The sequence below is a fragment of the Paenibacillus sp. GL_099_B genome (assembly GCF_057835695.1).
The window spans coordinates 1,730,143-1,787,258 of sequence record NZ_CM174430.1 but is presented as its reverse complement, the minus strand read 5'-3'; the positions used below and the strand labels follow the sequence as shown (position 1 = coordinate 1,787,258).

The window sequence follows — 57,116 nt, the reverse complement described above, 5'->3', positions numbered from 1 at the left end:
GGCTTTCTTTCCGTATTGCTGGATTACTTCTTGGATTGTACTGCCATAACCTATGCCACTTGGCGTTTTATATTTTTTGGAATTTGCTGCCGCATCATCGATCACGATTCCATCCACAATTCCTTCTTTGTAATGAATCCACATACCTTTATACTGGTAAACATTCGTATGATAATAATAATCCACGTGTTTCCCCAACTGCTGCTCAACCTCTGCTCGAGTATCTCCGATTTGAATGGTGATATTCTTTGCTTTATTCTGAACTTTAAATTCTTCTTCTGTAAATATCATAGGCGCAGGAGGTAGATTAGAGACTTCGGACAGACTATCGGATACTTCAGAGTTACTTAAAAGAGTCATAAAAAGAACAACAAATAGTATTCCTTTGGTCAACATTAACATTCCTTTCAAACATGTTCAGCAGGTTATAACAATTGAAAATCTTCTCTGGTCATAGCATACATTTTCAAATCCTGCATTTCGTTTTTAATTTTCATATACTTGCGTAAAAGCCCTTCGAATTTCATGCCTGTCTTTTCCATGACCTTTGCGGAACCGATGTTACCCACCAGACATTTAGCCTGAATTCGTTCCAACCCGATGTCTTCAAACCCAAATTGGATGATTCGGCTAATCACTTCCGTCATGATTCCTCGACCCCAATACTCGTTGGATAACACATAACCTAATTCCACCCTCATACTGTTGCTGTCGCACCCCAGATAATTGCAGCTGCCAATCAATTTTTTCGTTTGTTTATCCTCGATTCCCCATGGCCCCAGCTTATCCATCTCGTATCGACTCATCACAAAATCAATAAAGGCTTTCGTATCCTCCCTGCTCTGATGCGCATCCCAGGTTGTGTACTCCGATACCACAGGAACCGCGCAATAACAGTACATATCCTCCAGATCAGCATAGGTAATGGGCCTAAGGAGAATTCGTTCTGTTTCCAATACCGGAAATGGGTCAAAATAACTTTCAATAGACTTCATATGTATGCCTCCCCGGCTTATTCAAATTAGTTCAGCAACTGTTGCTTCAGGAATTTCTCTGTCCCGTTATTCTGTTTTGTTCCGGCTTTCCGCTTCTTGATCTACAGTTCCATTACTCAAAAATCGCTTGAGACTTTCTCTGGTTTTGGAGCTGATTGTTTCATATTCCGCCCATACTAAATAGAACAAGCCCAGGATTAAAGCAACTATACTCAAATTTCGCGGAGCCGTTCCAACATAGTTCAGCATCTCCTGAAACAATTCCGAATCCCACGAAGCTAAACCAGAACCAAAAATGGCAGCACTCAAATATCGAACACCATACAGAAATGCCGCTATGACCAGCAGAAGTGTCCCTGTAGTCCTACGACTCACACATATTCCCCCTTTATAAAATCACGGCCATAACCTCTGGTGCTTCCATTGCCCATGTTGCAGAATATATTGAATTCGCACATGCTTTCGCTCCGGGTCTCCTTGCCAGAACTCAACTTCCTTTGCATTCACGGCGTACAGTCTCCAATTCGGTGTCACAACATCAGGATCTCGGCTGATCCGTTCCTTTTGAACGGCAATGACGTGTTCCAATTCTTCCTCGCTCTCCAGCTCCTGACTCTGTTGTCCTGTCATCGCAACTGCGCGGGCACCTGCCGATCTTTTCCGAAAATCTGCCGCACCTGCTTCCTCGCCCATATCCACGGCGTCTCCCTTATGCGGATCTGCCTGCCCAATGTAGGCCAGTAAAAGGTCAGTGCCACATGCGGATTGCTCTCCAGTTGCTGTCCTTTTCGACTCTCCGAGCCAGATGCAAAATAAAAAGCTTCGTCAACTACGTCTTTCAAAATCAATACTCGTGCATCTGGAAATCCATTGGAGTCCACCGTCGAGATCGTCATCGCATGGGGTTCTTTCACACCGTAATCTATAGCCAGTCTCAGCCATTCCAGAAAAAGCTCCCTCGGTCGATCCGGTAACTGCTCGATATCCCAAGTCGGAAAAGGTCCAGACAAGGACTTCAACTCCCGCAACAAATCACTCGGTTTATCACTCATATCGGCAACCTCCTCAGACTTCCATTTCATTCCATTGTAGCGTAGTAGGCCATTTTCTCAAATATTTGTTTTGAAATGATTGATATGTTCAATCTATTTTCACTGATAAAAGAAGGATATATTAAACAATAAAGCAAATAAGCTACATTAGAGTTTTTTCATTTCGAAAGGAGTGATGTGGTATGAAGAATATCCATGTTGCAATGGTTTTTAGGAAGGTTACGAAGTAAGTACAGAGGATAAATTCCTCTGCGAAGTAAAATTTGGGAGGAATTTGGTATGGTAGTTGTATTAAAGCCAGTGTCTAATGAAAATTGGTATGAATGTACCCAGCTTAAAGTTAAGCCAGAACAGCTTAATATCTTTCCTGCACCTGTCGTTTATTGGATTGCTGAATCTAAATATGTTAATGATTTTGAATTACGTGCTATTTACTCGGAAGAGGTTTTAGTCGGTTTTCTCGTATTCTGTGCGAACCCAGACAAGGATGATAACTACTGGATTCCTGCCATAATGATTGACGAGAAGCATCAAGGAAAAGGTTACGGCAAGGCAGCAATGGAGACTTTGATTCAGTATATGATTCACTTAGATTGCACAAGAATAATGATTGGACACCGACCAGACAATCAAATCGCGGGAGAGCTGTATGAATCTTTAGGGTTTATAAAAGTGAGTGAAGAAATAATAGACGATGAAATCGTACGTCTGCTTCAAATTGGTTAAATAATTTATATAAAGACTGACGGCACCTGTCGGCAGTCTTTATTATGACTGGATAGAATTAAATTTTTGTGAAATTCGGCTTTTGTAACGATGCTAATTTCAATGATATCGAATTACTCCCTTTTATAGTCTAGATGCCTCATCATATTCATACTGCTACACTTCCAACCATTTACTCCTTTTTCAACCGTATGAATACTGGTATTCCCTATAGAATGAAACTCCGATGTATTGGTCCAATTTTGGTTTCCTAAGAGATAATAAAGGATGTTGATTACTCCGCCGTGCGTGACCAGCAGAACATTGGATTTGACCTGTTGCTCCTCTATACTCCGGCATAAATCTCGAAAGGATGTACATATTCTGTTATAAAAATTCCGAGGACTTTCTCCTCCTGGAAACGGGGTATCCATTCCAAGAGTGTTAAAATAAACTCCTGCATATTTCACTTCTGCTTCCTTATTTGGCATTCCAGCCAAATCTCCGTTGTTCATTTCTCTCCAGTCTTTCAGATAAAGCCCCTTTATGTTCAGTCTTTTTTCAAGCTCTTTGGCAGTCTGTACTGCACGCGGAAGATCACTGCTAATCACCGTGTTTATCTTATATTGCTCTGAATGAAGGTACAGGTAATCTCCGAGTCTCTCAGATTGAGTAACACCTCCTTCAATGAGCCCTCGTTGACTCCAGCCACCTCTGTAACCCTCCTCATCCATCCCGTGTCTCACTAAGAAAATCTTCAAGTTATCTCCTCCTCTATTTAGCGGCCAATCCCTCTCTCCTAGGCAGGTTGACGATAAACACACCCTTTATACAGTTTCATCTGAACCCTCGTATGAATTGACTGGATTTATAACAAACCCCGGTCTTAGATCTTTCATCTTAGGTCGGGGCTTATGTTTTTATCTGACAAACGTATTGTGAACTCGTTCTGATTTGATAAAATAAGGAATCCATATGGCACAGGTAAGTACTGACTTTACAATATCTCTTACTGAACTCCCATCTTCAAGCTCTCTTGCCATCGGAATCTGAAGCAGCAATAGATAGTCAATAATGCCCACAACTAAACTCACACTATAAAACATAATCATAAGGCGAGGGAATATTGATTTTTTTCTATAAAAAGCAATGACAGTGTATATGCTAAACATTAAAAATAGCGCATTATATACCGTTTCAAAAATGATGACCGGGCCCCATAACGGGTGATAATAGTCCGATTGATCTGAAGTTAACAACTCCCATGACTCTGTTGTCACTGCTGGCAAACTATATTGAAATAATTGTATTGCGAGCAAAATGATTGTAAGAAAAAGTCCAATTTGAATGAGGATTAACCATCCTCCAAGTCCCGATACACCCAAAGGTCGATAGTCAACCTTTGACTCCTCAATTTGTTGTTCCACTAAATAACACGTCCTATTCTGTTTGTCATTCTTAGAAGACTGCTGTACTTAATCCTCTACTTCCTACGCTTCTTCCTGTAGTCCCTAGTAATACTTTTATGTATGGGGCCAACCCTTTCCAGAAACATCCCTCCTGTTCTCGTGTAAGATTTTACACAACTGTCTTATTATACAATGAAAGGAAGCGATACGATACCAATTTCACCATTCAATCCATTGACCAAAAAAAGAGGGTTACTCTTTAAAAGATAATCCCTCTTCTTCAAGTGCTTGTCGAAGTTTTGGCATCGCAGAAGGCCCGATCCCGTGCAGCTTCAAAATCTCTTTTTCTGTGTATTGCGAGAGTAGCTGTAATGTCGTAATTCCCTGATTCTCCAGCGCACGTCTGGCGGGTGCAGACAGCAATGAAAGAAATCCTTCTTTCGGTTTCCGTTCCTTCTCACATACCGGACAGGTTGGACAATCGCTACTTTTGTAATAGGAATGCCCTTGTTCGCATGTTCTTAGTGTTCCTTTTGCGTTTACCATGCAGTTCACACCTTTCCGTTTTATGGGATAACAATTATCTCGTATCTCGGATTTAGCTACTCAACCAGTTTTCAACATCTGAGATCATATCCTCGTATTGTTTTAAAGTCTCTATAGTCCATGTAACTTGTGATGTTCCCAACTGTTGCTCTTCACCGTCTGTGCATTCAATCCACAAAGAGCGTTTCAGACTGTATTCGAGCCAATCCAATTTTCCGGAAAAACCATTTTCGAGAACCCTTCTCCAATTGGCGTTTAAATTCCCCACTCGAGACCGATATCCATTTATAAAAGCCAAGAACCTTTCTTTGCCCACGTTTCCGGTCTGATCCACAGACCAATACATCGCTGTTTCCGCCAGATCATGCATCGGATTGATATAACCCGCTGATTCCCAATCAATAATGATGGGGTTGTCCTGCTGCCACATCACGTTCTTAGGCTCAAGATCTCTATGGCTAATAACTGTATTTGAAGCCAGCATTACTGATGCATTTTTTGCCTGAGCACTCCACTCATATAGCTTTTGAATGTTATTACCTAACAAGGTCGTCCAATCCGAATTTTCTTTCTGCCCTTTGTGTAAATAATCATTCCAATCGATTTCTTTGGAATGATCCAACTGAAGGTCAGGAATATGAAGATGTGAAAAATCAGTTTTATGAATATCCGCAAGAATCATGCCCATATGCTCACAATGGGTTTCAGTTACTTCATGAAGTTCCAGACTTTTACCATCGATCCAGTCAAATATAAGATAACATTGATGATCTAAGATCTGCATTGAAGAACCGTTTATCACTTTGGCAGGTTGAGCATGGATAAAATTTGCTGCCACGTTTGCTATTTTTTCGGATTGGATATAATTCTGCATAGCTGTAGGTCTACTCATAATTTGAGGATTCAGTGCTTTCACAGCATATTTGGCATGTGTAGTTTCAATGGCATACATGCGATGTAAAAGCCCACCCGAGATTGCCTTGGGCTTACTGTTCAACTCACCAAGTTCTAATTCAGCGACGAGTTTTTCGAATTTTAGATTATATTGAATATTATTCATACGTTATAACACCTTTTGGAAACTACCAATATCCAATCTGCGATCAAATTTATATCCCACGCCTTTAAACATCGCACATTGCTCATACCCATGCTTTTCGAACAGGGACTTGCTGCGTGTGTTTTCCATGCATACCGTAGCAATTAAGGTGTAGAACCCTTGCTCGCGCGCAACATTCTCTATAAATAGCAGTGCCGTTCCACCAATGCCCTTGCCTACAATATCCGGTTTCAAATAAATGGTTACTTCTCCCGAGAAGTCATAGGCTTGTTTGCTCTTGTATTGCGTAATTAGCACATACCCTTTAATTTCGTTCTCTTCTTTAATGACAAACGATTTAAAGCGCGGATCTCTGTTTATGACAGATGCCTTGATTTCTTCCAGGGTCAATTCTTCAGTATGAAACGAGATAGTCGTGTTGGAAACGTAGTAATTATATATTTCTCTGACTTCAGTCAAATCCTGCTCCGTTATTTCTTCAAAAGAGTAGATGGACATTTCCAGTTTCATACTGATAAATAACCTGTCCTCGTCATGCACTTTGCTATAAAACTCCTTATCTCTTTTAAAGCCTATCCGCTCATACACTTTAATTGCTCGTTCGTTGAATGTGGCAACAACCAGCCGAAACTGAGAACTTTTGAAGTGATTTTGCAAGAATACTAAACTTTGTTTAAGGAACACAGACCCTATCTTTTGTCCTGTCAGATCTGGATCTAATCCAAGGCCTATATCCAGATATCCTTCTTCTTGATACAATCCGATTGAGGTTCCTCCCGGAACTCGAGCTGATGCCCCACAACAAATAAATCCTACTAACCTCTCCAGTTCATCCAGGACTGAAAAGTACTCCCCATTCATCAATTCTTGAATATCTTCATTGGATTCAGAGAAACTGTACATCGCGTATTCCTCTTCATATTTCCAGGTAACGATTTTTTCTGCATCAGCTATTTTCATTGGATGATAGGATAAAAGCATGAATAGTCCCCCTTTTTATACACTTACGAGCTTAATGAAGTCGATAGAGACACCATCATTGTTTTTCATACAGACTGGCACTCCAGTTCCCCTGTTTCATTCTGCGGATGTATTGGAATCCATAATCCTTATAGTATTGATTAAGTCTCAGGTTATCTGCCATGCAATCCAGCCGGATCAAGGTTTTACCTTTTTGCCTAATGTTCTCTTCTGCTGATTTTAGAAGGAGCAGGCCTATATTTTGCCCTTTAAAATCTCTATTCACTGCAAATCGGTGTATGTATCCGGAATTGGTGTTGTCGAGTTCTTCCCAAATCAGGGGATCTGACCACGTTAAGGTATACGTCCCTACGATTTCATGATTCATTTCAGCAAGATATACGTCAGATCCCTCCGTCATGAATTCGATGACTTGTTCCAAATTGAAATACTCAGGACGCCATTGAAATATCTCTTTGGAGTTCAGCCACCGGGCAGACTCCTGCCATAGGTTCAACACAGTTGAAGCTTCCTCCGGTAATGCAAGTCTAGTTATGAGTTTAGTATTAAGTTGGCCCATTAAGATCCCTCGCTTATTCAAAAGTTAAATACCCCTATCAACCACGCTGCAAATCGTTCTTTCTCCTCAAACTGTGGGTAATGAGCGGACTCTTCAAATACAACAAAATCTTTTTCGGGTGCTCCAAGCTCATCGAAATAATCCCTTGCCGCATCCACAGACGTCATATAATCATACTTTCCCATAACAAAAAAAGTCGGTATCTCCAGCTGATCTACAATGTCTGGCAAATGGTTGGTGGACCCCTCCTTCAGGAGAATTTCTTGTGTAGCCTGCACTCCCATCGAATACCGAATCACATCCAGCGCATTATATTCGGTTCCTAGAAGGAAGCCGAGCGTATAATCTCTGTTGTCATCAATAAGCCTAGCTGCACCGCCATATTTGCGAACCAACTTTCTTGGTGTGTACTGCTCGCCTCGCTCAATCGGACCACGAAGACGTTCCAGACTTTCCGCATCCGCTGTGTTGTCGGCTTGTTTCGCTTGTGCGATCGTATATTCCAAACTATCCGACTCGCTCCGCACAGTATCAGCCATTTGCCCAATACCTATATAAGCAATGAATTTTTCGGGTGCTTTGGCCGCCGCTTTTGTCCCTATGTATGTACCAAATGAATGACCGACCAGCATAACCTTTCTTTGCCCCAGTTCGGCAGTAACGTAATCCGTTAAAGCCAGTAAATCATCTACAAGCACATCTGAAGTCACATCCGAATAATCCTCCAACAAATGATATGACTTTCCACTTCCACGTTGATCATAATGCACAATGGTAAAATGCTGTTCAAGCTCCTGCTGATACTTCCTTACATAAGGAATCTCGGAGCAACCAGGGCCACCATGTACAAAAAGAAGGATAGGATTGTTCCGATCTACCCCGCGAATCATAACCTCATGACCAACACCATTGATCTCGACCTGTCCTAACGTGCTGATACTATTCTCTCCCTTGATCTCAGGGGTCCATGTGGGAAAGATCAGAGCGATTATTACGAGTAAAAGAATACTAAGCATGGCGCGTCTGAATATTTTAATCGACCTCTTACGCATCAGATGGCTCCTCCGGCAGATATTCGTGTGTTTAATAAGTGGACTCCAAACTCCTCACTCGTGACTCCTTACTGCTCCTTGTTACTTCACTTTATAAAAATACGGTCCGCACCTGGATTCATGGGTATGTACATACGTCCACGTGAATTCTTGGTCAAAAATATAAATGTCCTGTTCCGAATCAAAATCTTCTGCGATGACCTTATTCGCATTCTGAAATACCTGTATGAATGGTGTATGTTGATACATGACATACAATTCGTTTTTATTTTCGGCATTGAAAGCATCTCGTGCTGCATCGTCTGTTAGGCAATCCTGTTTCTCATAACTGAACATATGCCACTTGTACTGGCTATAATAGATAGCCTCTTTTACCTCTTCACTGATGTTCTTGGCAAATGTGTTATCCCATTTCTGTATAATTTCTTCGGATTCCTCGCACAATTCAGTCACAAGGACCCCCTTGTCCTCCAAATTTTTGTTATACATATATTTGCGGTGCACAAGCTCGATTCGCGAGTACACCACATTCAGTTCATGGTCCGGTAGAGCATCCAGCAACTCATTAATTTCAACTCTAATCATCATAACCTCCGAAGTTTGTAGGATTTAAGATTTAAGAATAAACTAGCATTCCAGTTACTCACCGTTTGCTTCTTCTCGCAGCAAATAGGCCAATCGGTACATTTCCGCGATATCATATCTATTCTGTTCTTCAAATCTCCTTATCGCTTCACCAATTTCCACAACCTCTACGGCAATTACCTGTTCCCCATCTGCCGGATTCAATGGTTTACCGACCAGCTCAACTTCTCCATAGCCAATAATTCTCACAAAATGAGGATGTGGAATATGCGGTCTATACGGCTCAGGTGCACTCGACATGCAATGAAATTGTCCAAACACCTGATACGTGACCAACTTGGCTCCGAGCTCCTCCATCACTTCACGTTGCAGTCCATCCATATACTTCTCTCCTACCTCCAACGTTCCTCCGGGCAGCTCCCATTTTCCGTTATCGATCTGAAAAACAACCACTCGTTCCCCCACAAACGGGATAATGCTCACATTGCTTACCAGCGTTTCATCCACGATGTCATTCAATCTAAACTCCGCTTTAACAATTCCCCAATAAATCGATGTGCTGAGCGCCGGGAACTGTTCCCGCTCCAAAGTCTTCATTTTTCTATCCGATCCTCTCTATGTAAAATAAATCTTCCATTATAAGTTCTATCTCTCATTATAGATCAAAAAAGAAAAAAGAAGGCCACTTTTCCCATCGGGAATCCATGGACCTTCTAATGTTATTTCAGTTAAACTAAGAATGTTTACACGATCCACTCTGAGCACTAATGGTGTACCAGTTTCCCGTTTTCCAAAAAGAGAACCCGATCACATAGCGGCAAAATCCGCTCATCATGCGTAACCATGACTGCACTCTTACCCTGTTCTTTCACGAGCCGTGCAATCATGCCCACAATATCTAGTCCACGTTCCGCATCCAGACTGGCTGTCGGTTCGTCCGCGAGCAGGACGGCTGGATCATTCATCAAAGCTCTGGCAATGGCAACCCGCTGGCGTTCTCCGCCGGAAAGCTTCTCGGCATATGCCTTACGTCGATGCGATAAACCTACCGTATCCAGCAGCTCATCGACCCGCTTCTCTGCCTTGTTTTTGTCCGTTCCAGCGAGCTTGGCGACCACCATCAGTTGTTCTTCCACTTTCAGATACGGAATGAGGTTGGCACTTTGAAAAATAAACCCGAGCTGCTGGAGCCGTACATCGGATATGTCCTGTTTGTTTTTGCCCATAATCGATGCGCCATCCAGCATAACCTGTCCCTCCGTCGGTTCAAGCAGTGCACCTGCGATGGACAGAAATGTACTTTTGCCTGAGCCAGAAGGCCCCATGACCGCGACGAGCTCTCCTTCGGCCACCTTAAGATCCAATTTATCCAATATCGTCCGTTTGACCCCGCCATCTTCGAATGTCTGTGTAATTCCCTGCAATACCAGTCGGTTTCTCATGCTGCTGTCCTCCCAATCGCATCAAGCGCATCAATTTTGGTAACCTTCCACACCGAGAATAGCGAACCCGCCATAGACATCACCACGAATAACACACAGGTTAGTGCCAGGGTGGACAAGCTTAATTGAAACGGCATTGAAGCTGGCAAGATCGATTCAAATAGCTGAACCAACAGCACACTGATCACCAGACTGCCGATGGACAGAAGCAATACTTGCAATGAAACACTGCCGGCCAGATATGAATTTCGCGTTCCAATGGCTTTCAAAATACCAAATTGACTCGTTTTCTGAATCGTGATGACGTAGAAGAATACCGCAAGCACAAACGCCGAGATGACAAATAAAAAGGCAATCATCATGAGCAGTGAGCCCTGTTCTTCCTTGTACCCAGGAATGGCGGATACCGCATCGGACTTCGTAATCACTTCCGTATTCGGCAAAGCGGAACTGAGGCTGTCTACCTTCTCGCCTGCATCTTTAACGGCAATCGCATTGTATACCGGAGCATTAGAGTTTGCTGTTCCTTGCGAAGTACGAGAACCTTCTTGAATAGCGAGCCATTCCTGCTCGTTTAAGAACACAACCGGTGAGTGACTGAAGGACTCATTTTCCACAAATCCACCTACGGTCCACTTCGTTCCCGAGGCTTGATCGACCAGTTCCGTTCCAATCGTCACGCCAGATTCAGACAGTTTTTGATCCACTACAACCTGCCCGTCTTTCAGATCCGTAATTGCAGAGCCTTCGGTTACGGTTGGAGCCAGCCAGCCTTCCGGGTTCACCATAAATAGCGTTACATCAATCTTCTTTGTGTCACCAGCTGGACTGACTGTTGTCATTTTCACACCCAGCGGTTCAGCATTCTCTTGCCCCACAACGGAGCGTGTCTGCTCCAGCTGGTCCTGATTCACCTGGGAGCGGGTAAACCGATGATTCGAATCCTGCTCCAGAACAAAATGGGTTGCTGCCATATTTTTGATGGATGCCGCGTTATCATACGCGAGCCCCTGTGCCAGACCTGTGACAAACAAAACCAGAAATGATACAAGCACCATAATTGTAGCAATTAATGCATATCGCCCTTTGGCAAACCTCATCTCTCTAATAGCCAAGTACATATTCTCTGACCTCCTCTTGATAACCCAAGTATAGGAGGCGAAAATGAACGGCAAATGAATAACAGATTACATCTGCGGGAGCGTCACGGTAAAGACCGTTCCTTCAGACGAACTAGAGACCTCGATCGTACCGTCATGGATGCGGATAATTTTCTGCACAATGGCAAGCCCGAGCCCGGTTCGGCCGGAAGAACGTTCTCTCGCACGGTCTACTCGGTAGAAACGATCAAACAGGAAAGGCAAATGCTCTGCCGCAATCCCATCTCCTGTATCCCGAATATAGATTACGCACTGGGCATTGGTCTCTTCTGCACGAATCTCGATGCTTCTCCCCTGTGGAAGATGATTCACGGCATTACCCAGCAGATTCATCCATACTTGCATGAGCAGCACTTCATTGCCATATAACTGGATGGATTCGGGTACCGAGATCCTTAGCAACAGTTCTTTTTCTTCCAACTGCCATTGCAGCACCTGAACCGATTGGCGGAATTGATCTCGTAGAGAGAATCTCACTTTGGTCAAATCCTCATGACCTTGTTCCAGAGAGGACAACAGCAGCAATTGTTTACTGAGCAATGAGAGATGGCGGCTCTCCTCTTCAATAATGGAAGCATAGTGCTCCCGTTCTTGTTCAGGCAGATCTCGATCCGCTACCAGTTGGGCAAAACCCTGAATCGAGGTCAGCGGTGATTGAATCTCATGAGATACGTTCGATACAAACTGCTGACGGGCCTGATCCACCCGCTCCAATTCACGACTCATGGTCATGAAATGCTGGGCCAGCTGTCCAATCTCATCACGCCTAGTCGTGGACAATTTCAGATTATAGTTTCCTTGGGCAATGCGCTTGGTCGCCTCGGACAGACGTTCAATCGGATTCACCAGATAGCGGGTACTGATTATAAAGAGTAGAATACTAATGCCCACCGTAAACGCTCCAATCAACGCAAAAAAGATACGCAGCTCACCGAACTGCAAAATAACATCAGGGCGCATAAACAACGCATAACTTGCATTGCCCATCTGTAGATGAACACCAACGGTATTGCTCAATTGATTATCGAAGAAACCCGTAATGAAAGGTTTGCTGGGAAACTCGGCAACGCCGTGGTATATCTCACCACCTAATACCCGATCTACAGCCTGCTTGTCCAGATCTTTCTGGCGGAATTCGCGGCCATAGAATTGGTCATTCCCTTTTCCATCCGTCACATAAATTTCGTAACCGAGCGCTGCGGCATTGTCCAGGTAATGCTCTACCGTAGCGGGTTCCTGCTCCACAAACTGCTTCATTTGCGTCGCGATGCCAACTAACTTCTCGTCATTGAAAGACTTCAGCTTCGCATGATAATAAATATTCGATAAAAGAAAACCCAGCATGGCGCTGACCAGAATCACCGCGATTGTAATCATGAACACCCGAAAATACAGTGATCTCAATGCGCTTTCACCTCAATCTTATAACCAATCCCCCGTACCGTCTGAATGACAAAATCATCCCCATAATCGGCAAAACGATCACGCAGCCGCTTGATATGTACATCCACGGTGCGGTCATCGCCTTCATAATCCGCTCCCCAGACCAACCGAATTAGTTCATCACGCGAGAATAATCGCCCCGGAAACTGAGCAAGTTGAGAGAGTAGCTCGAACTCCTTCATTGGCAAAAAGAGAATCGATTGCCCATCGGAGACCTCGACATTATTCCGGTCAATCACGATGCGGTTCATACGAATGATATCACTGGACGTACGATGGTACCGACGAAATAATGCTTTAACCCGGTAGACCAGTTCCTCGGGTTCAAATGGCTTCGTCACATATTCATCTGTGCCTCTCAAGTACCCATCCCGCTTGTCAGATAGCTGATCCCGTGCTGTCAGCAGCATGATCGGAATGTCATAATGTTGCCGAATGAAATCACATAACTCCAGCCCGTCCATACCTGGCATCATCACATCCAGAATCGCCAGATCGATCGGCGTTGCTTGCATAACCTTGACTGCTTCCACTCCATCCTGTGCTTCATGTACCCGATACCCTTCCTTGGTCATGACATGCCGGAGGAGTGCTCTAATATTGGCGTCGTCGTCCGCCAGAAGCAGATTCTTCATATTGTTGTCCGCCCCTTTTCTGTAAGTTGAAATAATATAGGTTCCGCGACATTGATCCTGCACAGATGGTAGCACAAAAGCAACGTAAATCGCCAGCGAACAAGTAAGAGAGCCCTGCGGGCATGTTTATATTTTCTTAAATCTGGTTGACACTATTATTAGGCGCACCTATAATAAAACCATAACATATGAATAACTGCTCATATGTTCATGTATTATCACTTTATCATTTCCGAAGATCACTTGTAGTCACAAAAGAAATCAATTACATAACGGAGCACGGCTCCAAAGGAGAGGATCTCATATGTCCGGACATCATCACAACCACGACCATGGACACAATCATGGTAGTACCAATAACAAGAAAGTACTGTTGTTTTCCTTCATTATTATTACCGTTTATATGATTGTTGAAGCTGTTGGCGGATTCATGACGAACAGCTTAGCCCTCATCTCTGATGCAGGTCATATGTTGTCTGATTCCATAGCTTTGGGGATCGCCTTGCTGGCGTTCACCTTTGGCGAAAAAGCGGTGAATACAGGTAAAACGTACGGGTACAGACGCTTTGAGATTTTGGCAGCCACGTTAAATGGGGTCACCTTAATCGCCATCTCACTTTACATCTTTTACGAAGCAATTGGTCGCTTCATCAACCCACCAGAGGTCGCAACAGTAGGTATGTTAATTATCAGTATCATCGGCTTGCTCATTAATATCCTGGTGGCATGGATCATGATGCGCGGTAGCGATACGGAGAAAAACTTGAATATGCGCGGAGCATACCTCCATGTCATTAGTGATATGCTCGGATCGGTTGGCGCCATTGCTGCTGCTTTGCTTATGATGTTCTTCGGTTGGGGCTGGGCCGATCCACTCGCAAGTGTCATTGTAGCTGTACTAGTTCTACGCAGTGGATTCTTTGTCACCAAATCATCCCTGCATATCTTAATGGAGGGAACGCCAGCGAATGTCGATGTAAATGACCTTGTTCAGACCATCAAACAAGTCGATGGCGTCAAAGGCGTGCACGACGTGCATGTCTGGTCCATCACCAGCAACCTGAATGCACTGACCGCTCATATTGTGGTGGACGGAACGATGGATGTATACGCATCCGAGGTGCTTGTGCAGAAGATTGAGCATCTGTTGGAGCATAAAGAAATCAAGCACGTGACCTTGCAGGTCGAATCAGAGAATCATCTGCATGACACCTCGGTATTATGCACCGTCAAAGGTGACGCACCGGATGCTCATGGGCATCATCATCATTGAGGTTAATAGTTGTAAATAGAAACAGGACTTATTCCCGTTAGAGGAATAGTTCTGTTTTTCATTTTGCACGTAACTTTAATTCCATTCAGGTGTTATGTAATACATATGGCAGTATCGAATTAACTGGTTTTACACCGTAATTTACTTAATATAACGAGGAGGTTAAATCTACCATGGGGAAATTCCAAAAGTTCATGTCAGTGATCCTTGTACTGATAACGCTGCTCCTATTTCTTAACTACCTGGAGCTAAGAGAAAACAATAGACTACAAAACATCATCATAAATAGTATATATAATTAGATTATCCATTTAAGTGGATGGCCTGGATATGTTCTCGATCAAAATCAATAATCATAATGTGACCTTGTAATACATTGTCTCCACAGGCTATCGTTGCTCCGTAGTCCTCTTTACTGTTAAATGTGATATCTACTTGATATACTTCAATTTTCATTAAACCAATCCTTATGTACTTGTTCACGAAGTTCATTCTCATAATAATTTCGAAATACGGCCTCACACTCCGTAAACCAATGCAGATATGACTCTACTACATCAGCAATTGCATCTAACTGAATAGTCGTCGATATATAGAGTCGGACATCATTTAAATCCTCATCCTTTATGGATTGCTTAAATATTTGGACTGTATTTTTCAAAACATAACATTTGTACCTCTCATCACTCTCTTCCACGAGCTCAATAAAATCACTTCGCACCTTAACCCTCCTTCCATAAAACGACCTGCATGATGCAAGGTATTGCTTCTTGAATAGGCACCTATACTATACTTTCTCGTCAATAATATATTTATTATCGCCTTGTTTATTGTTATTTTGTTTTTTAATTTCAGTTCTCAAATAGTGTACTTCTTTTATTAGATCCTCAAGTCTTTTCGATGTTTTTGAAGAATCTATCGCATAACGTATAACTGCAGCAACGATAAGAAACACAATAAAACATAGGATCAACGCTATAAAAGCTCCAAAGAGTTCCATCCTGATTCACAACTCCTTACTTATATTAAACTGTAATTGATTAACTGTTATGTTTACATGCATATAACGTATTGTCAAACCAAGTGCGAGGGAATTACTCTGGAGGATTTGTGAATACCACTATATAGAAAGAGGTAATCATCATGACAAATATAGCATTTTTCCCGATTCTTCTGCTCTTCCTTCTTCTCACAGCCTGCGCTTCAGAAGTTCCTACTGAAAATCATGACACTGAAGTTATGCTAAGAGATGAGGCTATGCCCATGATTGCAGATGTTGAGACTAACTATCCCGAAAAAGAAGGTTGGATTGTAGTTCCTACAGATAGCACAGAGTTAAATATCACAGTAGAGGCGACCAACGCGGAAACACTTCTTTTCTGGGCCGTTCCAACAGGAACTGAGACTTGGGGAGAACGAGAACTTATTGGGTATGATACTAACGAGGACGATGGTTGGAAGTTAACGTGGGATATTACGGGTAAGTCTGTGCATCACCACGTGATTGTTCAGGCATTGGGGAGTGATGGTAAGACCATTACTGATGAAACGATAAAGATTACGAATGAGTAAGGTTGATTTAAATCCTTTAATTAACGAAGATATAATTAATAATGGAGGCATCCACCGATAACTATTATCTTAGATGGTCCTCCATTATTTTTGTATGTAAGTTATCTCTGAACTATTTGATCTTGGAAAGCAGCTTCTCTTTCTTTTGATCAAATTCATATTCGGAGATGATATTTTTCTCTTTTAACTCACCTAACTGTAACAGTTGTTCATGAACATTCACAGGTGCCTTTTTTCTCTTGCTAGATATAATCAAGGCTAGAATTGAGAAAAGCAGACCATACAGGACAGCCATAATTCCCATTCCTGCTGCGGCACCCGAACTTTCTTGCGAACTATCTAGAAAAAGAACTCCTATTAATAAAAATTTAATACGAACCAAATGAGGCTGACGATCGATAATGCTTTCAATGAATATTCCTCCTAAATGTTATGTATATTACTATTCAAAATCAGGAAAGGCAGGTCAGAAGGCTAAACATCAACCTCGTCCCAGTTAATAATGACGTAACCAAGCTGAAACAGCAGGATGACAATATAACTGATGTTAATCGCCAAGCTGGTCTTAGCTTTCTTGATCTGATACAAGTACTCTTCTTTGTTCATTTTTCCGCGTTCCAGCTTGGACTTGATCTTTTGTTTTTCTTTCCATAACATATAGAACTCAAGTACTGCAAATACTCCCCACGCCAATGGGTATACCAGTAACACTGCATTAGCAACTGACAACAGCATAAGGGAACCTTCATCCAAACCTTTCTCAATTCCTACCTTAAAGCTTACATTCACGCTTAAGGTCAGAATGACTAAACCAAAACCTATGAAACTTAAATATGGTGTGAATTTGGAGCTTCGCATGTGCTCTTCCTTTCCGGCAATCTCCATTTGTCATAAAGTTCTTAGATAATCTGTGGTACTCGTTAATTCTGACCATCTGGCTGAGAGGAATATCGCATAATTTACCGGGCTGATTCCATAGGTTCCTAAAGAATGACCATCATTGATCTCTACCAGTTTCATATTTCCTTCTTGATCCACGCCAAAATCCATTCCATATGCAGCCGGTGCATCCTTAAAATCGCTAATTGCTTTCTCGATAACGCTAGCATTCAACGTTGAATCCCATGCCCCTTTATAGCGCCTGATATCCAGAATTTCTCCGTAACGTATAAAACAACGCCACTCTGTCTTAAAATCGACAATCTCGGAACACCATATGCTAGTATCCTCGTTCTCCTCCACAAGTCCAATAAAATCGATGTATTCTTTCACCACTTTTCCTGCAAACTTTTTGGTAGTATCCTTCGGTTTGATGAACACATTCCAACTTTCTTTATCTTGAAAAAGTTCGTTAATCGTTGTACTCCACACTTTTCTTCCCAGGTAACCTGCTAAGGCATCTGGATAGTCTATTTCTCCTTATGCTCTTTCCAATCCTAATTGTTCTAGACGCTTTCTTACATTGCCTATGCCTCCCACTAGTAAGCTTTCGGGGCTATTATCCTGGATCTCTCGTAAATCAAAAAATTTAATGGTTTCCCACCCCAATGAACTGAAGCCTTCATTAGCAATAAACGCATTAACATTATAGAAGTCTCCATTGTTATTAGTTTGTATATAGGCTCTCATCGGATTCTCCTCCTCACTAATTTTCATTGTTACATAAAATACAGCCATGACATGACAAGTACGTTTCATGCTTCCCACATTTCGAGTACCCTCTTGGAATAGTTGGGGGATCATCATCCTCTTCAATCTCAGACCACTGCAGGTAATAATCCAGATTAACATTATGTTTATAGAAGGCGTAAATCATCACCTTAAACTGCTCCAAACATTGTATGACCCAATCTTTACGTGGTTCATAACTTAATTTCGTCCACCCTGCTTCGATGATTGCAATAGTAATCATGCGTAGCATAAATTATTTTTCTTCATCAAAGGTGTCTATAGTCCTTGGTATCTCATCAATCTCGAAACCAACCGTACCGATCCTCACGACAGACTGATCCCGCTGTGCCAGCCAGATCGTCATTTCTCTCTCCCGATTCGCCGTCTTGGCTAATATCGACCCACTGATTACAAGCCCTCTAAAAAAACTGACGTTAATCCTTTAGACATGCGTAATGTTTCAAACGTGGGGTCAAGATTACTGGCATTGAAATACTATTCGCCATAGTCGTCCCTCTTTTCTGCCTCTATTCGCTCTCATCCGCTTCAGTCCAGATTGCAAATTCTCCGTATCCCAAATACTCATGTACCTCAAGTACCTTATGGCCATGTATCACGATTTCCATGCCATTTTCAGTGTCCCATTTGGTGCCTCCACCCAGAATCGCTCCCAAGCTCTTATCATTCGAATTGTAGGGGTTCCGATAAAGTTCAACGTAACCAACCGACATGAATGCCAGAATGTCCTTGCCTTCAGCTTCAGCCAAACCAGCAGGATATTCCGCCGTATCACTCGACATTTTCTCTGTTTTCCATTCATATGATAGTTTGCATATTTCATTAATTGTTTTATCCGGCAAACAATTTAGCACGTTCTGGATATATAACTCCGCTTCTTCCAAACTCATATCTTGCGTACTAAAGTGATACTCAACTTCGCATTGAAACAAATCAAGCAAACCAAATCCGGACATCCGATTCTCTTCTGCAGGGTCTTCTGCGCCTACATGCTTCAAACAAAAATTTTCAGTCATACCTTACCTCCTTCAGTTAATCTCCACAAATGTCACAGAGGAACAACTCCGGCAACCCCTGTTTGATGAATCCACCCACCTTGAGAGGAATCTGTCTAATAAGCATCATCAAACCCACAAAATCAGCCAGCACCTGCGTGATGCGTAAAACACAATATAAAAGCATTTGTTCTTTTGGTGTATGTAAATCTAATCACCTCATTCTAAGTATCCTAGATAATACCTTCTCTTACGAGTTCACTTTTTCTTGAGGGTCTTAGGACGATGTCCTTGGGCGATCCAATTCGTTCTCCTGTCTGTCCACTATAAAACATTCCGCATGTCCTACACTCTTTAACCACATTACCATTCCCTAAGTTTGTGTAATATCGAAGATCACCCTCGCAAACATCACAGCATTCTTGGTATGATCTATGGAAAATAAGAAAATTCCCAACCAAAGAAATATATAGATGGAAATAATATTTCACTTCTCGTTCAACCTGCATCCTCGCGATTAACCTTTTGGATTCCTCAACCATGTCGTCTGAAAATGCTAATTCCTCGATATCCATATACATAAGTTGATCATTTAGCCATTTTGTCCAATCCGGATATGTATTCTTTATAAATTTCTCGATATGATTCCAGGATTGTTGTATCCCCTCGATAACTCTCTGTGGATGTACCGTCCCCTGTTCAAATATTACATACGTCGAAAGTATTTCGTTAGCCTTCTTGATATGACTATAAATATTCATGAATTCACCTCATCTTTCTTTAGCCATGCCTTCATATTGCGATGTCTCCCCAGATCTGCTGTATCAATTTCATCGATTGCCTTGTACTTTGCTTTCTCCTAAAATTTCAATAGATATGATAATGGCTGACTGGCTTAACGTTTCCTCACCTAAACATCTGCATCAATTAAATTATAGTCATGATCAAATTTTGCATGAATCCGATGTCCACCGAATAAATCTCCATCTGAACATTCACAGTATATATAGTTCACTAGAAATGCGATATCCAGTAACGATATGACTCTTTCAAAGTCTTCTGTGGTTACATCATATTTCCCAGCATCTACATCATCCCAATTTAAATTCTCATCATCTTCATCGTATTCAGGCCAAAAATCATTTTTATAATCAATTAAATGATGTGCTATCTGTGTCTTAGCCCTTTTTTCAAATTCCTCAGACTGACAGAATAGTTTTTCTGCTCTATTCATCAATTCATCTACATTAGCACTTTCATTCTCAAGCTTTAAACTGTAATATACTTTCCCTTCCGTATGTTCATAGGTATTAAATTCCTCGTTATAGATAAACAGACCTATTATTTTACTACTAATTGTCTTTTCCATAGGTGATTACCTCTCTTCTTCATTTTATCTAGATCAATATTTCATTTCATATTCATGCCCCACCAATATCCTATTTCTATTATCAGATTTTTTCTTTCACTTTTGAATGTTGCCATAAAGAATTTGTACATGTTCACAGTTTAGTGGTTCGGCATCAGGTACTTCCAGAAAGTGTTCCAGCTGCCATTGCTGCGTTTTTAGAGCCTGCTTACTTGTTGGCTTATCCCAAGGCGGATATACACGTATGGCACGCTTGCCACCTTTGCCTTGATCCGATACGATATCTCGCTGTAACAATACATGCTTTGGAAATACAAATTGACCCAAGTGGCTGCCTGTGCGCGTACTAATGACATATACATCTGCTGGATCTGATACATCATATGGATGTGTCGATCCATCCTCACTCCGCTGCCACAGGGTAACAAATTGTCCAATCTTGGTTGGCGTGGTTTTGGCGACGCGAAATCGAATGGAGAGAGAATTTAAGGTGAACACATAGGCCCCGTATTCAGCATTTTGTGCTTCTTCATGTGGTTGTGAGCAAACAAAGCCACACTTGTCATAGATAAGTTCTTTACTGGCAAGTAAGTCGCCATGAAGTATATCGGGGGTCGTCCAAATATTCGGACGATTCAAACTACTTTTGTTATCCAACTTGTGATATCTCTCCTGTCTTGTATAGTCTGAACTAAAGCATTTGCGAATAGCTGTAAAAACTTTGCTAGTTCAAAGTTCCTGACATAATCGCTTCCATTCCTGCCATGCCTTCAAATACTCAGGCAGATCATTAGGGTGATGCTTGTTACTCAACCCAATTCGGCAATATAGATGGACCAGAGCTTCCTCAATCAATCTGGATTTATCCATTTCCACCTGTTCCAGAAGTTCGAACGTAGAAAATAATGTTTCGGTGTTGATATCATCCGGCGAAGAGCTAAAAGCATACAAGAAATCATAGAGGATAGGTCCAACCATTGGAGATGGGTCAATAACGCCGATGAGTTCATTTTGAGCATATACAAAATTATGAACCCCCGTATCGCCATGCAAAAGAAACTTCTCTTCTTCCTCATGAAACAGCCGATCCACTTTGGATTGAACCAGATTATAATCATATATCGTTAAAATACTTCCGATATTCATCTTTGCTTCATGAATACTGATCTGATTGAATTCTTTCCATGTCTTCTGTGGGAACTCTATTCTGCCCCATGATTTCGTATCTGAAGAACGCACATATGTATTGAATAACTCTTTCACCAGACGAGTTAACCAGTCTCTTTTCTGGCCCCGGTTGAAATGGGTCGTGCCTTCCATATACGTATAAATAAAATAAGTGTTAGCCGGATCAGTCAACAAAACTTCAGGCAATAACGGAGAATTCTTATATGTGTCCAAAAATTGCTGGGCGATGTGAATCTGTTCGGGTTCATCTGATTTCAGAATATAATGCTTATTCAGATTGGTACTCAACCGATAAACACGTCCAGCTGTGGTACCTGACAAACTTTGAATTCCAGATATTTCTTCATTGATATGATGCATCTTGAATAAGTTATTGATCTCATTAATCGTTGGATTGATTAGCATATGGTCCTCCTCATATAACTGGGATATTGATTCATTTGGTAAACATAAGGTGAGTTTAGACTCCAGTTGCACAGTGGGTTATCTTTCCAAACGGGCTCGTTCTTCTTGCTTGGAACTAAAAATTATTTTCTGAATTCCCTTCCATGAATGATCCATTGTACGGCATCCCAAATATCCTCTGCGATATAATCAGGTTCGGTCTCTGTCCATTTGTCTCTGAATTTGGTTAATGAAGATTATTCTCCCCAGCCGGTTCTCACCATGATCTTGGTCGCTCCTACGGCATGGGCAGCAAGCATGTCGGTATCCCCCACGTCACCAATAACTATGCATTTTGATAAATCCAGATCGTGTTGCTCAGAAGCATGTAACAACATAGCAGGTTTCGGCTTTCTGCAGCTGCATTCTTGTTCATGTGGACATATATAGGACTGATCAAATCCATATTCACGAAATTGTTCTTCAAAATCTTGAACAGTTGCTTCTCTACGAGAAATTCTGTATTGATTTGTAAAAGCAAAGACCTTAATTCCGCTTGTTTTTAAAAGCATGATTGCTTCCTTCGCATTCGGATATAATTCAAAATCTCTAGGATGGATAAAGTGACCTGTCCCACCGATTGTTCCATCTCTATCCATAAAAACAGCTTGTACATCCAAATTTGATTTGGTCATGGTCTGTTCCTTTCCAAGAGAATTTTACATTGTTAAGCTACACTATGTTTTTCGAGCCCCATTTAAAAGTTTTTTTCTAAACTTTCTCATTAATGATATGTTTTTTGTTCTCTTACTTATGGTTACTCCTTTTTCTTATTTTAGTTTTCTAAAGAAACCTCCTAAAATTTTCAATTTTACTGTAACATTATTTGACTTGACCCGTTGTCTAAAGAGAAGGAGGAGGAAACTTGAAATGAGGAGTGATTTATATGCCGAACTATTCAAGCAGTACCAATCCTCCCTGCATCTCTATCTATACCGTATGTGTGGATCTCAGGAGACAGCTGAGGAGTTAGTTCAAGAAACCTTTTACAGAGCCATGGTATCCATGAAAGCAGAGCATGCAAGTTACGCCAGAGCCTGGCTATACAAAGTAGCTCGGCATTTATTTATTGATTGGTATCGTAAATATCGTGGAGAAATTCAAATGAATCGAGAGATGGAGCAACAAGCGACAGAAAATACATATCGTTCCCCTGAGGAAGTGCTCACAGCTCGTGAACGTACCCTTCGTATTCAACAAGTGATGAAGAAACTTCCCGAACAGTATAGGACCATTTTGGTGCTACGAGAAATGAACGAGTTATCTTATAAAGAACTTTGCGAGATTCTGGATATGAACATGAACAAGGTTAAGGTCACTCTTTTTCGCGCCAGAGAACGATTCAAAGCAGAGATGCTTCAAATGAAAGGAGACGTTTGAGAATGTCTAAAACACCACATGATGAGGAACGTGTATTTCAGGAAGAGGATTTTGAGTATCAGCGTCCTGAATGGGGTCATAAGCAGTTTAAACGAATGGTTTGGAAAACGAGATGGAAGTTTTTCCTAAATGCAGGAGGAGCTCTTTTTCTAGTATTTATGGTATATCACATCTATGTATCGTCACTCCATATCTATTTTGATCAATCAGCGGTACGTAACAATTTCATGCGGTCCATTATATCTGTTGTTGAAATGCATGGTGACGGACTTCGTGTAGAAAAAAAAATAAATGTTCAACCTTTTGAAGTAACCCCGTTTTTAACTCAAAAAGCTAATTTGAAAATATATCGACACGTAGGTTCATGGGAGGTAATCACAGGTGAAATTCAAGCTGAACTCAGTATAACCGGTAAATTCACCTATACGATTACTAATACAGGAGCGTATATGAATGGCAATAACCCAGGCCCTTTCTATCTCCCTTATTCACTAGTGGGTGGTAAATCTGATCATAATGATTCTGAGGAAAGTAGTAGCCTTAAGCGGCTAGGTAAAATTGATGATGGACATGTCGCAGAGATGTCATTATCCTTGAAAAATCTAGCGTCTCCCGACCAACTGATGCAGCTTCTCTCAGATTACGATGTTGCGGTGACCGCCATGCCGATCTATTCAGGCGAATTCACCGAGCCTGGTGTTTCCTATTCACGCGCAGGAATGTTCGACTATAATATTCCTCATCTTAGCCTTAAGCCTCTTTATGAATTCAATGACAATGGTGCAAGATGGTTTAATTACTTTGTATCTGACGATGCAGGACAGATGAAAGAACAGGTTCAAGCCATGATGTCTGATCTAGAATGGATGTCAAACCATATTGAGTACAGTGGTGCTGAACTGGATAAACAACGTCTTGCCTATTTAAAAAAGAATGGCGTTCAAGTATATGGCGCGGTTGTTACTGGTCCCGTACGAGAGTTAGAGAAACTTACAAAGGTCCCGGAATTCCAACATTTCCATTTGAATCGAGTAGAGATATGGAATTGGGATTAAGATGACTTATCCAGTATCGACATTACGTTTCATATAAAAAAGAGATGATACCTGTTTAATCAGTGGTATTATCTCTTTTTTTTGATTTCTTTTACCATAAAATCACCTTGTGTAACGTTATTGTTGCGAGAAGCTTTAGTTTCTCTACCGTCGCCTCTGCCTCACTCTTCTTCTGCGAGAATATCTTCACAGCGAACGATCAGTTCAGGCATATTTTCTCCGTAAAATAAAACATGAAGCTCATATCCGTTATCGATCCGATACAACTCCTGATACAGCCAGTAACTGCCTACAATCTCTCCTTCTCGCTTGATGATTTCGGGTGCAATCAGCGTAAGTTTATTCATATTAGTGAAGCCTCCACTGGTATCAAAACGAATGACAACTTCCTCTCCCGTCAGCAGTTCCGTCACTGTACAATCATGAAACTGAACCCGGCTACGAATTTCATCCGGAATATCCTGCGCTAAAATGGCCTCCCTGTATTCTTTCGATACGCGGTCCATCTCTCTCGTATTTTCCGCACTCTGTTTCTTTAACTGAAGCAATATTTCTCTTGTGCAATACCCAAGCGTAAACAAACGGATATCCGCAATTTGCTCAACGATGTTTTGGGGTAAACGCTCTTTCTGGCTTTGGACACTCCATTCCATCATTTCTTTATACTCTTCTTTGCATTTTTTCTCGTCAAAAGGTGGGCGGACATCATACTCCGCAATAAGCTTCTCAATATGCGCTCTTTGTTCTGGCGGCATATGATAAATCATCTTATCCTCTTCAGCTACCGCTTCCTCACTAAAAAACTGGTCAGCACGTACAAGAACCGTACCATCATGCTTCAGCATAGAACGAGGATCGATGTTATATATCTCACGTTCCACATTTACATGCGCTTTTTCTTTTCTTTTGTACAGCCTCAGAAAAAGTGCTTCGTCCAATTCGTAAGCCCCTCTATGTACCCTCATCCCAAAATGAAGCCCTGTCTGCTGACACAGCTCATACCATTCTTTCGTTCGATATCTCATATGCATCTCTCCTGCTGATTTTTAAAATCTATTTTGCTATTGAGGCGTAGAGCTTTTTAATTTGTGTTGAGAATTTAGCTGCACCTGGAATTCGTGTGCGTTTAAAATAAACTGTTAATTGTTTAGTATGATTTTTGACCATATCATATTCAATAATGGTTTTAGCGATGACAGACCTCGTAAAGCCTAAAACCTCGACAACTTCAGATCGATCTCCTTCATCAGGCTCCTCTCCCTCTGGGAATTCCCCGTCCGGATCATCGTCTAATTGCTCACTGAACGTTAATCGAGCCGCCACATAAGACATAATCTTGTCCTTGTCTTCGGCGATCTGCTCCATGATCCACTGAACACATTCTTCCTCTATTGGAGACGAGACCCCAAAGCCCTCCAGAACATATTTCCGCTCTCTAAAAGAATCCATTAATAGCGCTGCTTCATAGTTGGCATGCTCGACAAACTTGACGTGGGGTTTTAGCTGAACGAGCTCGGCAATGACGTTTTTATACCAATCACTTGTTAGTAATTGTTCTATTGTTTTCAACGTGTACACCTCCAGAACTTTCAAATTTTATTCGGCAAAAGGAACAATATTACGCTCTCATCATCCTCATGACATACGGTCTCAATACAATAAACTACGATTCTACGCCAAGGTTTGAAAGAACTTGTGTTTCATATCTTTATGATTCCGTGCCGCCCATGCATGTAACTCCTCTAATCCTTCGGACTCCTGATTTCTTTGGAAATAAAAGCATAAATCCATCGGAACTAACCGTTTTCCATAGAGTTTAATACCAATCCGTCTGTAATTCACATAAATACACTCAATCTGGGATGCATCGTATTTCCGATGTTTTGTAGAGATCACATGATCGCTTTCCAGCGTAATGCTCGGTTTGGTAAATAACAAACGCCGGATCAAAAAAATGATATAACCCAGAATAAAGGTCAATATAATGATCAGGGAATACTTCAGAATACCATTTTCGTCGAATATAACATTTCTGAAAAAAATAACCTCAATGGCCAGCATGCATATTAAATTCAGTACAGCTCTGGGGTAAGTCGTCGAATATGTGATAAGATATTCCTCCTATTCTTTCTCTCCATTGGTACTTGCTATGTTCAAGATTTAGTCGGACAGACTGGCTCTCGTCTACATATCTATGGGAAATCCCTGATTAAAGTCTCTACGTTTACCTACTCATCCCTCTCTATCCGACTAATTTGGTTGACAGAACACCAACATATAAATGGATTAGCGTTATCATCCATCACTGAACTGGACCAAATTCGCCTCTTCAACACTCTGGAGAGTCAAACTCCTCCAACACCTTGAACTTATCCCCGTGAACCTTTTCAAGGTGCTCCTCTCCCCAATAGCACAAAAAGTCCAAAGCAGGTTTGAGTCCCCAACCGTAACTCGTTAACTCATATTCCACTTTTGGAGGAACCTCCGAATACACCTTTCGCTGCACGATCTCGTCCTTTTCCAAACCTCTGAGCTGCGTTGTCAACACTTTCTGCGTGATGTCCGGTATCAACCGACGCAGCTCCGATGTACGTTTTCGCCCTGTCATCAAATGATAAATAATCAAAGGCTTCCACTTCCCGCCCATCACTTCCAAGGCCGCCTCCACGCCGACTTTATATTTCTTTGGAGTGCTCGTTTTTCCATGTTCCGTCAACTTTTATCCCTCCTTCATCAAGCTGTTGCCGAGGTAAAATCATAACCCTCTTACTTCTCTTCGTTTCGTTATTTGAACTCCATTTCGAGGCAGTGATTCAGGGTACTTTGATGTTCCTATGGCACTTCATTCTTCCTATAGAACATCAAAGTGCGTACTTCCAGATGTTTTCATACCTGTTTATAATAGCATCAGCCAGCGATTCATGGCTACAAGACAGCAATGCAGAAAGGTAGTGAAAGATAAGATGAATGTATTAGTCGTTGTGTCGCATTCGAGAAAAGATTCCCTAACCTTCCAGGTTACCGATCATTTTGTGCAGGGTCTTGCCGAGGCTGGTCACGATTTTGAGATATTGGATTTGCATGGCATTGGCTTCAACCCTGTTCTCCAAGGCATAGATGAACCTGACTTTACCAAGGAACATCAGGTATTCTCCCCTGAGATAGAAGCGGAGATCGAGCGATTGAAGAAGCACGATGCTGTCGCTTTTGTGTTTCCTCTCTGGTGGTGGCATCTGCCAGCCATGCTGAAAGGGTATGTGGATCGTGTAATGAACAACGGGTTTGCCTACGGCTCGAACAAGCTTCATCATCAGCAGATGTTATGGATTGCTCTTGCGGGCGTAACGGAAGAACAGATGAAGAAGCGAAACTATGATGAATCGATCACGAATCTGCTCAATGTGGGTATTGCCAATTACTGCGGCGTGCCCCAGTCGAGCGTTGAATTTTTATATGAAACGTTGGATGCGCAGCCTGAGCATTATGAGGCACTTCTGAAACAGGCGTATCAGTTGGGACTAAATTATGATAACGCGATCCCGACTCCATACCGGTATTACTCCCCTATATGAGGTCTGAAGTTTTGTTGTAAGTTCGGTGGCTTGAAGCCTTTTTTGTGAAAATAAATCACGTTAACCATCACGCTAATCTCTCGAGTTTAAGAACAACTACCCTTTAAAACACAAAAAGGTCGCTCCGAAGAGCGACCCTACATTTGTGTCATTCATTATTTTACTGTCGAAAGAAGAAACTTCACCATCATGCTAAGATCGATGATGCCATGGTTACTCAGATAGGTTGTATGTGCGTAATCCATCAACTCCAGAGTTATGTTTATGTTCTTAATATCGTTCTTTAAACCTACTGATCCACCAATCCCTCTTCATTAAATATTCAATTTTGATTGGCATAATAATGTATTGTTCTGTTACTTCAATCAGCTCATTGGGACCATTATAGATTAAATCCACATTTAAGTGAAATGGTTTAATTTTTCTACCCACTTCATCTTCAAATTCTTGAACATAACGTATAAGGTCAGGTGTTCCTTCCCAGTAATTCATTGCAGCTTGCCCGCCCGCTGGCATGTACCACCAATGTCTAAAGGATGGCCATAAATGAACCAATACCTCCCTTAATTCATGTTGTTCAACTAACTCAAAGTCGGGCCGTCCTAGCACAAATGATACATGATGATTATTTTTATGCGCCTTCTGTTGAATGCTGCGATCCCAGAACCATTTCCATTGTATTTCAAGTTTTTGATGAAGTTGATCTGATTCTACCATTTGTCTGGAAGGCCATAGAATATTCTCATTGATATCCTCTTTAAGAAGGCCATACGTACTCGCTACATAGATCAAAAAGTTCAATTCAAAGTCACTGGATATACAAACGGACCATGAGTTATGGTTTTGAATCATTGATATTTCTCCTTTCACGCAAAAGCATGAGATCTACGTTGGGATAATCTATTATTTGGAAAATTTTTAAGGGTAACCATCATAACTTCTGCACTTCGTACACAACTCTATATAAATGAAAAAGGATATCTATTTCATTGTTTCCATCGTACCATTTTATTCAAATAAAGGTAATACACTACATATGTGCAATTTCTTTTTCCATGCAAAAAAGAAGCCACCTCCCTGGCCTTCCACCAGTTCAGCAGCTCCTTTTCCACACCTATTCGTACCACTACTCGACTCTACTCCTTCACAGCACCAACTACGATCCCAGTAACAAAGTACCTTTGCAAGAATGGATACACAAGCAGGATCGGCAGTGCGCTGATAAAGATCTGCGAAGCCCTTATGGTCCGTTGCGACAGGTTCTTCACCGCTTCTGGATCAAGCTTCGACATATCGGCCTGCACGATGATCGTCTGCATGAATGTCGCGAGTGGAAGTTTTTCCGCATCACGGATGTAGATGATTCCGTCAAAATATGCGTTCCAATGCCCAACCATCATGAAGAGTGAAACCGTTGCAATAACGGGTACAGAGACGGGCAGATAGATTTTGATAAATGTCTGCAAGTGCCCTGCCCCATCGATAAATGCAGCTTCCTCCAGATCTTTGGGAACGGTACGGAAGAAATTCAGCAGCAGGATAATGTTGAACACCGCAACCAATCCTGGCAGGATCAAGGCCAGCAATGTGTTCATCAGTCCCAGCTTTAGAATCAGGATGTACCCCGGAATGAGACCACCGCTGAACAGCATCGTGATGACAAAATACCACAGATAGATGTTGCGTGCACGGAACACCCGCGTCTCTTTGGAGAGCGCGTAGGCTGCAATCGTATTGACGATTAACGCAAGCCCTGTTCCCAGTACCGTCCGCTCCACAGACACCCACAGGGAGGAGAGGAAATTGCTATTGGCGAACGTCTTAGCATACGCCTCCAGTGTAAAACCAATCGGCCAGAACGTCACCAGTCCAGCATTGGCAGGAGCAGATGCGCTCAGTGATACCATGAGTAAGTGATACAAAGGCAGCAAGCAGAGCAGCGAAAGGATGGTCAGTAACACATTGTTGATTATGCTGAATATGCGGTAAGGCATCGTTTTATGATACATGAGTTCGTCATCCTTTCTAGAAAATTCGGTATCCGGCGAATCGGTAAGCCAGTCGGTAGGAGATCACAATCAGGATCAGGCTGATGACCGATTTGAACAGATTCACGGCGGTAGCGAAACTGAACTGCCCACTTAGCAGACCTTCTCTATACACAAACGTATCGATAATATCTCCTTGTTGGTAAATCAATGGACTATATAAGTTAAAGATCTGGTCAAAGTTGGCGTTAAGCACATTGCCCAGTGCCAGGGTTGCGATTACGATCCCAATGGGAATAAGTGCCGGGATGGTAATATACATCGTTTGCTTCCAGCGTCCTGCCCCATCCACTTCAGCCGCTTCATAGAGTGCCGGGTTAATGCCAGACAGTGCCGCGAGGAAGATGATCGTGTTGAATCCAAACTCTTTCCAGACATCACTCGCAATAATCGTGAATCGGAACCAGCTGCCATCCCCCAGAAAGAAGATTGGCTTAATGCCGAATACGGAGACCAGGAACTGATTGACAATACCCGTCTGCGCCAGAATATCGATCAGAATGCCTGACAGCGTAACCCAAGACAAAAAGTGCGGAAGATATACGAGCGTTTGAATGGTTCTTTTCAGCGCCATCTTCCGTACCTCATTAAGTAATAAGGCGAAGACAAACGGAATAATTAGGTTCATAATGATCTTGGAACAGGCAAAAAACAGCGTGTTCCACGTAATTTGCAGGAAATAATCATTCTCCCACATGTATCTGAAATGCTTCAGTCCGACCCATTCGGAATCGAAAAAACCCAGTGCAGGTTTATAGTCTTGAAATGCCATCAAAATCCCGGACATCGGAATGTATGAAAATATAAAGACCATAATGGCCGCCGGCAACACCATCAAGTGCAGAATCCATGGTTGTTTGTAGCGTTTTTTTGTTTTTCTGTTCGGCTTGCTCCCAATGTCCGCCTGAGGTACCCGGTTAGCTTCCATATTAGCCTCCATAGCGCGCTCCTGTTCCCAAAAAAAGTTTTTGTGTGTAATGGGGATCTCTGCTATAAATAGTATCAGGCATTTCTCAGGTCTGACTATATAACATTGTTAGGCTTGATAGTGTTTTGTTAGGAACATCATCTGAAGAGATTGTTTACACACGAATTTGAAGGAGACTTTTTATGAATATATGGAAGCGCTTTATATCATTGGGAAGAACGTCCAGATCCCGGTTTAGTCTATTTGCCAAAATAAACTGTTTAATTGTGGTCCTCTTCATCCCCATTATTATCATGTATACCTACTCGAACAACGTCACTTATGATGTTGTAAGCAAAGAGCTACAGGTCTCCAATACGAAGCAGCTCACGTTTTTATCCAGTCAGATCGATTCCCGAATCAATCAGATGATGGATTTCAGTCTTATTCTCTCCAGAGATCCCAATGTCAGAGCATTTAATGGCTTGAACATATGGAATGATCGTTATGACAAGATGCAGACCCGATATGTTATTCAGGAAAAGCTGATGCTGCAATCCGGTGTTACCGATATATGGCCCACTCGATATGCTGTGCATTCACAGCAGAATCAAGATGTCATTGCCAACTATAATAGAACATCCGGGTATGATGAGGATTATTTGAAAAGAAATATGAGCGGACAATGGACATACGGTGATGGTGCCGAGTCCAAAGAGGATATGAAATCCTTTTATTGGTTCTTTACGGATTCCTTGGCCCAGCCGGGCATGTTGACGGGAAGCAATCTGGTGATTGAAGCCAGCTTCAGTTATGAGAACATTCAGAACATGCTGGATACGTATAAGGCAGGTGGACAAGGTGATCCCTTCTTTTATCACAAAGGAAATTCGCCTATTCTGAACCGCAGTGCAGACAAGCAGCTATCCGAGGAACTTATTCGTTATCTGGATGAACACTCTACCGAGGATACCACACAGGATGTCGTCAAGCTGAACGGGAAAAAGTATCTGGTTAGCTCGGTGAAATCCTCTTATCTGGATTGGCATTTGGTCGATGTGGTACCCCTCTATCAGATTCTACAGCCGATCTCGCTCAGTCGGAACTTGTTCTATCTTTTTATGATTCTGCTGTTTGTGGTGGGCATTTCCGCTTCGATTCTGTTATATCGAAACATTCAATATCCGATCAAAAAGCTGATTCAGGGCTTACGCCGCGTGCAGCGCGGAGATTATTCTGTACGTCTGCATAGCAAGGATCAGAATGAATTCTCGTTTTTGTTCCATCGATTCAATGATATGTCACATCAGATTCAAGACCTGATCGAGAACGTGTTCCAGGAAAAAATCAGGGCCAAGGAAGCTACGCTGAAACAGCTACAGGCGCAGATCAATCCTCATTTTCTGTATAATTGTCTTGGCTATATTATCAACATGGCCCAGATGAAGGACGAGCAAGCCGTAGTCTCTATGGCGCATAACCTAAGTGCCTACTATCGTTATACGACACGAGTGGAGCGAGAAACATCTTCTCTAAAAGAAGAAATCAATCTGCTGGTCAACTATTTGGACATCCAGAAGCTGCGTAATGGACGAATTGAATATCACATCGACATCCCTGAGGATATGCTTGCCCAATCCGTACCACGATTAATGCTGCAACCGATTGTGGAGAATTCCGTCATTCATGGCGTGGCGAAGTCGTATTCATCTGGTGAAATCCGGATTACTGGCGAGAGCTCGAACGGGTTCTGCAAAATTTACATCGATGACGATGGACCTGGCTTGAGCCCGGAACAGTTGGAGTCGTTGAATCTGAAAATGCAGCAGCCGCTGCAGGAGGAAATGGGCTGTGGCCTATGGAACACGAATCAGCGAATCATGCATCTATTCGGCAATCAATCCTACCTTCTATTCGGCCCATCCCCTCTCGGCGGATTCCGAACCGAGATGATCTGGGAGATCCCGAAAGAGGATACGGATTCGAGCGAAAATAGCGATAATAATTGATATCGATCCTAACGATAAATTGACGAATTAATTTTGAACAAGATCACGTACACGATAACGCAGAGGACAGAAAAAACCTGAAGAAACGGAGTGCTCGGAAGTGCTAGCCTATCCAGCCTTTCTTAAAAGAATGCTGGATAGGGGCATAGGCTTCGCCTTTATTACAATTCCACCTTTATATAAAGGCCTTGTTTAAAATAAATGGTTAGAGTACATGTGAACCAAGCGAAGGATTGAAGGGATTCTGTAGAAACGAAGTGTTCGCCTTTCAAGCACCATTTTAACCTTATAATCTTCTAATTCAGAAAATGGGGCTTGAACAGCGATCGAAAGAACCCTTCAAATCCGTAGCGACTTTGTTCAATTCACGTATCCTTTGATTTTAATTATTGGCCTTATATACCAACCACCAAGGGAGACAATACAACATGCAAATGATCATCGTAGACGATGAAGCACACTGGGTAGATAACCTGTCCATGACCAAACCCTGGCATACGCTGGGGATCGAACAGGTGCACAAAGCATACTCGGCACACGAAGCACTTCAGCTGATTGATACGCACCCTATAGATATAGTGATCTCGGATATTCAAATGCCCGAAATGACAGGTATTGAACTGATTGAACGGATCAGAGTCCGTGACAAAAAAATAAAGTGTATTCTTTTATCGGGACATTCCGAATTCGATTACGCTAAAAAAGCCATCCAGTTCGAGGCCGTCGATTACTTGCTTAAACCACCGACAGATGATGAATTGATGGGCGCCGTTCAGAAAGCCATCGATCAATTAAACACCGAATGGGAACTCGTAAGTTCATTGAAACGAACCCAGTTTACCCTGCGGGAGAATCTGCCGCATTTGCGGGGTCGATTGCTCCTTGAGGCTTTGCAGGGACATCGCATTGCCTCCAGCGAATGGGCACGAAAACTTGCGAATTACGATCTGCCCTTCCACGCCGGGGATTGCGCGTTAATGCTTGTACGTATGGAAGAAGAATTCGGGCAATATGACAACAACGATCAAACCCTGCTTGAATATGCGGTCATCAATATGGCGGAAGAGATTATGGGTGAGTTTATGGAAGTGTGGGGCGTCAAGGAGGAACATGGGTATCTGGTGTTTTTGCTTCAACTGAAAGTGAACAACACCGACATTGGCAAAGAAACCATACTGGAGAAGCTTTCCGTACAGCTTCAGTCCAAAGTTAAGCAGTTTCTGAAGGGGTCCCTCTCCATCGTCATCACCGAATGGTTCGCATTTCCCGATCAGCTATATGATCGTTTTCGGCAGGCCTCCGCTTATTTCCGGCAAATCGTCGGAGACGAACGTGAATTCGTGATGCGGGTCAGCGACGTGGAGACTCCGTCGGCACAAGGCCCGCTGGATGTCCTGTATACCCCACCCACTTTCATTCATCTGTTAGAGAGTGGTCAATGGGATGCGGCAGAAGAAAAAATACTAGCCGTCTGTGAGGAGCTGGATGAGAAATGGTCGGAATCGTGGGAGCATTGTATGGAGGCTGGTTTTTTAATTACGGCTTCGTTCACCAATCTCGCACACCGAAACAAGCTGACTTTGGCCAATTTAATGGGTGACGATATCGAGTGGTTGCAGAGCGGGGAAGCTTTTACCACCATCAGTAAACTGCGCAAATGGTCGCTTAGTGTACTCAGCAAACTCAAGGAAGGCACGTCCAACGAGATCAAGGACATCCGTTCAGAATATGTGAAGAAGATTCAGGATTTTACAGATAAAAACCTGCATCTGGATGTTTCTTTGCGTGTACTGGCTGACCATGTCAATCTGCATCCAACCCATTTGTCCAAGATCTATAAGATTGAAACGGGCGAAGGCATCAGTGATTATATCTCTCGCCTACGCATGGATCGGGCCTGCCACAAGCTGGTTACGACCACCAAAAAAGTATATGAAATCAGCATGGAGATTGGCTATATGGACCCGGCTTATTTTATTAAAGTGTTCAAGCGTCAATTCGGCGTCACGCCGCAGGAGTACCGAGACCAGCATTAATTTGCATAATAGAGTCCTATCGAAACTAACAAACTCATATAGATGCCCTCCCACCCAAATTGGTACAGTTACACTTGTAAAGATCATACATCGTAGGGGGATTGAACAATGATCAAATTTAAAACATGGTGGTCACTGCTCATGGTTATCGCACTTATCACGATCACTGCGTGCGGCAGTGGCGATACAGCGAGTGACAATGGTACCAAAGATGATACACCGGCGACCGTCGGTTCAGCTGAAGCAGAAGCTGCTTTTGCCAAAGGAAAATACGACCCACCCATCGAATTCAGTTCGGTATTGATGCCGAAGAAATATGTTCAAGGGGATACCAAAGAAAATAACGTACACGATCGCTGGATGCTGGAAACGCTGGGTATGAAGCATAAAGATACCTGGTATCCGGCCAATGACGATCAATACAGACAAAAGCTTCAACTCGCTATCGCCTCTGGCGAGAAGCTGCCTGATTTCGTGTCCGTACCGACCAATGCGGTATTGACCAATCAGTTGATCGACTCCGGTCAATTCATCGCCATCGATGAGTTGTTCGACAAGTACGCGAGTCAGACCCTGAAAGATCACGCAGCAGCACATCCTGAGCTGTGGTATCCGTTCACCAAGGACGGCAAGAAATACAACATGCCGATCATGGAGTACACCGATAACGACGATACGTTGCTCTGGCTCCGCGAGGACTGGATGGAGAAGCTGAACCTGGAAGCTCCGAAAACCATCGCAGACCTTGAGAACATCATGGACAAATTCAAGAACGAAAACCCGGACGGTCTGTCTCCAGACAAAGTATTCCCGCTGGCGATCTCGCTGAAAAATAACACCAACACCTGGATGGGGCAGCTCGACTGGTTGTTCGGTGCATATGGCACAATCGAGGAACAATGGAACAAAGACGCAAACGGCAATCTGGAGTACGGCTCCGTTAACCCGGGTGCGAAACAAGCACTTGCCAAGCTGGCTGAGTGGATGAACAAAGGTTATATCCACGCCGACTCCGCCCTGTGGGACGAAGGCAAATCCGCTGAGAGCTGGACCGCTGGCAAAGCGGGCATTCTGCCTGGCGCAAACTGGGTACCCGACTGGCCTGCACCTGACCTGCTGAAGAACGTACCTGGATCAAAATATAAAGCTTACCCTGTTCCGGCTGGCCCAGACGGCAAGATCGGTACGAAGTGGCAGAACTCTGGTGTCAACGCAAGTATCATGATCAACAAGGATGCGAAGCATCCAGAAGCCATCTTCCTGTACTACAACTACCTGCTCGATAACCTGGCTAACCCGGCTGCGGGCAGTGAGTATGAATACGGCTTCGCCAAAGGTTACGACTGGGATATCATTGACGGACAACCGACCAGTGACAAAGAGAAGATCAAAGACTTCTCCAACGAATTCCCTTTCCTGACTGGCCCAGCACGTATCCCGGATCTGTACATGAAAACACTCGTGAAGCTGGCCAACGGCGAGAAGCCTGAAACACCGTACGAGAAACAAATGGCCGAATTCCGTAAACCGGAAAACTGGTATGCAGGTAAAGTCGTTATGTCGCAAATCGACATTCGTAAACAAAACTATTTCACTGGCGCTGCCACACCAACCATGGTATCCAAATGGAACCTGCTCCGCCAGTCCGAGATGGAAACCTTCAACAAAATCATCTACGGCCAACTGCCGGTTGATGCCTTTGACCAATTCGTCGCCAACTGGAAATCCAATGGCGGTGATCAGATCACGCAAGAAGTGAATGATTGGTTTAAGTCGGTAAGTGCGAAGTAAGAATTTGAAGAAGTAACACGAATCAAAATAAAAGAAAAACAAGCCGAAGCATGCATTGCCATCGCTTCGGTTTGTTTTTCTATATCTAGTTAACCCAGCACTTTAAAATACAGGAACTTCAACAGAATCCGTACCCATAACTCTTTTCCCATTTTTTTCTTCTGATCCGACCTCAATACCAATTTTTAATGAATTAGAGGGGGACATCCCCTTTTTATCGGGACTTAATTCGATCACAATCGTTCCAGTACCTCCGCCATTTGCTATGTAATTTCGTTCTCTCCCAATTTCAATCATCGTGCGCCATGAAGAGTCATCAGAATAATTCATCCAGGTGGATACATACTCAGCAGGCTTTAACTTCGATTGATGTTCAGGGTAACTGCTGGTGATGCTGGAGACACTCCATTGATCAGGGATATAAAATGCAACACCACCCCAGTCAGCGGGGTCAATCTCTACATGTGCTACTATTTTAATATGATCAATATGCTCCTTCTCACCCTCAACAAATATTGATCCTTCTGTCATTGTCTTTAAATTCGTTGATTTGGCATCCAGATCAAAGTTCTTGACTTGAATGATATTGCCATTAACCGCTGGCTCATTAGCTTCATTTATATTGGTATTCAAAAAAAGCAGAATAAACATAATCGCAATAAACATAAAAAGTAAGATTAAGTATTTAGATCTTTTTTTCATAATAACCACACCTCACTTTTACCTTTGTTTCTTTAAAGCTTAACACATCATTAACGCCTTCCTTTCCTTAATTTAGAATTTAGAATTTGGAAAAGTAGAGCATTAAAACCGGAGCGGAAGCGCTAGATTCACGCTTCCGCTCCAGTTTTTAAGTTAAGATCTAGGCAGCTTCCCCTGACTTATAGCTTCGCCTTAGTGGATCAATCCTCTGTATCGGTCTCCTCTGGCATCGACTGACCCAGTAAGGATACTGTGAGTTGAATGCCATCTCGTAGTCCCTGCATATACAACCACTCATTTTCTATGCCTTTGCTGACAATATAACGATTCTCCCACTCGATATATTCAGGTGTCTGCTCGACATCCTTACCTGCAAACAAAACTCCAAACGCTCCGTCTGTTCCCTCACGTACTCGACTCAGTTCAGGATCATGTTCGATCCGGGCAGTCACCTCATCCAGCCTTGCTTGAATCGCTCGTTGCATCCACGGTGGAAAATCCATTGCTTCTCCTCCCCTACGCATTATGTACCTCGCTCATCACCGTACCACTCGACTATGCTTCGCCCTCATTTCACTAACTCGTGCCACCAGTTCGTCCACCCTTCGGCTCTGTTTCTGAACCTCAGGGTTCTCCCACAACGGAATCGCTTGCTTCAAGGATGCCTCACCAAGCTGATTAAGCTTGCGCCGTTCCTCTTCCAATAAGTCAAGCAACCGGCTCATACATCCACCTCTCTGATGGGTCTAAACTGCGCCATGTCTTGTTAAGACTAGACGTGAGCAGTCAATTTTAATGCGATTATCGGTTTATTTTATTTTAATTCGATATACGCATTAAAACAACCATTATTTCTCATACAATTTTGTTGAAATGAGGGGTGTACATAATGAAGCATAGACAAGAACCACCTGGCGACAAAAACATAATCGGCTCCCGAGTCGTAGCTATTCGTAAAAGTAAAGGAATCAAACAACGAGAATTCCTTGCCAGACTGCAAACATTGGGTTTGGATATCAGTCAGACAAGTCTTTCGCGTCTAGAAGGTCAATATCGTCTTGTCCAAGACTATGAAGTGGTGATGATAGCGAAGGCGTTGGAGATTTCTGTGGGTTATTTACTTGGGGAAGAACTTAATTAAATCGTTTTTACGATGCACTAACATTTTGTGCAAAATTAAACATTTTAATATTATTCACAACTCTCTTCTCACCTCAAAAGTGATGCTTATAATGAGCAACCTCTCTTCCTTGAAAAAATGTGAGTGTACTAAAAGATTAGGAGTCCGTTTTTTAGGAATACCAATAAAAAAAGAGAATGCCAAGTTAAAGCATTCTCTAAATATTCATTATAGTTGCTCTTCGCAAATTGCATGTGCAGTAAACTGAAATAATTTATCTTCCAGCATCTCATGTAAACTCTACAGTCTTACGGTGAAGAATAGCATCAGAAGTGAGAGAGATAAACTTCCACAAAATAATTCCCTTAAAATATGCTTGATTGATTTGTAAATATAAGCATTAACATCATTAATTTAAATTCCCCATCTTTTCCCTACTTTCCTCAAACCAACAGCATAGCAAACCTTTCTAAGCTTGCTTTTTAGATCTGAGGTTAAATGCTTTTTTTGTAGTTTTCTCTTCAAGTGCAATTTCAACTAGCCCTAAAAGCATATTTCTAGTAAGTAGTTTAAAAGATATATAAATAAAAAAAACAAGAGCTGCGAATAAAGGAACACAGTATAAGAGAACAAATGAAAGCCCGGTGGAGTTATTACTATCTATTACTGACTTCATTAGAGTGGTAGCCATTGAAAAAATAAATGAAAAAATAATTCCTAAATATTGAGTGTTTTTATATAATTCAATGGTAGCTTTATAATTTCCCTGCGTTATTTTAAGCTTTTCCTCACTGAAACTTCTGTAGTGCTGTAATAATTCCTTATCGTATGAAAGATCTGTGTTTTTATTAAGTTCTTTTTTTACAATATCCTTAGTAATGTATTTTGAAATTACTTTTATCAATTCTTTGTTCCTTTCTAAAAAAAATTTGTCATCATTTCAGTCCTCTTTAAATTATTTTGACGGATAGTCAAGCCAATTGAGATAATCCGCCAAAATATTTAATTTTTATAGGTAGTATTACAATATAAATGAGTAATTTGAGCATTACTTAATGTTGCAACTCCACCATCTTGCTTCCTAATTTTGTGATCGACAGAAATTGAGTTAACATGGATCAAACCATTGCAGATTGGACACAACAATGGATTCTTTAATGCTTCAGCAATGAATGCCGAAGATTTTGTATCTGTAGAAAAGTCTTTTGCTGTGGTTTCATAGTCTGGATTTTCAATTTCAAACTTCAAAAAAGAAAATAATGATGATTTAGTAATCAGTTGTCTAATTTCAATTTCCTTTTTACCTTTTGATATATTATCTATAAGAAACAAATACAATTCAGTAAGTCGCTTATAACCTTTTAATCCACTGCCGTATTTATAATTGAATTGATTCACAAAATCTTTATTGTTTAATAGGATTTTTTCAAACTCTGCTCTACAGTTAGTAAAATTTATAAATTCGTTTCTTTTATCCAATTCTTTAATTAATTCTATTGTTGCTAAAAATGCTGTCGGTTGATATCTACCATTCAAGCTATAGAAATAGACTACTGGATGGAGACCCAATGACCCAGGATGACTACTTGTTAATCTATTAATTATTTTTTTTGTATTATTTATATACTTTACCGTATCATGACCATCAAGATCATCACTAAGTTCGGACTTCACATTATTTGATATATTAACCAAATCAAAAATTAGAGATAATGTTTGAGATGAATATCCTTGTCCTGCAATAGGTAAATCTAAGGTTTTGATTGGCGTTTTATATTCTGGGTCAAATAATGTATTATTAATTTCCTTTGCTGCTTCTTTGATCTGCTCCTGCACTTGCTCATCAAATTTCGCCCAATATTTATGTCCTGTTCCAGCACGAATAATAGCTCGAGCAGCTAAGGCATTTGGTTTATTTCTTGATTGTAAAAGCGTCAATTCAGTTTTATCAATTGGAGATGCTTTCTGATTAATTTTAAAAAATGATGCTTCTGCTATTTTTGAATCCCCTTTAACCCACTGTAACTGAAGTGCCAAAGTTGCTAACCTTTGTGCTCTTTCTAGCATAGTAGTATCTGCTTTGATTGGATTTTTTATTACTTGCTTATGATCTAAATACGATCCAATACGTCTTTTGACTGCTCTTCTAGTTTGCTCTGCTTTTTTTAATTGTTCTTTATCAATAGCTTGTTCAAAAAAAGATTTAGATATAAAACCATCACCGTAATCATCATTCACCCATGAAATCAATGCACTTAACCGATGAGCACCATCTATTACAAAGGTATAAGCCCCTGAATTCCATAGAATAATTGCTGGAATTAGATCTCCGTTAAGGAAACTTTCAATAAAATCACATGTTTTTTCAGGAGACCACTCAGATGTTTCACGTTGAAAATCTGGCTTTCTAAGTACGTTATAAAAAAAAGCTTCTTTCTCTAAATCTCTTATTTGAATAGTTTGTGTGGTTTGTGCAACGTAAGAGGAACTGTCCTTTACTTCGAAATCCTCACGAGATATTAAAGCATCAAGATTTGTTTTAGGCATATGGCCCTCCAATACTAAATTAATAATTGATGCACTCTCTTTTAGAAGAAAGTATCAATACGTATTACTTAACGTATCCATATTCAAAATATCAGAATTTATAAATATTTAAGAAAGTAGACTACGACGTCTGGATATGTAGCTAGTAACTCTGGAAATTGCCAATTCAGGTTACATACATAATAACCCAAATAGTTACATTTGCGAAGATGAATTTTTCGAAAAATTTAGAATTCAAAAACAACATTTTTTTTGAATCGATATCTCACCCTCCTCATAAAGTATAGGAATCTGAGTGAATAAAGATAAAGATGAAGGCTACTCTTCACTAGATAAGAATGGTGTTTATTTGAATAAGAATCAGTTAATATTATATTTGTTACACTTTGTATTTTAATAAAATTACAGCATTATATTCCTAATTTTATATTAAATGTTAATTACATTCTCTTTTTTCACGTATCCGTTTTCAAAAGAATCCACCTGACTCTAAATTATTTTCAAATACAATCACACTCAATCAGGAGGGAGGTCGGAGAATTTCACCTTTCCAATTTACGATGTTTATCTCTTTGTCTTTCAAGAGGCACCAATCAATCATTTCTCCTATCAACTTTGGCGTGATGATCTCATCGCTCCATTTCGGTGTGAGTACTCTTCTGTATCCTATATATTCTGTTGTCCAGCCTTCGAATTCTTCTCCGATGATGACTATATGTGGAGGTTTGTTCTTAACACTGTGTTGTCCCACTTCATAAGTGACGATTAACTTCTTATCCTCAGAAACGATATGTAATTTGATTATTCCTTCATCGTCAATATCCGGTTCAACATACCAATAAAATAATCGATTGGATCGAACGATTTTACGTTTATATTTTTTTCTTACGCCCATAGCTAACCTCACATATTCCTTTTTCTCTGTATGCAGTACTTCAACAGTTTGCCCATCCACATGAACACTTTGTTATCCGATGTTGATGGGCCTTATGATTCATTCATTTTATTACTTTGTTATTCTTTCTTTATTGCCTAATATGACTTCATGAATTTCATCATATAATTGTAAATCAATAAATTCTTCATGAATCCATAGTCCTTCCTCAACATCTCCTCCCCCCATACCTCCACTAATCCCATCACCAGGAAAGAGTTTTTCGTAAAATAGTCCTTGGCCTTCTCCCTCATTACAGTCCCATGCAATGGTATCTAAATCTTTTAATAGAGTATGTAATGTCTCCTCACTGCAATTGACTAGTTTCATAGGGCAAGACAAGTAGATTTGTCCTCCATCATCACCTTCCATAATTACATATGCATCTGGAGTATCTGCAGCTTTCTTAAAACTATCTATAAATTGATTGTTGTGTAGTCCGTTTGCTTCATTAAGGATATGTCGTACAGGGCTATGGTGCTCTGGAATTACACCCATCTGATTGTTTTCCTCTTTTTTTCTTTCCATAAAGATACACCTCTTTGTTAGATATGTTTTCTTGGAGTTATCTGAAATTAGTTATTTACTTCATTCACTTCATTCACTTCATTCATTCCTATGACTTGTTCAATTGCTATATTAAATTCTTTAACATTAATGTTTAACTTAATTATTCCTTCTTTACCAAGCCCTTTTGTATCTAATCTAAAAGTACCCGCCACTGCTTCCGAACTATTACCATCAATTTTCTCATTTATGTTTAATTTAATGTCTCTATCGATTAATTGATTCTGAATATCCTTACTTATGATTGGCTCAACTGTTTTTAGCATTATTGATTTATTGGTTCTATTTCGAAGAGTGAAATTGTATGTTACCACTGTAATGCCTGCATCTTCTTCGCTCTCTCCCAGTCCAAATGAACTTGAGTTTATTATCAACCCGTCCTCAACAATTTTATCCGTCTTCACACTGTATGAAATGCAACCACTTAGGGCTAGTATCATTAAAAGAAATATTAAAATCATTGCATGCTTTTGATTCTTCAATTCAGGAACTCCTTTAGATTTATTTTCCTATTACAAAATCACATAGATTATGTTCAAAGTCATCTGAATTACAATATGGTGGAACAGTTGGGCTATTTCGAACCGTAAAATCAATAGAATACTGATCGTTTGGATACTCTTTAAAGCTCTTATAATATATGAATACTCTTACTTTATACTTAGCTGAAGGTAAGGCATTAATTACGTTATTTAAATCCTCTGATGTTAGTGTTTCATTTTTCTTTCTTAATTTAATCCAAATATCATGTCCATTATCACTCCAGTAACGTAGAGTTTCCGTCTTGCTTTCGTTATAATCAAATTCCAATGGTGCTATTCTTTCAACAAAACCTGTTTTTAAGTCATTCATATAACTTTCTACATAAGGCTTAACGCGGTGTGTTTGATAAGTACCAATCACATTATTAGCCACATCGACAACTGGTAAAGTCAGAATAGCGGTAACAACAATGATTCCAACACTTGGGCCAATATAGGAGTTGGAATTGTAAATGAGTCTGCCAAGCAGTAAAAAAACGATTGTTCCTACTACTGCCAAAGCAGCAACCCCGAAAGCGGCAGGCTTATTATCATTACTAATGAAACCATCGCCAATATTAAAGATAAAAAATATGAATGAATAAAAACATCCAACGCCGACTCCTACAGCAGATAACAAGTAGATTGACTTCAAAAATATTCTCAGAATTACCGCTTCCCTCTAAATCAAATAAAGTCTTTTGCTTAAGATTTAATTAAGACCAGGTATAACTATATTTTCACTGGAGATTATGTACTTTATCCTGGCTATCAATCAATCTTTCTCACTTCCTTTACGGTTTTTCTACTTCTTGAGGATTTCATATAATGTTCCTGTATTCACGATCCAACGTATGCTAAATGTCTGGCTCTTGCCTGATCCAGGGCGAATGCCCGCAGGGTGAATACAATGTTATCTGATGTCCATTCTTCAAAGCGTGTCTTACTAACTTTATTTCTTATTCCAATTCTTCATTATATGGATTGGCATACAAATCAACATCAATTTCAGCATGAATCATATTAACAAATTCAATAAAATCAGAATTCAAATAAAGAGCAGGAGTTTTCCCCTCTTCAATTCTTATTACAATGAAAAATTTCGTAAATAATCGATGTTCAATCCGAATCGAATTGATTTCTTTCACTTTATTTTTTAATAGATCAACTACTTTTGTTAATTGGTGATTTACATCTAATGATTCTTCATACTCTGTACCTAATGTCCATGATGTTTCTTTTATTCGATGCCTTTTGTTAATTATATCGCCTTTATAAGCCGTATTCGTAGGTTCAATTTTAAGTATTGAAGTTACATAATTCGGATCGAATTCATCTCCAAACAAACTAAAATAAGCCATTACTTCGGTTTTGTCTTTCAGGAGTTTCACCTCTTTAAGAATTGATGTATGGATTTCGCCTAACATTCAAAGATTCGCGACTGGCTTCATTTTAGATAGCTCTTATCTTAGGATAAAACCTGTGTGGGTAAGTTATGCTTCTACTGTATCTATTTCATACAATCAAGGGCGTATGCTCGTAGCGCGAAACTTTTGTTATGTGATGTCTCATTCCACCTGAAACACTCCAAAAAATATTGTTTAATCAGAAAATATATACCAAGTGAAATCCTCATTTAATCCAGAAATTTTTAATATCTTCTACTATAATTTCTGAAATATGTTTGGATGAATCCTGCGGGTATAAACATATTGTTACGATAAGAGTTAAACATATCATTAACCCTACAATAACTCGTCCAACGACTCTAAATCCGGTGTATTTAAGCAAATAATAAACTAAACCAGAAGAGATCAGAATAATCATACCATTCATCATAAAGGTTATGGGCAAGCTTATGATTCTTCCTAATCCGGTGTTAGGATATATTAATAAAAGCAAACTCTCTAATACTACAAATGGAACTGACAGTAGAACAATATAAAAAAAATGACTTTTGAATTTCCTCTCTACTACTGAACTCACCTACTTTAACTCCTTTAATTCAATTGCACGTAACGTCTGTGATGCTGCTTCACCTTCATGTAACGCTGTTATATCTATGAACCCTCACTACCTCAAAGATTGCAGCAACTTGCCGCGATGCGGTAAGGTAGTGCAGGGGTTACCTACCGCCTCCACTTCTTCCAATATCCTCAACAGACCAAGAAGCGAAAGCAACGGCGTAGATATGTTGTTATCTAGATATCAATTAACTTCCAAAAACTACTTATAAGTTGTATTTCATTTTAATTCTTTCATATAACTTATAATCCGTATTTCTATTTACAATCTCTCCAATTAACTCTTTCCATTTATTTTCAATCCACTTAGGACTTTGTTCTTTCAGAATATCCTCGTTAAATTGACTATCAATATACTCCAAATCTTGCTTAAGAACTCCTATATCCTTAATCAGTTGATTTCTCGATTCTTTTTCTAGCGATATCTTATTCAATAATATTTCGCCTATAATTTCTACTCTTATATGCGTATACATATCTCTAAACACATTATAGATTAAATAGGTTGAAGATAATTGATCTTCCCGGAAGTCGGATTTCAGAAAGACGAATGATTCTTCACCCACTTTCAAAGATAATGCCACATTTCCTAATGCGTGTATGACTGTTTCCTTCGAAGAATTGTCCTCTAAGCTTTTTATCACATTATCTAAATTGTAGATTGATTCTTTTATACCAATTTGAGTTCCATGATTCAGTTTAACCGTGTAATCAACTTCTTGATTGTCTTTGTACGCTTTGAATTGATAGTTGAAGTACATGCTTATTATCAATCCAACCATTAGTATGATTATTGCTATGTTTTTTCTCATTGAATCACCTCGTAATCATGTCATTGAATTCATATAATATCTAATTTTTTTTTGCATTTCTAACATACAACAAATTCTATCTACTAGTGCCTGAACTACGTATATGATAACCCATATTGTTACATTTAAGAAGGTGAATTGGCGAATAAGGGATAATTATTAGTTTTCTCAAACCCTTATCCATACGGATCAAAAGAAGAAAACGATAATTATTCAAAATTAGTAAAGGCACGGGTTTTACTCGCAAATATCCAGTTAATACACTGCATTTTACTCGTTTACGACATAAACAAGAAAAGGTCAACCTAAAGAGGCTGACCTTTTCTTGTTTAAAAATTAGCACAGAACTTATTACATAAACTTAATTCATTTAATCAGTTAATCAATAATTTTTTTAAGCTCAAAAATAGTTGCCTCTGATAACAAGATAAGCCTATCGTTATTAACAGCTAAAAAGCTTAAACTTACAGGTATGCTCATTTTTGTAGAAGAGTCACTTATATCTATTGCCTTTATTTCATCATTTATATGTAAGTCTGGGATATCTATTTTATAATATCTATAAAAAGAGTCAGAGTTATAGCATGTCGCCGTAATCTGATATAATGGATTTTTTAGTTCATATTGATATTTCTTATACTTTTTAAGTCCTTTTGATGAAAAAAAGTCTTTTTCGATTATAATTTTATCTCCAATAAATTTTTGCCCTGTTGGATATTCAGAAGCATCATTATATGAATTTGCAAATCCTAAAAGCTTCTCAACTTTCCAAGTTCCATAGAAATATTTTTCAGTTTCACTATCCAAGCTTATACGGTCTACCGTACAATAATCGGATGTGTTTTTTTGAATAATAGCCTCCTGAGTTTCAGGTTTAGGCTCACTAGAAGTATTGGGATTGGATGTCTTTTCAACATTTCCACAAGCCGATGCTAGCATCAACATTATCATCATACAAGCCAATATTGTTTTTTTCATATCTCACACTCCTACTATGAAGTTATGATTTCGCATGTTTACTCGCTTGTTAACTGAATTAATCCCCGTATGGATTAAAATCTTCTGTTCCTTCTTTTTATATCACCATGTGCTACAAGCTACTTCCATACAGCGAATAATTCTTCACTACTGTATAACAAATGGGGCGATACTTTTTCTTTACTTTCCGATGACTTTAAAGTTTTGCCTCAGTGTTTTGTTCTGGTTGAGTTGTTACTTGTTTACTGAGAGGTTCGCTCTAGCAGAAATTATATCAGAGCAATTGAAGCGAGGAATGACATAAAATTCACATTATTTATGAATAAGGTTAACTTTATGTTATCTAAATCACAAACAACAATTTCCAATCTAACCCATACACTTGCACTTGGTAACAGCAACGCTGGTATTACCCCGACTTAAAGGATTCTGAATATCTAACTTGCTTTAAGCTTGGGAGGTCTGACTTTGTGGAACCATAAACAAAATCCCACTCCATGCCCGAGTGGGATTTTGAATAGAACTTCTCTTTTGTGGAACTATCGTTTCGCTAAATCAAGGGAGAGTAGTATTGCTAACATATTTCATTCCAACTCTGAAACTGATTCACCACTAATTATCGTACCGTTATTCATACCTTCACAAATTTCTTTCATCGAGCCTGGTTTATCGAAGTTAAACACATGCATTGGCAAATTGTAGTCTCTTGCTAAAATGAAAGCTGATTGGTCCATTACCTTTAAGTTGTGTTTTAAAACGTCGTTGTAATGAAGCGAACGAAATTTCCTTGCATCTTTATCAAACTTAGGGTCTGCATTAAGAACACCATCAACACCTTGCTTTGCAACTAATAAAGCGTCACAATTAACCTCGATGGCTCTTTGTACTGAAGGATAGTCTGTTGTAACGTAAGGTTGACCGTTCCCCCCTGCAAAAATTACAATATAGCCTTTTTCTAGATGGTGGATTGCTCTTAGACGGATGTATGGTTCTGCAACTGAAGTAATAGGTATTGCCGTCATTACTCGTACTTCCTTTTTGGTCTTGGCTTTAAGAACTCCACGAAGCATTAAACTATTTACTACAGTCGCAAGCGTCCCAATGTTATCAGCTTCTGCCCTTTCTATCCCCCAGCTTTCCGCCATATTACCTCTGAAAATGTTACCCCCACCTATAACTAACGATACTTCAACGCCTAAATTTACTACTGACATAATTTCATCCGCAATATGGTCTAACCTTTCTGGCTCAAAACCAAATTCAGAGTTTCCTGCTACTGCTCCACCACTTAGCTTAACGAGAACCCTTTTGTACCTTGACAATTATTACACCCCCATAAAATAAAAACACTAAAGCAATAAATGCTTTAGTGTCCTAATGGAATGGAAATATGAAATTACGCAAGTCGACTGAATGTAAGTCTTCCGTTTCCACCTCATACCCCCACCCCTTCCATGTTTTTCCGTTAAGTAATTTTACATTACGTGAGACTAAATTGCAATTACCGTCAATATTAAATCTGCAAGCAATTTCAATAAGTTATAATATGATTTACGATGAGCCGTATCAAAGAGCTACCTTGCCGCTTTACAAACAACAAAAAAATCATAACCCCTCAAGCCAACAACGCCTGTTCAATCTGATCCACAATGCCATTGATGCCTGTTGGTCCATAACAGCCGATCCATGTCGCGGCATCGACCGAGTGTATGTGCTGGCGCTCACTCGCATCGAGCATCCCCCAGACACGCTGCTCTGTCGCGGATATTATTCCCTCTTGCATCATTTCATTGCTAAGCAAAAAATAGTGGCTGGCATGTACAGCTGGTAGTCTTTCAACTGAAATATGATAAGCTGTGTCGGAAGTATCTGCCACAAATGATGGAGCAGGTAAACCTAGGTCACGGTACAGCACTGCACCGGTACGATGCGAGGCAGAATGTACGCGAACCAGAGAATCTAGTGGACGAATCAGTGCTACGCTCTTACCTGCGAGGACTGTTGCAAGTTCTTCTGACAGCAATGCGGTTCGTCGATGATAATCCGCAAGTATTCGCTTTGCCTCTGCTCGCTTACCTGTCAGTTCACCGAACAGGCTCAGAATGGTCTGCCAGCTCTCATTGCGTTTAAACATGAGAACTGGAGCGATTCGGCTTAACCGTTCATAGTGCTGATCATGCACCTCGGTGCAAATAATCAGATCTGGAGACAGTCGTTCCACAGCAAGCAGATCGGGGTACTCATACGTTCCGAGCAATTCGGTATGCTGAAGTCCTGCCCGGAGCGATTGAGGGAACGTTAACACTGCACTTCCCACTCCTACACTTCCTGCTGGATGCAACCCAAGCGCAAGCAGGTGATCGGCATATTGCACATCGAGTACGGCGATACGCTGTGGAGCACTGGTGACAGGATATTCACCTCGCATATGGCATATCACCGGGCCTTGGCCCGACTCGTACGAAGAAGCCAATCGATTCCGCAGCAAGGAATGAGCATAGTTTGCATCTGTTTCCGAAGCGGCAGCAAGCCGATAACGCAGCGGAGGAACGCCATAATATTTCTTAAACGCCCTACTGAAATAATACATGTCACGGTAGCCCATTTTGTCAGCAATTTCCCCAATGGGAGCATCCGTATGATGCAGCATCCGCGAAGCATTTTCCATGCGTAGCTGGATGACGTACTCCATCGGTCCGAGCTGCTTCTCTTGTTTGAATCGTCGCTGCAACTGTCTTACACTGCACCCAGCGAGGGCTGCCAGCTCTTTAAGCTCCAGATTCTGACGATAATGCGATGATATATAGGAAGCGACAACATCCACCATGTCGGACTCTGCTCCGCCTTGACCACATTCATACTCCATGATCAGTTCGTAGATCATCACCTGGAGCAACGCATTGGCATGAAAACGTTCCAGCCCTTCGCCACGACGCCATTTGGCAACGATTTTTTCCGCATTCTCGATCCATTCCGCTTGAGTCACAGGGTTCTGAATAAACGAAGTTTGCAGTGGGTGTTTGCGATACGAGGGTATAACATGAGAGGCTCCTTCCATGGAAGAAGCCTTATACTTGATCACGATATAATAAAGTTCGTCTGATCTGGCGGTCAGCGTGAAGGATGTGCCCTCCACCACATGACAGGCAAAAGAAGCTCCAATGTGGCAAACCTCACCATTCATTGCAAGCTCCCCTTCCCCTCCGCATGCCAGCAGCAACACATTTGAAGTTAATTGAGTTTCGCTAAGAACACTGCCTGTCTGCAAAGTACCGCTATACCCGTCAAGCATCTTGATCGTCGTATCACTCCATAGACTTGTCTGTTCTTGCAGCGGCATTTCTCTCATCTCCTGACAATAGCAAAGGTAAAGTTGTTGCTGTTGTCATTTTAATTGAGATTTATTCTCATTGTCAATTTTCGGACATTTTCTGCAATATTCCCCTGACATTTGATAATAAAAACAACAGGTGATCCGCTCGCTTTTGGCAACGTAGCCATTGTCTTTGCATTCGGTGAAGCGAGTTAACGGATTCTTTCTCACGCCGAAAATCTGCCCGGATGCCACCTGCGTCAGATAGGCAAAGTCTGCCTGAATTTGCTCTCTTTCCTGCTCCGTCTCGTTTTCATCCGTTGTGTATAGGCGGCCAATGCGTACCATGATATTCTCCCAAAGGATACTCATGGAAAGTGGAGCAATCACAGCAAGCATCTTTAACAGCGGTGTAAGCTGTACCGCAAACATCTCCTCGACCACCTTTTCCCGCCATACTGCCCTGTCTCCCGCTAGTCCTTCAGCCTGAAGTCCATTTACCGCTAGAAAAGGAAATCGTGTGCCGCCCTTATGATCTGAGAGCGCCGGATGATAGAGAAAGCTGTTCTCCAGCTGAAACGAGACATGCTGATGATGAAAAGTCATCGCTATCACCAGAGGCGCGGTCCACAGATAGCCAATTCGCTTGGCTAACATCGAAGCGGCAACCTTCATGTCAGGTGCATCGATATACTCCTGAAACCAGCTGATATACTCACGACATGCTGCTTCGTCATGCAACTCACTCAAGGCAATGGTACGGACACTATGTTCAGGCGGCTCACCAAGCAAAATCGAATGATCCTTCACTGTCTCTTTCCATAAGTCTGTCGAGAGATAATGGGTCATATTAATTCGATCCGAGCAGAGCTTCCGATGCCTGATCTACAATTAGATTAATCGCAAGAGGTCCGTAATATGCGATCCAAAGTGTTGAGTTTACGTCATACGTGCGGTTATTTTTCACAGCATCAAGGGACTTCCACACCGGATTACTTACCATAGCCTCAGCTTCTGCCGCAAACAGTTCATCTGACAGTACAAAATAACGATCTGCGCCAATCTCAGGCACCTTCTCCATTGAGATTTCAACAGAAGTATCATCCTTGATTCCCTCAACCAGTGCAGGCATATTCAAGCCCAGATCCTGATACAGAATAACACCTGTACGATGCTCAATCCCATGAACACGGATGCCTTCTTTTCTCGGACGAATAAGGGCTACCGTTTCATCTCCCATTTTCTCTGACAACTTCGCCTTCAATCCAGCGACTTTGTCCTCATATGCAGTGCGTACTTTCTCGGCCTCGTCCTGCTTGTCTGTAATCTTAGCAACTGTGGCTAACGTATCACGCCAGTCTTCGTAAAAATCAAGTACCAGGGTAGGTGCAATTTTGCTCACACTCTCGTACTGCTTCTCCTGGAAGTCCGTCATGATAATCAGGTCTGGATCTAGTTCTACAATCGCTTCCAAATTAGGCTCGTCCCGTGTACCCAGAACCTGTACGTCACTCGGCTGGTCACCTAAGTATTCTGGAAAATCGGTATTGCCTCCAGCGATAACACTGCCAGCCGGCTTCTCGCCAACGGCTAACATTTGATCCAGGAATTTGACATCAAGCACAGCAATGGTCTTTGGTTTTTCTTTTAGCGTGAGCTCACCCTTCATGTGTTTAATCGTTACAGGAAAAGCTCCGTCCGTCTGAGTTCCTTCATTCGCTGGCGTTGCCGCAGACGGCTTGCCGCTATCTGTACTTGTTCCGGCACCGCAAGCCGTCAGGACAAGAATAAGGGCTAACATCAAGCCCATGAATAATCGTGATTTGTGAGCAGTATATGCCTTGCTTCCGGCAGCCTGCCCCTTTGTTCCTTGATTCATGATGAATCCCCCTTATGTATAATACTGATAATGATTTTCATTATCGAAACATAAAGAGAGTATAAACGATCTCCGCATCGCGTTACCATGTACTTTTGCGACATTTGAGTCGGACTAATGCGACATCACCAGCCGTTTATCCGCCCTTTAATTTCTCAGCGATATACGCTTGCAGTCGGTAGATGTCTGAAAGGAGCTCTTCTTCCTCCGGCGTATTTCCATACTCCCCTAGCCAGCGCGGTGTGCGGATATGCCAATCGTTAGACATGTATTGCTGTTTATCTCGATACACTAGAACATGCTCCAAGAAATACTCTAAAGAGCCAAAAGATTGCTTACGACTGTCGTTGATGATGGATTGTGTTTTCTCAATGATTACCTGTAACATGTTTTGGATATGATCTTCTGGATTCATAGAGTTGCCCTCCTTATCATCATTTCAAGATGTATAGCTTCATCCAAGCAAACTAGCAATCAATTTCTCTGGATGGATAACAGCAGACGATTGAACCGACGGGTATTTCATTCGGGGAAATCTCTCTCCCCAAACAAATACCAATATTCTTTTTACCGGCTATAGAATGATGAATTTGAGAAGAGATTACTTTATACACCTGCTCTTGCCCATCCGTTTTTTTGATGATAATCCGGTTACCTATTCTTTCTTTGATCGTTGAAGGGAACAGTTCATGAAACTCTTCATTAGCCCCCATAACGATGGTTCCGAATTCAGGTGTATCGAAGACCAAACCCACACCAAACAGCATTTTAGTTTCCATTCGGTGACCACCTATCTTCAAGCGTAATGAATATAATTCACTTTCACTCATTTAAAATCCATTATATGGTTTAATAATGATTATCATCAAAATACAAAACGGAACGGTCTAACAATTAAAGATGGTAGGGATGTTATGTGAAAAGAAATGTTATCATTTTACTTCTATCAGTCATCATTATTCTAGTAGGGATTTATTGGTATGCAGACAGAGAACTCATCTCTCTTAAAACAGGATCTACATTACCATTACAATGGGAAGATCCATATAATAACCATGAAGTGCCAATTCAACTTACAGATCAAAAACAGACTTTGTCTGATTGGAAAGTACATCTTACAAAGCTCTACTACTTGCCTAATTCAAAAAAACTGCAATTTGGCTTATGGTACAGTAAAAGAGAGTACCAACCGAATCCATCTGAAAAGATTCCAGATCGAATTTTTCAAGTTACGATCCGAGATAAAAACGGACAATTGTATGATCAAGATACCATTGTTAAAGCTGAAGGCGTGTTTGATGAGTTTCAACGCAGGTCGATTTCTATTGATTTAGACAATCAAGAATCTATAGAATTAACGATTTCCTTGATTGAGCAAAATGGAACAACCGTAACCCCGATGGAATCAACAACTATTAACGTACCTTTAGACAAAATAAAAAAGTGAAAAGCTTAACTTAGCAGTTTACTCAACGCTTTGTGTAGGGAGAATCTTTTCTTTATTGTGAGAGTTCGAAAAAAAGAAGCCGGATATTTAATTCACCGGCTTCTTTTTTCTCAAGTAAAACGAAGTGCAGTATCGCCTAAAGCATGAATATGATGTTATTTAGGCATCGATGTTCTATGAAACACTAACCTCTCTTCTACTTAATTTCTTAAATGCCGAGTATTCCTGACTAGAATTTATATAACTTAATATCTTTTCCGCACATGCAGCTGAGCTAAGCTCTTCCGTATTCACTTCCAGATCATATTCATCATAGGAGTATATGTAGTCGAACTGGGAATGGGCAAGTCCAATCGCGCGATCTCCTCTGCTCTGCTCTCTTCTGGTGAGTTCTTCTTTCGAGCAGTGTACACCTACAAACAATATCGGATAATCCGAAAGCAAATCATAAAAACCGTTAAACCACTTATCATTGCTGATGACCGTATCCACGATGACATTCAAACCCATCTCCGAAAACAGTTTAATGGTTGCACAGTACAACGAATTGATGGGGTCGAACAGGATATCTGTCATCACATGGTGTTCCACTTCTCTTGTTGGTTTCATATCTGGGTATGTATTGTCGATAAACTGATCATAATTTTGGGCAAATTGATCTACAGACAGATGATGAAACGGAACCTCTCCCTGATTTTTCAATTCCATCGCGATGCTCGTCTTTCCCGCACTTGACGTTCCGTTCAAAAATATAATGAGTCCTCGTTCCATATCTATCACCCTTATCTATAAAATTGGCATTACCTTTCAGATCACATTGTTGTTTTGCTAAGTCCAAGCTGGCCTGTAAGTCACTTAATTGTGCTCATACCATGGGCTCTAACTGACAATGAACTTCCTCCCTATTGCTTCGTATCCTTTTTACAAGTTCGGTCAAAACAATCGTAGCGGTTATTAACGTTTGCCAATGAATAGCTTATTTTGAGTCCAATGAAGACTATAGCCATAACGGTATAGCTCAAAGTAAGGATACAGACAGTCTTCCGCCTCCTGTAAATTTTGATAGCGGGGCCATTGTAAATAATAGGATACCCAATAATCGCAAGCGATGGAATAGTACGCTTCGCTCAATAGCTCGATATTTTCGCAGTAATCGCTACGTGAACGGATGAGCTCACCGAGCGCTTCGTAAACGACCTCGCTATCTTCTTCATCCGTACCTTGAATCAGTCTTTGCTCTAACTTGCCAATCTCACCCCGCGGTAATACAACAACCTCCTTTACACATGCCAAAGCCCGGAATGTTTCCTTCGCTGAGTCCGCCTCTTCATCTTTCTCGGGCACCATGGAGAACAGGTTCTTCAATCTTTTAATTAGTTCCTCCCCCAGACCACGCAACGTTCCTTCGGAAGCATCCTCATTTCCACCGTTGAAATAACCTGGCACATACTCGCCGGCGAAGTCCTCAGGATTCAACATCTCATAGATCGGACGTATTCTATCCAAAAAGCGTTGGCCGTCCAGAATCGGCTCAAACACACGTTCCACACCTGTTCCAGATGGCATGAACCCTTGAAAAAAGCCGTAGAGATGATCTGCTTCGACCTCCATATCATCATCTGGTTCTATTTCTTCTCCGCTCAGTGCTAACAAATAGCGCCCATACTCCTGTTGATCAATTTGTACCATCCCCTCTCTCTGTTCAACCAAATTATCACTCTCTCTATTCTTCCGTAATCCTGATCCTTATCAGCTTTAGCCCCAATGGTTCCTCTCTGAACAATGAAAACTAAATCTAACGGAGCGAGGATAAGATAATGTCTTTATTCAAAAAGAAATATGTACGAATCTCTGTATTGTTCATATTATTGATCTCTGTTGGAACAAACGTATATTTGAGAAGAAGTACCATTTGAATTAAGGTTTCATCACATCTTAACTGTTGGGTTAGACTATCCCTATAGCGGTCAAATAGCGGCGATTGATAAAACCAAACGCCCATCTCCTCCTTACAATCTATTGCGTTTGTTTATCAAGGCTTACGTTAAATGATGAAATTATCGATTTTTGTCTAAAATCATTCGGTACCACTATAAACTCCACCGTTAGATTTATAGAATCAGGCAGATCAATTTGATTTATATTCTCACTACCAATTAGGTAATAATGCTTTTCGTCTAATTCTATCAATCCTCCACCTGTTGACCCAGAAGTTGAAATTAAATTTCCGTCATTATAAAGCTTACAAGAAATATTATACTCCTTCAAACTGAACCCTTTCACTTCATATCCAACCTTTATTTGACTTGCCGTGTAATCAGCATTTCGTAAATTAATCGTACCACCATCAACCATTTTGCTCTGAATTTCAATATTCGCTTTGGGCATCTCTGGTTGTTTTAATAAATAACCCACTTTAAAATACCATATAGCACTAAATACAACGACAACAAGTATAATGATAGCAATAATAGACTTCTTTTCTTTTTTATTCACAATTCTTACTCCTTACATCTACAGTCTATCTAAATTTCTTTTCCAAATCTGTGTTTCAAATAGTTGCAATATTTTTTTTCATTTAATCATCCCATATTCGTGCAATTGATTTCTGATAAAGTTATTGTGTTGCTGACGTCGATTCCCCTTAGAAAGCTCTTTTCTTAGGGGATCAATGTGTCTGCATGACTCTGCTTCCTTGAATCTCTTTCGGGCAAACCGAGCGGCGAAGCCATGAAGCTGGAATACTGTGTTACCATATTGGATTCTTACTTCCGATCTGTCATTTAATCTAATTGCAATTCCTGATGCAAAGATAATTGTTCCATAAATTTCTCTTCTGAATCGTCTGTTAAAAACGAGTAAAGAACAGTGCAGTAAATATCATGAACGCAGCAATCAAACTTATTATTGCTTTGTTATTGATTGAACTCATCACTTGCCCCTACCTCTGGCCGGTACCAAGGGCGTCAGCCCGCAGCATGAATCCTCTGTTATCACAAGTTGTTGTTTTCTTCGGATTGCTTAATAGTAGGTTGTAAATATATCATGATTTCTTCTGCATTTATAATTACTTGATTTCCTACCGAGGCTACTCCTCTTCCCACTACAAATCCACGCTTGTTTTTAATGATCTCATAGTATAAATCTATCCGATCTCCCGAAAATGCTTGACCAATCACTTCAATTCCTTTAAGTGAAGAAAGAAATCCTACACCATTCTCTTCTGAAATGACTGCAAAAGCACCTAACTGAGCCAAAGCCTCTATTATCAATGTACTAGGAATAACAGCATTCCGTTCATTCATATACCACTCATTATT

Annotated in this window: 68 protein-coding genes and 1 pseudogene (2 of these 69 only partly in view); 11 read left to right on the top strand and 58 right to left on the bottom strand. The window is 41.0% G+C overall.

Going from position 1 to position 57,116, the window contains the following annotated elements; all coding sequences use genetic code 11:
* From AC3ITG_RS08280 to AC3ITG_RS08260, 5 genes are all read right to left on the bottom strand, one after another.
* Positions 1-396, bottom strand: partial view of a hypothetical protein gene (locus AC3ITG_RS08280; protein WP_489253429.1) — the 5' portion only. It extends 234 nt beyond the left edge of the window; 396 of the gene's 630 nt are visible here — the first part of the coding sequence; it begins with the start codon at positions 394-396; its stop codon lies beyond the left edge, outside the window.
* 29 nt (positions 397-425) lie between these two features.
* Entirely contained in the window at positions 426-995 is a 570-nt protein-coding gene (locus AC3ITG_RS08275; RefSeq protein ID WP_489253428.1) for a GNAT family N-acetyltransferase, read from the bottom strand.
* 66 nt (positions 996-1,061) lie between these two features.
* Positions 1,062-1,370, bottom strand: a complete 309-nt coding sequence (locus AC3ITG_RS08270; RefSeq protein ID WP_489253427.1) for a hypothetical protein — start codon at positions 1,368-1,370, stop codon at positions 1,062-1,064.
* Positions 1,371-1,391: 21 nt separating this feature from the next.
* Positions 1,392-1,688 (bottom strand): pyridoxine 5'-phosphate oxidase C-terminal domain-containing protein, encoded by a 297-nt coding sequence (locus tag AC3ITG_RS08265; protein ID WP_489253426.1) that lies wholly within the window; start codon positions 1,686-1,688, stop codon positions 1,392-1,394.
* Positions 1,622-2,047 carry a pyridoxamine 5'-phosphate oxidase family protein gene (locus AC3ITG_RS08260; protein ID WP_489253425.1) on the bottom strand — a complete coding sequence of 142 codons (426 nt, stop codon included), beginning with the start codon at positions 2,045-2,047 and terminating at the stop codon, positions 1,622-1,624. The genes AC3ITG_RS08265 and AC3ITG_RS08260 overlap by 67 nt, the downstream gene beginning before the upstream one ends.
* A gap of 279 nt (positions 2,048-2,326) precedes the next feature.
* Between AC3ITG_RS08260 and AC3ITG_RS08255 the strand changes: the two genes are divergently transcribed.
* The gene (locus tag AC3ITG_RS08255; RefSeq protein ID WP_489253424.1) at positions 2,327-2,773 is read left to right on the top strand and encodes a GNAT family N-acetyltransferase; all 447 of its coding nucleotides are present in this window, start codon (positions 2,327-2,329) and stop codon (positions 2,771-2,773) included.
* A gap of 113 nt (positions 2,774-2,886) precedes the next feature.
* On the opposite strand, the gene AC3ITG_RS08250 is transcribed toward AC3ITG_RS08255, so the two are convergent.
* The 13 genes from AC3ITG_RS08250 to AC3ITG_RS08190 form a co-directional block, all read right to left on the bottom strand.
* Positions 2,887-3,513, bottom strand: coding sequence for a histidine phosphatase family protein (locus tag AC3ITG_RS08250; RefSeq protein WP_489253423.1), 627 nt, complete (start codon positions 3,511-3,513; stop codon positions 2,887-2,889).
* Positions 3,514-3,672: 159 nt separating this feature from the next.
* Positions 3,673-4,179, bottom strand: coding sequence for a DUF2569 domain-containing protein (locus AC3ITG_RS08245; protein WP_489253422.1), 507 nt, complete (start codon positions 4,177-4,179; stop codon positions 3,673-3,675).
* A 234-nt stretch (positions 4,180-4,413) separates the two neighbouring features.
* The gene (locus AC3ITG_RS08240) at positions 4,414-4,707 is read right to left on the bottom strand and encodes an RNA polymerase alpha subunit C-terminal domain-containing protein (RefSeq protein ID WP_489253421.1); all 294 of its coding nucleotides are present in this window, start codon (positions 4,705-4,707) and stop codon (positions 4,414-4,416) included.
* A 52-nt stretch (positions 4,708-4,759) separates the two neighbouring features.
* Positions 4,760-5,767 (bottom strand): aminoglycoside phosphotransferase family protein, encoded by a 1,008-nt coding sequence (locus AC3ITG_RS08235; protein ID WP_489253420.1) that lies wholly within the window; start codon positions 5,765-5,767, stop codon positions 4,760-4,762.
* Positions 5,768-5,770: 3 nt separating this feature from the next.
* Positions 5,771-6,748 carry a GNAT family N-acetyltransferase gene (locus tag AC3ITG_RS08230; RefSeq protein ID WP_489253419.1) on the bottom strand — a complete coding sequence of 326 codons (978 nt, stop codon included), beginning with the start codon at positions 6,746-6,748 and terminating at the stop codon, positions 5,771-5,773.
* Between the two features lie 55 nt (positions 6,749-6,803).
* A complete protein-coding gene (locus tag AC3ITG_RS08225; RefSeq protein WP_413027198.1) occupies positions 6,804-7,247 on the bottom strand; it encodes a GNAT family N-acetyltransferase in 444 nt (147 codons plus the stop codon).
* 77 nt (positions 7,248-7,324) lie between these two features.
* Positions 7,325-8,359, bottom strand: a complete 1,035-nt coding sequence (locus AC3ITG_RS08220) for an alpha/beta fold hydrolase (protein WP_489253418.1) — start codon at positions 8,357-8,359, stop codon at positions 7,325-7,327.
* Between the two features lie 81 nt (positions 8,360-8,440).
* Positions 8,441-8,947: a DUF4275 family protein gene (locus AC3ITG_RS08215; protein WP_489253417.1), complete on the bottom strand. Its 507-nt coding sequence runs from the start codon at positions 8,945-8,947 to the stop codon at positions 8,441-8,443.
* Between the two features lie 51 nt (positions 8,948-8,998).
* Complete coding sequence (locus tag AC3ITG_RS08210) at positions 8,999-9,541, bottom strand: NUDIX hydrolase (RefSeq protein ID WP_489253416.1); 543 nt, start codon at positions 9,539-9,541, stop codon at positions 8,999-9,001.
* A 167-nt stretch (positions 9,542-9,708) separates the two neighbouring features.
* Positions 9,709-10,386, bottom strand: a complete 678-nt coding sequence (locus AC3ITG_RS08205; protein WP_090894823.1) for an ABC transporter ATP-binding protein — start codon at positions 10,384-10,386, stop codon at positions 9,709-9,711.
* The gene (locus tag AC3ITG_RS08200) at positions 10,383-11,507 is read right to left on the bottom strand and encodes an ABC transporter permease (RefSeq protein ID WP_489253415.1); all 1,125 of its coding nucleotides are present in this window, start codon (positions 11,505-11,507) and stop codon (positions 10,383-10,385) included. The genes AC3ITG_RS08205 and AC3ITG_RS08200 overlap by 4 nt, the downstream gene beginning before the upstream one ends.
* Positions 11,508-11,573: 66 nt before the next feature.
* Complete coding sequence (locus AC3ITG_RS08195) at positions 11,574-12,950, bottom strand: sensor histidine kinase (protein ID WP_090808415.1); 1,377 nt, start codon at positions 12,948-12,950, stop codon at positions 11,574-11,576.
* Positions 12,947-13,624 (bottom strand): response regulator transcription factor, encoded by a 678-nt coding sequence (locus AC3ITG_RS08190; RefSeq protein ID WP_063564057.1) that lies wholly within the window; start codon positions 13,622-13,624, stop codon positions 12,947-12,949. Before AC3ITG_RS08190 ends, AC3ITG_RS08195 begins: the two co-directional genes overlap by 4 nt.
* A gap of 304 nt (positions 13,625-13,928) precedes the next feature.
* On the opposite strand from AC3ITG_RS08190, the gene AC3ITG_RS08185 reads away from it, so the two are divergent.
* Positions 13,929-14,897: a cation diffusion facilitator family transporter gene (locus AC3ITG_RS08185; RefSeq protein ID WP_489253414.1), complete on the top strand. Its 969-nt coding sequence runs from the start codon at positions 13,929-13,931 to the stop codon at positions 14,895-14,897.
* A gap of 303 nt (positions 14,898-15,200) precedes the next feature.
* On the opposite strand, the gene AC3ITG_RS08180 is transcribed toward AC3ITG_RS08185, so the two are convergent.
* Positions 15,201-15,353 (bottom strand): hypothetical protein, encoded by a 153-nt coding sequence (locus AC3ITG_RS08180; protein ID WP_489253413.1) that lies wholly within the window; start codon positions 15,351-15,353, stop codon positions 15,201-15,203.
* 331 nt (positions 15,354-15,684) lie between these two features.
* Positions 15,685-15,897 (bottom strand): hypothetical protein, encoded by a 213-nt coding sequence (locus tag AC3ITG_RS08175; RefSeq protein ID WP_063564054.1) that lies wholly within the window; start codon positions 15,895-15,897, stop codon positions 15,685-15,687.
* A gap of 143 nt (positions 15,898-16,040) precedes the next feature.
* On the opposite strand from AC3ITG_RS08175, the gene AC3ITG_RS08170 reads away from it, so the two are divergent.
* Positions 16,041-16,469, top strand: coding sequence for a hypothetical protein (locus AC3ITG_RS08170; RefSeq protein ID WP_489253412.1), 429 nt, complete (start codon positions 16,041-16,043; stop codon positions 16,467-16,469).
* 112 nt (positions 16,470-16,581) lie between these two features.
* Here AC3ITG_RS08170 and AC3ITG_RS08165 read toward each other — a convergent pair whose 3' ends face one another.
* The 9 genes and pseudogenes from AC3ITG_RS08165 to AC3ITG_RS08125 form a co-directional block, all read right to left on the bottom strand.
* Positions 16,582-16,851, bottom strand: a complete 270-nt coding sequence (locus AC3ITG_RS08165; protein ID WP_489253411.1) for an SHOCT domain-containing protein — start codon at positions 16,849-16,851, stop codon at positions 16,582-16,584.
* Between the two features lie 92 nt (positions 16,852-16,943).
* Positions 16,944-17,327 carry a hypothetical protein gene (locus tag AC3ITG_RS08160; protein WP_488731312.1) on the bottom strand — a complete coding sequence of 128 codons (384 nt, stop codon included), beginning with the start codon at positions 17,325-17,327 and terminating at the stop codon, positions 16,944-16,946.
* A gap of 30 nt (positions 17,328-17,357) precedes the next feature.
* Positions 17,358-17,882 carry an ATP-grasp domain-containing protein gene (locus AC3ITG_RS08155; protein WP_489254441.1) on the bottom strand — a complete coding sequence of 175 codons (525 nt, stop codon included), beginning with the start codon at positions 17,880-17,882 and terminating at the stop codon, positions 17,358-17,360.
* Positions 17,883-17,888: 6 nt separating this feature from the next.
* The gene (locus AC3ITG_RS08150) at positions 17,889-18,098 is read right to left on the bottom strand and encodes a hypothetical protein (protein ID WP_489253410.1); all 210 of its coding nucleotides are present in this window, start codon (positions 18,096-18,098) and stop codon (positions 17,889-17,891) included.
* A 569-nt stretch (positions 18,099-18,667) separates the two neighbouring features.
* Complete coding sequence (locus AC3ITG_RS08145) at positions 18,668-19,174, bottom strand: DUF6985 domain-containing protein (protein ID WP_400346778.1); 507 nt, start codon at positions 19,172-19,174, stop codon at positions 18,668-18,670.
* 889 nt (positions 19,175-20,063) lie between these two features.
* Positions 20,064-20,522: a DUF2262 domain-containing protein gene (locus tag AC3ITG_RS08140; protein WP_269054878.1), complete on the bottom strand. Its 459-nt coding sequence runs from the start codon at positions 20,520-20,522 to the stop codon at positions 20,064-20,066.
* Between the two features lie 96 nt (positions 20,523-20,618).
* Complete coding sequence (locus tag AC3ITG_RS08135) at positions 20,619-21,179, bottom strand: MepB family protein (protein ID WP_489253409.1); 561 nt, start codon at positions 21,177-21,179, stop codon at positions 20,619-20,621.
* Positions 21,180-21,251: 72 nt separating this feature from the next.
* A complete protein-coding gene (locus tag AC3ITG_RS08130) occupies positions 21,252-22,115 on the bottom strand; it encodes a phosphotransferase (protein ID WP_489253408.1) in 864 nt (287 codons plus the stop codon).
* Between the two features lie 122 nt (positions 22,116-22,237).
* A pseudogene (locus AC3ITG_RS08125) lies at positions 22,238-22,789 on the bottom strand (HAD-IIIA family hydrolase).
* Between the two features lie 235 nt (positions 22,790-23,024).
* Here AC3ITG_RS08125 and AC3ITG_RS08120 point away from each other — a divergent pair.
* Together AC3ITG_RS08120 and AC3ITG_RS08115 are read left to right on the top strand one after the other, a co-directional pair.
* A complete protein-coding gene (locus tag AC3ITG_RS08120; RefSeq protein ID WP_079696400.1) occupies positions 23,025-23,534 on the top strand; it encodes an RNA polymerase sigma factor in 510 nt (169 codons plus the stop codon).
* Between the two features lie 2 nt (positions 23,535-23,536).
* Positions 23,537-24,589, top strand: a complete 1,053-nt coding sequence (locus AC3ITG_RS08115; protein ID WP_090954236.1) for an anti sigma factor C-terminal domain-containing protein — start codon at positions 23,537-23,539, stop codon at positions 24,587-24,589.
* Positions 24,590-24,750: 161 nt separating this feature from the next.
* On the opposite strand, the gene AC3ITG_RS08110 is transcribed toward AC3ITG_RS08115, so the two are convergent.
* The 3 genes from AC3ITG_RS08110 to AC3ITG_RS08100 all read right to left on the bottom strand — a co-directional run bounded on the left by AC3ITG_RS08110 (position 24,751) and on the right by AC3ITG_RS08100 (position 27,236).
* Complete coding sequence (locus AC3ITG_RS08110) at positions 24,751-25,614, bottom strand: DUF4085 family protein (protein WP_489253407.1); 864 nt, start codon at positions 25,612-25,614, stop codon at positions 24,751-24,753.
* 28 nt (positions 25,615-25,642) lie between these two features.
* On the bottom strand, positions 25,643-26,158 hold the full coding sequence (locus AC3ITG_RS08105; protein WP_269054885.1) for a hypothetical protein: 516 nt from the start codon (positions 26,156-26,158) through the stop codon (positions 25,643-25,645).
* A 760-nt stretch (positions 26,159-26,918) separates the two neighbouring features.
* On the bottom strand, positions 26,919-27,236 hold the full coding sequence (locus AC3ITG_RS08100) for a winged helix-turn-helix transcriptional regulator (RefSeq protein WP_176854745.1): 318 nt from the start codon (positions 27,234-27,236) through the stop codon (positions 26,919-26,921).
* A gap of 316 nt (positions 27,237-27,552) precedes the next feature.
* On the opposite strand from AC3ITG_RS08100, the gene AC3ITG_RS08095 reads away from it, so the two are divergent.
* Complete coding sequence (locus AC3ITG_RS08095) at positions 27,553-28,161, top strand: NAD(P)H oxidoreductase (RefSeq protein WP_489253406.1); 609 nt, start codon at positions 27,553-27,555, stop codon at positions 28,159-28,161.
* 270 nt (positions 28,162-28,431) lie between these two features.
* Here AC3ITG_RS08095 and AC3ITG_RS08090 read toward each other — a convergent pair whose 3' ends face one another.
* The 3 genes from AC3ITG_RS08090 to AC3ITG_RS08080 form a co-directional block, all read right to left on the bottom strand.
* On the bottom strand, positions 28,432-29,013 hold the full coding sequence (locus tag AC3ITG_RS08090; RefSeq protein ID WP_489253405.1) for a hypothetical protein: 582 nt from the start codon (positions 29,011-29,013) through the stop codon (positions 28,432-28,434).
* A 284-nt stretch (positions 29,014-29,297) separates the two neighbouring features.
* Positions 29,298-30,170, bottom strand: coding sequence for a carbohydrate ABC transporter permease (locus AC3ITG_RS08085; protein ID WP_488731307.1), 873 nt, complete (start codon positions 30,168-30,170; stop codon positions 29,298-29,300).
* A 16-nt stretch (positions 30,171-30,186) separates the two neighbouring features.
* Positions 30,187-31,044, bottom strand: a complete 858-nt coding sequence (locus AC3ITG_RS08080; RefSeq protein WP_371129260.1) for an ABC transporter permease — start codon at positions 31,042-31,044, stop codon at positions 30,187-30,189.
* A gap of 275 nt (positions 31,045-31,319) precedes the next feature.
* Between AC3ITG_RS08080 and AC3ITG_RS08075 the strand changes: the two genes are divergently transcribed.
* The 3 genes from AC3ITG_RS08075 (at position 31,320) to AC3ITG_RS08065 (ending at position 36,952) form a co-directional block, all read left to right on the top strand.
* Positions 31,320-33,125, top strand: coding sequence for a sensor histidine kinase (locus tag AC3ITG_RS08075; RefSeq protein WP_489253404.1), 1,806 nt, complete (start codon positions 31,320-31,322; stop codon positions 33,123-33,125).
* 428 nt (positions 33,126-33,553) lie between these two features.
* The gene (locus tag AC3ITG_RS08070; protein ID WP_489253403.1) at positions 33,554-35,161 is read left to right on the top strand and encodes a response regulator transcription factor; all 1,608 of its coding nucleotides are present in this window, start codon (positions 33,554-33,556) and stop codon (positions 35,159-35,161) included.
* Positions 35,162-35,269: 108 nt separating this feature from the next.
* Complete coding sequence (locus AC3ITG_RS08065; protein ID WP_489253402.1) at positions 35,270-36,952, top strand: type 2 periplasmic-binding domain-containing protein; 1,683 nt, start codon at positions 35,270-35,272, stop codon at positions 36,950-36,952.
* A 102-nt stretch (positions 36,953-37,054) separates the two neighbouring features.
* Here the strand turns inward: AC3ITG_RS08065 and AC3ITG_RS08060 are convergent, their stop codons facing one another.
* The 3 genes from AC3ITG_RS08060 to AC3ITG_RS08050 all read right to left on the bottom strand — a co-directional run bounded on the left by AC3ITG_RS08060 (position 37,055) and on the right by AC3ITG_RS08050 (position 38,379).
* Positions 37,055-37,654 (bottom strand): hypothetical protein, encoded by a 600-nt coding sequence (locus AC3ITG_RS08060; protein WP_489253401.1) that lies wholly within the window; start codon positions 37,652-37,654, stop codon positions 37,055-37,057.
* Positions 37,655-37,854: 200 nt separating this feature from the next.
* Complete coding sequence (locus AC3ITG_RS08055; protein ID WP_489253400.1) at positions 37,855-38,157, bottom strand: hypothetical protein; 303 nt, start codon at positions 38,155-38,157, stop codon at positions 37,855-37,857.
* Between the two features lie 36 nt (positions 38,158-38,193).
* Positions 38,194-38,379, bottom strand: coding sequence for an aspartyl-phosphate phosphatase Spo0E family protein (locus tag AC3ITG_RS08050; RefSeq protein WP_489253399.1), 186 nt, complete (start codon positions 38,377-38,379; stop codon positions 38,194-38,196).
* Between the two features lie 164 nt (positions 38,380-38,543).
* On the opposite strand from AC3ITG_RS08050, the gene AC3ITG_RS08045 reads away from it, so the two are divergent.
* Positions 38,544-38,795: a helix-turn-helix domain-containing protein gene (locus AC3ITG_RS08045; protein ID WP_489253398.1), complete on the top strand. Its 252-nt coding sequence runs from the start codon at positions 38,544-38,546 to the stop codon at positions 38,793-38,795.
* A 448-nt stretch (positions 38,796-39,243) separates the two neighbouring features.
* Here AC3ITG_RS08045 and AC3ITG_RS08040 read toward each other — a convergent pair whose 3' ends face one another.
* The 16 genes from AC3ITG_RS08040 to AC3ITG_RS07965 form a co-directional block, all read right to left on the bottom strand.
* Entirely contained in the window at positions 39,244-39,678 is a 435-nt protein-coding gene (locus AC3ITG_RS08040; protein ID WP_489253397.1) for a hypothetical protein, read from the bottom strand.
* Between the two features lie 98 nt (positions 39,679-39,776).
* Complete coding sequence (locus AC3ITG_RS08035; protein ID WP_489253396.1) at positions 39,777-41,321, bottom strand: HNH endonuclease; 1,545 nt, start codon at positions 41,319-41,321, stop codon at positions 39,777-39,779.
* Between the two features lie 520 nt (positions 41,322-41,841).
* Positions 41,842-42,216: a hypothetical protein gene (locus AC3ITG_RS08030; RefSeq protein ID WP_489253395.1), complete on the bottom strand. Its 375-nt coding sequence runs from the start codon at positions 42,214-42,216 to the stop codon at positions 41,842-41,844.
* A 111-nt stretch (positions 42,217-42,327) separates the two neighbouring features.
* Positions 42,328-42,783 (bottom strand): hypothetical protein, encoded by a 456-nt coding sequence (locus AC3ITG_RS08025; RefSeq protein ID WP_090808350.1) that lies wholly within the window; start codon positions 42,781-42,783, stop codon positions 42,328-42,330.
* Positions 42,784-42,830: 47 nt separating this feature from the next.
* Positions 42,831-43,304 carry a hypothetical protein gene (locus tag AC3ITG_RS08020; protein ID WP_489253394.1) on the bottom strand — a complete coding sequence of 158 codons (474 nt, stop codon included), beginning with the start codon at positions 43,302-43,304 and terminating at the stop codon, positions 42,831-42,833.
* A gap of 19 nt (positions 43,305-43,323) precedes the next feature.
* Complete coding sequence (locus AC3ITG_RS08015; RefSeq protein WP_489253393.1) at positions 43,324-43,998, bottom strand: hypothetical protein; 675 nt, start codon at positions 43,996-43,998, stop codon at positions 43,324-43,326.
* Positions 43,999-44,302: 304 nt separating this feature from the next.
* The gene (locus tag AC3ITG_RS08010; RefSeq protein ID WP_489253392.1) at positions 44,303-44,770 is read right to left on the bottom strand and encodes a DUF4279 domain-containing protein; all 468 of its coding nucleotides are present in this window, start codon (positions 44,768-44,770) and stop codon (positions 44,303-44,305) included.
* Between the two features lie 205 nt (positions 44,771-44,975).
* The gene (locus AC3ITG_RS08005) at positions 44,976-45,329 is read right to left on the bottom strand and encodes a hypothetical protein (RefSeq protein WP_489253391.1); all 354 of its coding nucleotides are present in this window, start codon (positions 45,327-45,329) and stop codon (positions 44,976-44,978) included.
* Positions 45,330-45,573: 244 nt separating this feature from the next.
* Positions 45,574-46,179, bottom strand: a complete 606-nt coding sequence (locus AC3ITG_RS08000; RefSeq protein WP_489253390.1) for an oxidoreductase — start codon at positions 46,177-46,179, stop codon at positions 45,574-45,576.
* 378 nt (positions 46,180-46,557) lie between these two features.
* On the bottom strand, positions 46,558-47,157 hold the full coding sequence (locus AC3ITG_RS07995) for a hypothetical protein (protein WP_489253389.1): 600 nt from the start codon (positions 47,155-47,157) through the stop codon (positions 46,558-46,560).
* Between the two features lie 584 nt (positions 47,158-47,741).
* The gene (pyrH, locus tag AC3ITG_RS07990) at positions 47,742-48,479 is read right to left on the bottom strand and encodes a UMP kinase (RefSeq protein WP_489253388.1); all 738 of its coding nucleotides are present in this window, start codon (positions 48,477-48,479) and stop codon (positions 47,742-47,744) included.
* Positions 48,480-48,772: 293 nt separating this feature from the next.
* Positions 48,773-50,497, bottom strand: coding sequence for a helix-turn-helix domain-containing protein (locus AC3ITG_RS07985; RefSeq protein ID WP_489253387.1), 1,725 nt, complete (start codon positions 50,495-50,497; stop codon positions 48,773-48,775).
* 45 nt (positions 50,498-50,542) lie between these two features.
* A complete protein-coding gene (locus AC3ITG_RS07980; RefSeq protein WP_064639800.1) occupies positions 50,543-51,319 on the bottom strand; it encodes an IucA/IucC family C-terminal-domain containing protein in 777 nt (258 codons plus the stop codon).
* 1 nt (position 51,320) lies between these two features.
* Complete coding sequence (locus AC3ITG_RS07975) at positions 51,321-52,349, bottom strand: ABC transporter substrate-binding protein (protein WP_064639801.1); 1,029 nt, start codon at positions 52,347-52,349, stop codon at positions 51,321-51,323.
* A gap of 136 nt (positions 52,350-52,485) precedes the next feature.
* Positions 52,486-52,764 (bottom strand): hypothetical protein, encoded by a 279-nt coding sequence (locus AC3ITG_RS07970; protein WP_489253386.1) that lies wholly within the window; start codon positions 52,762-52,764, stop codon positions 52,486-52,488.
* Positions 52,765-52,816: 52 nt separating this feature from the next.
* Positions 52,817-53,128 (bottom strand): hypothetical protein, encoded by a 312-nt coding sequence (locus AC3ITG_RS07965; RefSeq protein WP_489253385.1) that lies wholly within the window; start codon positions 53,126-53,128, stop codon positions 52,817-52,819.
* Between the two features lie 137 nt (positions 53,129-53,265).
* Here AC3ITG_RS07965 and AC3ITG_RS07960 point away from each other — a divergent pair, with 137 nt between their 5' ends.
* The gene (locus tag AC3ITG_RS07960) at positions 53,266-53,796 is read left to right on the top strand and encodes a hypothetical protein (RefSeq protein ID WP_489253384.1); all 531 of its coding nucleotides are present in this window, start codon (positions 53,266-53,268) and stop codon (positions 53,794-53,796) included.
* 174 nt (positions 53,797-53,970) lie between these two features.
* Here the strand turns inward: AC3ITG_RS07960 and AC3ITG_RS07955 are convergent, their stop codons facing one another.
* The 4 genes from AC3ITG_RS07955 to AC3ITG_RS07940 all read right to left on the bottom strand — a co-directional run.
* Positions 53,971-54,567 carry a chloramphenicol phosphotransferase CPT family protein gene (locus AC3ITG_RS07955; RefSeq protein ID WP_489253383.1) on the bottom strand — a complete coding sequence of 199 codons (597 nt, stop codon included), beginning with the start codon at positions 54,565-54,567 and terminating at the stop codon, positions 53,971-53,973.
* A 183-nt stretch (positions 54,568-54,750) separates the two neighbouring features.
* Positions 54,751-55,506: a hypothetical protein gene (locus AC3ITG_RS07950; protein WP_489253382.1), complete on the bottom strand. Its 756-nt coding sequence runs from the start codon at positions 55,504-55,506 to the stop codon at positions 54,751-54,753.
* Positions 55,507-55,812: 306 nt separating this feature from the next.
* Complete coding sequence (locus tag AC3ITG_RS07945; RefSeq protein ID WP_489253381.1) at positions 55,813-56,292, bottom strand: hypothetical protein; 480 nt, start codon at positions 56,290-56,292, stop codon at positions 55,813-55,815.
* 497 nt (positions 56,293-56,789) lie between these two features.
* Positions 56,790-57,116, bottom strand: the 3' portion of a protein-coding gene (locus AC3ITG_RS07940; protein ID WP_489253380.1) for an ApeP family dehydratase. 108 nt of this gene lie beyond the right edge of the window; 327 of the gene's 435 nt are visible here — the last part of the coding sequence; its start codon lies beyond the right edge, outside the window; the stop codon is at positions 56,790-56,792.

Excerpts from the sequence above, each read along its gene's own strand:
- AC3ITG_RS07970 (WP_489253386.1), bottom strand. The coding sequence starts at position 52,764 with ATGAATCCAGAAGATCATATCCAAAACATGTTACAGGTAATCATTGAG.
- AC3ITG_RS08260 (WP_489253425.1), bottom strand. The coding sequence starts at position 2,047 with ATGAGTGATAAACCGAGTGATTTGTTGCGGGAGTTGAAGTCCTTGTCT.
- AC3ITG_RS08220 (WP_489253418.1), bottom strand. The coding sequence starts at position 8,359 with ATGCGTAAGAGGTCGATTAAAATATTCAGACGCGCCATGCTTAGTATT.
- AC3ITG_RS08215 (WP_489253417.1), bottom strand. The coding sequence starts at position 8,947 with ATGATGATTAGAGTTGAAATTAATGAGTTGCTGGATGCTCTACCGGAC.
- AC3ITG_RS08070 (WP_489253403.1), top strand. The coding sequence starts at position 33,554 with ATGCAAATGATCATCGTAGACGATGAAGCACACTGGGTAGATAACCTG.
- AC3ITG_RS08030 (WP_489253395.1), bottom strand. The coding sequence starts at position 42,216 with ATGGGCGTAAGAAAAAAATATAAACGTAAAATCGTTCGATCCAATCGA.
- AC3ITG_RS08255 (WP_489253424.1), top strand. The coding sequence starts at position 2,327 with ATGGTAGTTGTATTAAAGCCAGTGTCTAATGAAAATTGGTATGAATGT.
- AC3ITG_RS08275 (WP_489253428.1), bottom strand. The coding sequence starts at position 995 with ATGAAGTCTATTGAAAGTTATTTTGACCCATTTCCGGTATTGGAAACA.
- AC3ITG_RS08110 (WP_489253407.1), bottom strand. The coding sequence starts at position 25,614 with ATGAGATATCGAACGAAAGAATGGTATGAGCTGTGTCAGCAGACAGGG.
- AC3ITG_RS08085 (WP_488731307.1), bottom strand. The coding sequence starts at position 30,170 with ATGTATCATAAAACGATGCCTTACCGCATATTCAGCATAATCAACAAT.
- AC3ITG_RS07995 (WP_489253389.1), bottom strand. The coding sequence starts at position 47,157 with ATGAAAAAAACAATATTGGCTTGTATGATGATAATGTTGATGCTAGCA.
- AC3ITG_RS08025 (WP_090808350.1), bottom strand. The coding sequence starts at position 42,783 with ATGGAAAGAAAAAAAGAGGAAAACAATCAGATGGGTGTAATTCCAGAG.
- AC3ITG_RS08000 (WP_489253390.1), bottom strand. The coding sequence starts at position 46,179 with ATGAGAAAAAACATAGCAATAATCATACTAATGGTTGGATTGATAATA.
- AC3ITG_RS08115 (WP_090954236.1), top strand. The coding sequence starts at position 23,537 with ATGTCTAAAACACCACATGATGAGGAACGTGTATTTCAGGAAGAGGAT.
- AC3ITG_RS08075 (WP_489253404.1), top strand. The coding sequence starts at position 31,320 with ATGAATATATGGAAGCGCTTTATATCATTGGGAAGAACGTCCAGATCC.
- AC3ITG_RS08045 (WP_489253398.1), top strand. The coding sequence starts at position 38,544 with ATGAAGCATAGACAAGAACCACCTGGCGACAAAAACATAATCGGCTCC.
- AC3ITG_RS08060 (WP_489253401.1), bottom strand. The coding sequence starts at position 37,654 with ATGAAAAAAAGATCTAAATACTTAATCTTACTTTTTATGTTTATTGCG.
- AC3ITG_RS08205 (WP_090894823.1), bottom strand. The coding sequence starts at position 10,386 with ATGAGAAACCGACTGGTATTGCAGGGAATTACACAGACATTCGAAGAT.
- AC3ITG_RS08180 (WP_489253413.1), bottom strand. The coding sequence starts at position 15,353 with ATGAAAATTGAAGTATATCAAGTAGATATCACATTTAACAGTAAAGAG.
- AC3ITG_RS08050 (WP_489253399.1), bottom strand. The coding sequence starts at position 38,379 with ATGAGCCGGTTGCTTGACTTATTGGAAGAGGAACGGCGCAAGCTTAAT.
- AC3ITG_RS07985 (WP_489253387.1), bottom strand. The coding sequence starts at position 50,497 with ATGCCGCTGCAAGAACAGACAAGTCTATGGAGTGATACGACGATCAAG.
- AC3ITG_RS08120 (WP_079696400.1), top strand. The coding sequence starts at position 23,025 with ATGAGGAGTGATTTATATGCCGAACTATTCAAGCAGTACCAATCCTCC.
- AC3ITG_RS08175 (WP_063564054.1), bottom strand. The coding sequence starts at position 15,897 with ATGGAACTCTTTGGAGCTTTTATAGCGTTGATCCTATGTTTTATTGTG.
- AC3ITG_RS08140 (WP_269054878.1), bottom strand. The coding sequence starts at position 20,522 with ATGGAAAAGACAATTAGTAGTAAAATAATAGGTCTGTTTATCTATAAC.
- AC3ITG_RS08170 (WP_489253412.1), top strand. The coding sequence starts at position 16,041 with ATGACAAATATAGCATTTTTCCCGATTCTTCTGCTCTTCCTTCTTCTC.
- AC3ITG_RS08035 (WP_489253396.1), bottom strand. The coding sequence starts at position 41,321 with ATGCCTAAAACAAATCTTGATGCTTTAATATCTCGTGAGGATTTCGAA.
- AC3ITG_RS07965 (WP_489253385.1), bottom strand. The coding sequence starts at position 53,128 with ATGGAAACTAAAATGCTGTTTGGTGTGGGTTTGGTCTTCGATACACCT.
- AC3ITG_RS08055 (WP_489253400.1), bottom strand. The coding sequence starts at position 38,157 with ATGGATTTTCCACCGTGGATGCAACGAGCGATTCAAGCAAGGCTGGAT.
- AC3ITG_RS08145 (WP_400346778.1), bottom strand. The coding sequence starts at position 19,174 with ATGACTGAAAATTTTTGTTTGAAGCATGTAGGCGCAGAAGACCCTGCA.
- AC3ITG_RS08100 (WP_176854745.1), bottom strand. The coding sequence starts at position 27,236 with ATGGGCGGGAAGTGGAAGCCTTTGATTATTTATCATTTGATGACAGGG.
- AC3ITG_RS08160 (WP_488731312.1), bottom strand. The coding sequence starts at position 17,327 with ATGCGAAGCTCCAAATTCACACCATATTTAAGTTTCATAGGTTTTGGT.
- AC3ITG_RS07975 (WP_064639801.1), bottom strand. The coding sequence starts at position 52,349 with ATGAATCAAGGAACAAAGGGGCAGGCTGCCGGAAGCAAGGCATATACT.
- AC3ITG_RS08010 (WP_489253392.1), bottom strand. The coding sequence starts at position 44,770 with ATGTTAGGCGAAATCCATACATCAATTCTTAAAGAGGTGAAACTCCTG.
- AC3ITG_RS07980 (WP_064639800.1), bottom strand. The coding sequence starts at position 51,319 with ATGACCCATTATCTCTCGACAGACTTATGGAAAGAGACAGTGAAGGAT.
- AC3ITG_RS08095 (WP_489253406.1), top strand. The coding sequence starts at position 27,553 with ATGAATGTATTAGTCGTTGTGTCGCATTCGAGAAAAGATTCCCTAACC.
- AC3ITG_RS08190 (WP_063564057.1), bottom strand. The coding sequence starts at position 13,624 with ATGAAGAATCTGCTTCTGGCGGACGACGACGCCAATATTAGAGCACTC.
- AC3ITG_RS08185 (WP_489253414.1), top strand. The coding sequence starts at position 13,929 with ATGTCCGGACATCATCACAACCACGACCATGGACACAATCATGGTAGT.
- AC3ITG_RS08240 (WP_489253421.1), bottom strand. The coding sequence starts at position 4,707 with ATGGTAAACGCAAAAGGAACACTAAGAACATGCGAACAAGGGCATTCC.
- AC3ITG_RS08065 (WP_489253402.1), top strand. The coding sequence starts at position 35,270 with ATGATCAAATTTAAAACATGGTGGTCACTGCTCATGGTTATCGCACTT.
- AC3ITG_RS08230 (WP_489253419.1), bottom strand. The coding sequence starts at position 6,748 with ATGCTTTTATCCTATCATCCAATGAAAATAGCTGATGCAGAAAAAATC.
- AC3ITG_RS08090 (WP_489253405.1), bottom strand. The coding sequence starts at position 29,013 with ATGATTCAAAACCATAACTCATGGTCCGTTTGTATATCCAGTGACTTT.
- AC3ITG_RS08235 (WP_489253420.1), bottom strand. The coding sequence starts at position 5,767 with ATGAATAATATTCAATATAATCTAAAATTCGAAAAACTCGTCGCTGAA.
- AC3ITG_RS08130 (WP_489253408.1), bottom strand. The coding sequence starts at position 22,115 with ATGCTAATCAATCCAACGATTAATGAGATCAATAACTTATTCAAGATG.
- AC3ITG_RS08210 (WP_489253416.1), bottom strand. The coding sequence starts at position 9,541 with ATGAAGACTTTGGAGCGGGAACAGTTCCCGGCGCTCAGCACATCGATT.
- AC3ITG_RS07955 (WP_489253383.1), bottom strand. The coding sequence starts at position 54,567 with ATGGAACGAGGACTCATTATATTTTTGAACGGAACGTCAAGTGCGGGA.
- AC3ITG_RS08200 (WP_489253415.1), bottom strand. The coding sequence starts at position 11,507 with ATGTACTTGGCTATTAGAGAGATGAGGTTTGCCAAAGGGCGATATGCA.
- AC3ITG_RS08080 (WP_371129260.1), bottom strand. The coding sequence starts at position 31,044 with ATGGTGTTGCCGGCGGCCATTATGGTCTTTATATTTTCATACATTCCG.
- AC3ITG_RS08150 (WP_489253410.1), bottom strand. The coding sequence starts at position 18,098 with ATGAGAGCCTATATACAAACTAATAACAATGGAGACTTCTATAATGTT.
- AC3ITG_RS08265 (WP_489253426.1), bottom strand. The coding sequence starts at position 1,688 with ATGGGCGAGGAAGCAGGTGCGGCAGATTTTCGGAAAAGATCGGCAGGT.